The organism is Streptosporangium sp. NPDC004631, from assembly GCF_053601935.1.
In genome coordinates, this window is the sequence record NZ_JBSGCR010000005.1 from 1 (window position 1) to 57,671 (window position 57,671).

Genomic DNA, 57,671 nt, shown 5'->3' on the forward strand with positions numbered 1-57,671 from the left:
CACGCGCGCTCAGCATCGGTCAACTCGATCGGTACCGCAGACGGACCCGGATGCCCCATGCACATCAGGATAAGCACTTAACCGACGAATTTCAGGCGTACGACACTAGTTCGAACAGCCACCCGTGCGAGGTCGATCAACTGTCAAGGCTCTGAACGACCTGAGCGACCGTCAAACGAGTCCAGGCCAAGCAGCGTGGGGCGTTTGAACACCCAGTGGAAACTGGCGCTCAAGTTTGGCGGATCGGAGCCGGAGGTGTACACAGCGCTGGCGATGATAGCCGCCTCCGCACGGACTACCTGCGCCGACGGCTCCAACCTCCGACTCCGTTCGTCGGGCATCGTGCACGAGGTCGCTACGACCGACTGGTTCGCCGCCTTGGTCCACCTGTGCGACAGCGGTTCAAAACAATATACCGTTTCACGCAGTCTATTCCACCGCTGCCTGACATAAAAAAACCCGCCAAGAGCAGGACGTCTCCCGGCGGGCCTTGTCGAATCGGCAGGTCAGTGTGACATCAGTTCTCGAACTAGCACACTACCGCCGCTTGTAGTGAAATTAGCTTAGAGGCGATATGGGGACCCAGCAGAGTTTCCATACCCTATGCACCCGTTGCTGCGGTCATCCATTCACACTTGAACTCGTCGACCGGCTGAGAAGAATTGTTCGTAGCATGCCAATAATCAGCAGCGGGATCCCGAGACCCCAGCAACGCGCGAACGCGCTGAAACTCCAGTCGGTATGACCGCCACTGCCCTGGATCTCGGGCGCCAGGACACTACAGATCACAGGAAGCAGAAGCAGTGCAATACTTCCGAGGGTGAGCGCTGCTCCAATCAGAATCGACTGTTGCTTCCTATACGGCCGTGCCACGAGCAGAGCCAGGGCTATGGCACACACGATGGCGGGCAGGATAACTTTGCCCGTCCAGTGCGACAACATCGTCGTCCAGTACCATCGTTCGTCCGGTATCCGGGGTTCGAAATACAAAGCGCGTGCTGGCGGGCCGGCAAGGTCTCTGAGCGTGTCCATAAAGCTTCCACCGATCAGCGCACTGACGAACACCGCCCATCGCCACCCGTTCCGATGTCTTCCGTTCAGAACGATTGTGGCACCGACTGCGGCGAGCATGCCGAGCACTACGCCCTTGCTCGCGCCGTAGGCGAACGGCACCCATTGGTTCCAGGGATAGTTCTCTACTGTGAGAGCCGTCCATGCGCCGACGGCGCCCCACGTCACAATACCGATGGCGATCCCAAGGGATAACACATCCTTGACACGCTCGCTCTCCGCCATCTTGCAGTGTCCTCCGTTGATCACATGAAGGCTGGCCATGCATGGATAATCTAGTGCATCTAAAAAGAAATTTATGACAGATGAAATATTCGACGCTGGGGCAAGTTTTTGTTAGCAACCACAGGGCTGGCCGGACTTTCACCCCCTTTAATTCTGTGGCACCTCCTTAAAGATGTTCCAGCCAGCCCCAACCCTTTATTTCCCTATCCGAAAAAGCTGTTCAATTAACCCCTGATTCCTCATTACCCTATTCGCGTACCCTTCGGCGCCGACACCCCTTCCATTCCAGTCTCTGGCGACCTTCCTTATCCTCTCCATGGTCCAGCCTGTCGGGGAGGAAGTTTCATTCCAGTGCTGATTGATGTCGGCAAGGCGCTTCGCTGCAATGAAAATGTTTTCGATTGGGTCTTGAAGTGAGGCAATGATCGCAGAGGCGTCTGCCCGGGAAAGCTTTGACCTGCTGTATCCCAGCGTGTCGGCAGCAATGCCGATTCCCATTGATATGTTTCCGAAAGACGTTGTTAAGTCCCTCTTGTCCCAGAATGCCCCTACTGCTTCTTTAAAGGTCCACTTCATGGTGTCGAACCAGTTTGGGTCTCCGCCGAGTTCCTCGTATGCCACACCCCCCAGCAGCCATGCCGGTACGCCGTAATGGGCTGCTGCCGCCTTGATGACATCTCTATATGAGTAGACCCAGGCTTTTTTGAAACTTGCAACAAGTTTGTCGGCCTTCGAGGGGCTAGGGCCGTACTTAAGCTTAAAGTACAGCTCTGCCATCTCGTTTGTCCACACCGGCCCCTTCACCCGGGCGAACTTTTTGGCGAGCTCTTTGATTATTGCGTGCTCACTGGTTCCCACCTTGGCGGATTTGGCAAGAGAGGCATGGGCGAACCCTCCGGCGCTTAGCGTGCTTTGCGCCTCAGGCGTGGGGTAGAGGGCGTTTATGATGGACCAGATTCCCTTAAGCTGATCATCGCTATAGTAAACGCTGTATGCGTTCATGTATTCATTTCTTGCTTCTTTGCTTGCCTCCCAGTAATCCTTTGGTGCCAGCCTTCCGTTAGGCATCACGCCGACTCTTTTCGCCTCTTTGTCGAGCATGAGGGGTTGCGCATTTATGTATTCAGGGGTATGAACGTAAGCGGCCCACCATCGCGCGTTCGCGTCGGTTTCGCTGCATCTGCCCCCACTGCATATGTATCCAGCCATGGGGTCGGCGGATACGTTAATGGTTGCGTGACCGGTGGGGTCGGTGCCGGTAAGCGGGGATCCGTTGGCGTAGGTGTAGCGGTTGGCCTGGACCGATGGGCCTGGGGCGAGGGTGGCGATGTCGCGGGAGGCAAACGTGCCGGCGCCGGGCTGGTACCAGCGGGCGTGCATATTGACCTTGCCGGTGTCGGGGTCGGTGTACTCACCCTGGTAGCCCAGCGTGCGGGTGGCGCCGGTGCGGTGGGTGACCTGCCCGAACGGGTCGAAGGCGGCCGAGTCGGCCAGTGCGGTGCCGGAGAAGGTGCCCACCAGGTCACCGTGCAGGTCGGTCATGGTACCCAGGGCGGTGGTACCACCCTCCTGCAGGCCGAGCAGGCCGCCGGAGATATCGCGGCCGTACTTGGCCTGGACGGCTCCGGTGCCGTCGGTGACGGCGGCGATGTCGTTGGTCAGGCCGGAGTAGACGTAGCGCTGCTGGCCGGTGCCCTTGGTGCGGGAGGTGGTCCGGCCCAGGGCGTCGTAGCCGTAGGTGACGTCGCCGTCGGTGATGAGCCGGTCGAAGGCGTCGAAGGCTAGGTTGCGGGTGACGCCCGCCTTGGTCTCGGTGGCGGTGGTGCCGCGCGGAGTGTAGGTGTAGTCGGTGCCGTCTCCCGAGGTCAGGCGGTTGCGCTCGTCATAGGTGTAGGTCTTGGCCCCGGCACCGGTGCGGTTGCCCGCGTCGTCCCAGGTGTAGGCGGTGGTGCCTGCGGGCGCGGTCCAGGAGGTCAGCCGGCCCGACCGGTCGTAGGCGTAGGTGTGGGCGCCGGCGCCGGCGGTGCCGACGGTGGTCTTGGAGGTGAGGTTGTTGTCCTTGTCCCACCCATAAGTGATCTTGGCCAGCTGGGTGCCGGAGCTGTTCTTCAGCGTGTGGGTGGCCAGCCGGTCGACGGCGTCGTAGGTGTATGCCTGGGAGTTGACCGTTCCGGCGGAGGTCTGGCTGGTCAGCCGGTCGGCGTTGTCGTAGCCGTAGGTCCAGGTGCGCCCGGTCACCGGGTCGCCTGCGGTGGCCAGTCGGCTGGCGTTGTCGTAGGTGAAGTTCGCCGTGCCGGTCGGGTCCACCCGCTGGGTGGGGTTGCCGAGCGCATCGTAGGCGTAGGTGGCGACCTGGACGGCGGCCTTGGACACCTTGGTCAGCAGGCCCCGGTCGTTGTACTCCAGGGTGTAGTCGCCGATCGCGGTGGTCCGGCCGGCCTGGTCATAGCCGAAGTCTCGGTCCGGGGTGGTGACCGAGGCGCCGGTACCGGTCTGCTTGGTGACTCGGTTGAGCGGGTCGAAGGTACGGTCGATGCGCACCCCGCCCGGCTGGACGGTGGACACCGCGTTGCCGACTGCGTCGTAGACGCTGGTCCAGGTGCGGTCGGCGGCGGCCGGGTGGGCGGTGGTGGACGGCTCGATCACCGATTCAGCCAGGCCCAGGGTGTTGTAGGTGGTCCAGGTGACGTTGCCGCGCCCGTCGGTCAGCCGGGTGCGGGCACTGCCGGCGTCGTAGCCGAACGTGGTGGTGATCGTCTTGCTGGCAGTGACCGGCTCAACCAGGGAGGTCATCCGGTTCAGCGCGTCGAAGGCGCGGGTGGTGACGTGCCCCTCGGCCGAGGTAGTGCTGGTCGGATTACCGGCCAGATCGTAACCGATACCGACGGTACGCACCGTGGCGCCGGTGCCGTCCAGGTTCTTGACGGAGGTCTTGCGCCCGGCCAGGTCGTAGACGGCCTCGGTGGCGTCGTTCAGCGCGTCGGTGACCTTGGCCTGGCGACCCCGGATGTCGTAGCCGAACGTGGTGTCGTGGGTCAGCGGGTCGGAACTCTTGGTGACTTCCCCCGCGGCGTTGACCGTGAAGGTGGTGGTCTTGTTGCCCGGCGCAACGGCCTTAGTGAGGTTACCAGCGTTGTCGTAGGTCAGCGCCGTGGTGTACGCCGCTGTCGTCGGGGTGCGCTCGATCTGGGTCTGGGTGATCTTCCGGCCCAAGTCGTCATAGGTCGCCTCGACCCGTGCGCCGGTCGGGTCCACCACGGCCAATTGCTCACCCAGCAGGTCGAACTCCGACACCCACACTCCACCCGGCCCGGACGGGCCCGGGTCCGTCTTGCGGACCGGGTTGCCGAGCGCATCGTAGTCGGTCTTGGTGACATACCCGCGCTGGTCGGTGACCTGGGTGTGGCGACCGGCCGCGTCATAGGTGAAGCTAATCGTCGGGGTGACCGCGCTGCCGCCGGGCGGAGTGTAGGACGGTGAGGTGGTCGAGGTCAGTCGACCAGATTTGTCGTAGGCCGAGGTGACGGTGCGGCCTTCACCGTCCACCTCCTGGGTGCGCAGCCCGGCGGTGTTGTAGCCGTACTTGACTGTGGGTCTGCCGGTGGCGGCGGCCGTACCGTTCTTCTCGATTGTCACCTGCGGCGCCTTAGTCTCCACCAATTGCCCGGCGATGTCGTAGCGCATCGTGGTGGTGAAGTCCGCCGCCGCGGCACCGGAGGCGTTGCCGCGCGGGTCAACGGTCGAGGTCAGCAGACCCCGGTCGTCATAGGTATTGGTCATCACCAGGTCGACAGTGCCGTTCTCCACCGTCTGCCGAGTCACCTGTCCCAACACGTTGTACTGGTAGTCAGTGATCTCAGTACGGGTGGTACCCGCCCCGGTGAAGGTCTCGCGGATGACGTCGCCAGTTGCGTCGTAGACATAAGCGGTTTTGCGGTTGAGCGCGGCCGGATCCAGCGTGGTGGAGGTCTTCCGGCCGGCGGCGTCATAGACGTGTACGACGGTGGTCTTACCCTGACCGGTGACCTGCTCGACCAGGTTGCCGACCGGGTCGAACTCGTTGGACTCCAGAACCACATTGGCCGGAGCGGCCGAGCCGTTGAGCTTGGCGTCGTCGGCGATGGTTTGCGACAGCCGGTTGTCCATCCAGTAGTTGAAAACCTTCTTTCGGCCTATCGCGTCGATCTGCCCGGCCGTACGGCCGCCGGGGTCGTAGGAGAAGGACTCCACTACCACATCCTGTGCGGGCTGCGGGCTGACCGGGCTGCCGATCCAGTCCTTCAGCGTCGTGGAGGCCAGCTGGCCACGCTTGGTGTAGGCGAACGTGGCCACCGTGTCCATCGGGTTGGTCGCCGAAGTCTGCAGGCCGGTGACGTCCCACGTGGACTCTGTCACGCCGCCCTCGGGATCGGTCACCGTCGCTACCCGGCCGTGGATGTCATAAGTGTAGGTAGTGGTGCGCGCCGGGTCCCCGCCGGTCAGGTCGGTGAGGGTCTCGGTGAGCTTGTCACCGTCGGCGTTGTAAGCGACCGTCGTCTTGGCGGTGTGGGTAACGTTGGTGACCTCGTTCTCCACCCCCGGCCCGGTCTCCGTCAGCGGACGTCCCACCCCGTCGTAAGTGAAGGTCGTGGTGGCACCCGTGGGGTGCGCGGCCGAGATCTCGGTGCGGGAGGTGATCCGGCCCACCGCATCGCGAACCGTGGTGATGACCAGTCCGGAGGGCGTGGTCTGCTCGGCGATGTCCCCAGCCGCATTGTAGCGGTAGCTCGTCTCCTCGTTCTTGGCGTTCTTCTCCGACTTCAGTAGCCCGGCCGGGGTGGTGGTGCCGCCGACCGCAGGCTCGGTGCCATCGGTGTAGGTGTAGGTCTCAGAGCGGCCCGACGGGAAGTCCGAGGTGACCGGGGAAGTCATCTTGGACACCTCACCGTAAGTGGTGTATTCGGTCGTGGTGCGGTAGGTGTTGTCGGTCTCCGAGGCCGAACGGCCGTCCCGGTAGGCGGTCACCTGGTCGTTGCGCGGGTCAAACGGATCCGAGAAGTTCAGATGGTACTTCCAGAACTCGATCGCGCACTCACCCGGCGCGCGACAATACTTGCGGGCGATCAGGTTGTCGCGTTCGTCGTAGTAGACGTTGTTAGCGATGTCGTTACGATCAATGATCTTCGACAGTGCGCCGGACAGGTTGTACTCATACCAGGTGGTGTGGTTCAGCTGGTCAGTCTCACCCAGAATCCGGTAGCCGCGCTCGGAGTCGTACAGATACGTCAGCGTCTCGTTCTTCGGGTCGGTGACCACCACCTCAGCTGCCGAAGAGTACGGGTCGAAGGTCTTGACCCCGAGCTGCCAGGTGCCGCCATTGCGGTCGGTGTGCGTCTTGAGCCGGTCGGTGGCCACGTCGTAGGTGTTGGACGCCCACACCCGGCCCGACGGCAACGTGACCGTGGTCAGCTTGTGCGGCACCTGCAGCCGGGCGCCGTAGTGGCGGGCCACCTCGGCGGCGGTCAACGGCTTGTCGTACAGCGCGACCTCATCCAGGACGCCCTTGAACGGGAAAGCCGCCTGCGGCGAGGGCACCGCCGGGGAGATCGCCGGGTCGGCGACACCGTTGCCGACGGTGGCGCTGGTACGCCAGACGGGCAGAGAACCGGTGGCGGTGCCAACCTGCGCCCCGTCCAGGTAGAGGATCTGGTTGGCGCCGACGGCCGTGAGCACCACGTGGTGCCAGGCGTCGTCGTTGACCGTCCCGGTCGTGGTGATCGGGGAGGCCACCGCGCTCAGCGAGCCGCGCAGCTTGCCGTCGGTGCCCACATACAGCATCGGCCCCCACGGGATCCCGCCGGTCTCCTGGGTTCCGGCCGCGACCAGCACGCCGGACTGGCCGGTCTTGAACCAGGTCTCCACCGAGAGTTGGTCGCCCAACTGGCCGACGATGTTGGCCGGCAGCTTCAGCGACGAGCCGGTGGTGAACTCCACCGCGGTGTCGGTGGACCCGGCCAGCGCGCCGGGCTTGCCGTAGGTGACGCCCTGGTAGGTGGCGTTGGCATTGGCCGCCCCCAGGTCGGCCGCAGTGGTACCGGAGTCCTCGCCCAGGCGCCAGTAGCCGTAGGGGTCGGCATCCAGCACGTCGCTGCGATAACGCGAGCCGCTGCCGTAGGCGTAGGTGGTGCAGTTCGGCGCGGCGACCGGCGCGCACACCCCGGTCAGCTTGTCACCGTCGTAGAAGTAGGTCCAGGTGATCGGCGAGCCACCAACCGGGTCGCTGAACACCGCGGTGACGTGGTCACCGGTCCAAGTGAAGCTCAGCGACCGGCCCCCTGGCGCGGTCACCGTCGACAGCTTGCCGCCAGTCCCGTAGGCCAGCGTCTGCGCCCGGCCCCGGGCATCAGTGACCGAGGTCAACCGCCCTTGGGCGTCGAACATATAGGAGACCGCCGACTTGTCCATCAGGCGCCACCCGCCACCGGTGACATCAGCCAGGGTGGCGAACATCCCCGGCGGGGGCTGGTAGCTGCTGCCGGTCTTCATAAACCGCACCTGGCGGCCGTCCGGGTAGGTGACCAGCGCCGACACCGCACTGCCCCGCGTCTCCTGCACCAGCTTCATGTCCCAGCGGGTCGACCAGCCCGCGCCGAAGATGCCGTCGGTGCGCGGGTCCATACTGTTGTAGGTGCGCACCACCGACAGCGGCGGCCCCGCGCTGGGCACGGTCAGGTCGGTGAAGGTGGTGGTGTAGTTACCGGCCAGCTGATGAAACTCCCGGCCCTCCACCCCGGAAGTGGCCAGCTGCGAGGTCAGTACCGGCTGGCGCACCCCAGTGACGAAGGTCCGGCCCACGGTGATCGAGGCCGAGTTGGAGATGTCGGTGATAGTGACCTGCCACCAGTACTGCTTGCCCCAGGCCAGCTTGCTCGCCGGGACCGCCCAGGTGCTCGCCCCGCCAGCTAGGGTGCCCGAGGAGGTACAGCCGGTGCCGGTCATCGACGAGTTATCACAGATCTTGAACGCGTAGCGCAACGGCCCGGACCCGGTGGTGACCTTCCCCTGCGCCCGCAGGACGGGGGTCAGGGAGTCGACCAGCATCTCGTCACGGGGGAAGGCGGCCAGCAACTCCGGCTCCCCGGCCAGCAGCGCCGCGATCGGCTGCCCGCCCGGAGCGTCCGCCTTGGCGCCGCCCTTGCCCGACCGCTCGGCCAGACGCTCTCTGGCCTCCTTACCGGTGAACCGTTCATCGGGCGGCACCGCATCCTTGGGAGGTTCGGCGTCGGCCTTCCAGCCCGTGCCGTCCACCGTGGTGGTCGTCGCCTCAGTCGTCACCAGCGAGGGGAACCCCTTGGCCGAACCGGTCAGTTGCTTGGGCGTGACCGGCTTCGGCGCCGAGATCCGCGCCACGTCGGCGACGGCCGCACCAGGTGCCGCGGGAACCAATAGTAATCCTGGAAGGGCCGCCAGTAACGGCACCATCCTCCAGCGAATCGAATGTGGGCGTGACAAATTTCGGCGCATATGCCGTCACCCTCCGAACCCTCGATGCGCATGCCAACGGCCCGTGTCACGGCATCCCGAAGGAATCTCCCATAAGGAACGAAGTGATCGATTGAGGGACATGCAGCTTGGCAGACGATCAGAAGGTATACATGCACCGTTCCAGGGAACAAGATCTACATAAGTAACAAATAAGATAAACGCAATATATGGGTGATGATGATCACCATTTGTCTGCTTGACAAGACCACGTCGGGCTGATGCGGCCTAAAATTCTCTGTTGCCCATTACGGGATGCCATAGTGCTGGCCGAAACTCAGGCAGGTATAGCCGAACAGCGGAAGCGGCTGAATAAGCCCCGGCCGACGTCGCTGCATTTCACGTCGTTCCTCCGACCGGGGACTCGCAGTACAGGCATTTAGAGCCTGCTGACAAAGGGTTAAGTGCTCGTGGGCATGAGGCCGTAGAGGGCTGGTCCGATCTTGTTGATGTAGCCCTGGTGCGACCATTGGGACAGTTGGACGCGGAAGCTGTTGACGTTCTCGATGCCGAGGACGGCGGCCAGTTCGCTTCCCTTCCAGGCTAGCCAGGGCTGAGCTGCCAGCAGTTGCAGGACCTTGCCGCGCCAGCCGGGGCTGGACAAGTGCGGAAGCGGTGGCGGGTCGCCCCAGCGACTGCTGGGGTGCCAGTCTGCCGGTTCGCGTGTCAGGCGGCGGGTCATCTGGTGCACGGTGACCCACCAGATCAGGGCTTCGTGGTGGTCGGGCCTGCGTTCATAGATGCGCACCAGGCGGCGGTAGCGGGTCAGCCAGGCGAACGTGCGCTCCACCACCCACCTGCGGAGCAGCACGACGAAACCGCGCAGGTCGTCGCTGCGCTTGACGATCGTGACGGCCAGGCCGAGGACCTGCCCGGCCCAGGTGACCAGCCGTCCGGCGTAGCCGCCGTCGGCCCAGACCGGACCGATGGTGGAGAACTTCTCCCGCAGCAGCGCCGGCACGGGATGCGCGCCGTCGCGGTCTTGTACCGACGCGGCGGTGACCATCACGCACAACAGCAGCCCAAGCGTGTCGACCATGACATGCCGTTTCTGCCCCTCCAGCTTCTTGCCCGCGTCATACCCGCAGGCCGCCGCCCCGACGGTCTCGGCCGCCCTGACCGTCTGGGAGTCCAGACACCCGGCCGTGGGCAGTTCCGCCCGTCCGGCCAGGATGCGTAGGCGGCTGCGGAGCCGTTCGGGCAGGCCGCGCCGCGACCAGCGCAGAAAGAACGCATACACCGCCTCATGCGGCGGGAAATCGACCGGCAGGGCCCGCCACTCGATCCCGTACCGGGTCACATAACCGATCGCATCCAGCATCGCGCGCAGGTCATGCACCATCGGCCTGCCCGTGACCGCGACCAGCTCGGCCATCATCGCCCGCGCCTCGGACTCCAGCACCGACCATTCGGCATCGGCCAGATCCGACGGGTATGCCGGTTTACGGCTTCGACATTCGCATCCTGGTGAGGCGCAACCGCTGGCGTTCACGGACGCAGGCGTGTAGACAGACAACCGGGCTCCTGGCCGCTGAGCTGCTTAGAGCGTGACTCATTTGGTGAGTCTGCGGTAGCAGATGAGAGCCGCTGCGAGAGCGACGAAGGACGCGAAGTGATCGGCTCGGCGCTCGTAGCGGCGGTGCAGTCGGCGGTATCCGTTCAGCCAGGCAATCGTGCGCTCGATGACCCACCGATGCCGGCCCAGGCGCCGGCTGGACTCCACACCGCGACGGGTGATGCGCGGGGTGATGCCGCGTTGCCGCAGGAAACGCCGCACGCCCGGGTAGTCGTAGCCCTTGTCTCCATGCAGCCTGGCCGGTCGGCGACGGCGTCGCCCGCGCCGGGAGCGGATCGGCGGGATGCCACGCGCCAAAGGCTCGACGGCCAGGCTGTCATGAACGTTCGCCGCCGAGATCGCGACAGAGGGCGGCAGACCGGTCCGTTCGGTGATCACATGGATCTTCGCCCCTTTCTTGCCGTGGCCGACAGGATTCGGACCTGTCAGTTCCCCCCTTTGACCGCTCGCAGGCCGACCGAGTCGATCGCGCACCGCGACCAGTCCAGCTCACCTCGGGCGCCGAGCTCGTCCAGAATGATCCGATACAGCTTGGCCCACACCCGGGCGGCGCTCCACTCGGCGAAACGACGGTTCACGGTCTGCCAGGAGGCGCCGAAGATCGGCGGGAGCCGGCGCCAGGCGCATCCGGTGGTGGCCACGTACACGATCGCGGCCAGGATCATCCGGTCGTCCACGCGCCGCCGTCCACCGCCTTGTGGTCGGGTAGGTGTCGGCGGGACCGCGCGCTGAAACAGCTCCCACAATTCATCAGGGACCAGTCGCTGAAGGAATGCATCCACGCCATGTCCAACGAGCAACCACCAAATGAGTCACGGTCTTACCCGCCATGAGGCCCAGGGGTTGCCCTATCCCCATCTGGCAACGGGAACATACGCGTCGGCGCTCACGCCGCCGACAGGGCGTGTTGGCGGTGTTGGCTGGGCTGCTGGTGGTCGCGGTTGTCACCACGGTGACTGCCATGCGCTCCGGTCAGGAGGCCGACCGGCAATGTGCTCTGGCGCTGACCCGCAGCACCCAGACCGCATCCCGGGAGGCGTCCGCCTCCAGCCAGTCCCTTCCCGGCGATCTGGTGATCTCGGCGCGACTGGCCGCGGCGGCATGGGCCATCGCCCATACCGGCGAAGCATGGACGAGCATGGCCGTGCTTTCAGCCAGCCCTTGCGCGCAGCCCTGACCGGACACACCGACGATGTGGCCTCGGTGGTGTAGTCCGGACGGCAAGCGCCTGGCCAGCACTGGAATCGACAGGGTCGACTCAGGCGAGGTGTCCATCCTGTGGGGGGAAGCTCAGCGGCGCTCCGGCATAGCGGTCCCGACCAGACGGGTACGGTGCCGCTCACGCAGGACGACCGCGCCAAGCCGTACGCGCTGGGCCTCCAGGAATGCCTGGTCCTTGCCCATCAACTCGTGCAGCGACTGCTCGCGGACGCCGAGGATGAAGACACGCCGGAGCTCTCCGAGGCCCGGCCGTTCACGGCTTCCTCTCCTTCGTTCACCCAGCGAGATCAGCGATATGGACAGGACCGGCGCGGGCGTCGGCCGTGATCTTCCGATCTCCCAGGACAGGCAGCGAGAGCCGTAGGACCACCTGGACGTCGGCGATGCCGTAACCGTCGATGGAGCACCGCACAAGCCTGGCTCCGTTGCCGACGGCCAGCGAGGACGCCTCGGCACAGCCGCGTTTCGGATCGGCCAGGGCCAGGCGGGCGGCGGCGAGCGCGCTCAGGTCGGCGGCGCTCCGGACCCGGTGGCGGGCGACCCTGGCCGTACCGGCGAGCACGATCGCACCCGCCACCACGAAGACCACCACCATAAGCCCGACCCCCCAGATCGTCGCCACCCCCCGCTCCCCTCCCCCGTTCTCCCCGCCTCCGCTCCCCTCCGCCATCTCCCCCAACTCCCTCCGCCGTCTCCGCAGCCCCCTCCGGCCGCCCCTGTCGTCTCCGCCGTTTCCCCCACTCCTCTCCGCCGTCTCCATAACCCCCTCCAGCCCCCGTTTCCACCGCTCACAGCTCTGCCTCCGGACTCACCGTTCCGCCTCCGCTTCGGTGGCGGAGACAGCGGCCGCATGGACGGTGACGCCGGGAAGTGAGACCCCCCAACTGGGTCTGACGGTCACCGACACCTCCACCCGAGTGATCTCCGCCCCCCGGGTCACCACAACCCGCGAGCCCGGCGGAGCAGCGGCCAGAACATCGCCTCGCACCCGCTCCAGCGACTCACCCCGTGACGCGGCCCGGGCGCCCGTCCGGGCCGCGTCCACACATTCGAGCCGCGCCCCGACCACAGCCACCGCCCACAACACAGCCGCCAGCACCACCACGACGGCGGGCAGCACGACTGCCGTCTCCGCGGTCACCGACCCTCGCGACCGGTGAGGGACGGTGACCGACGCCGCAAGGATCATCCGGCCACGCTGAGCGCTCGATTGATCAGGCCGCTGATCATCTGCTGGACCTCGGAGCTTGTCACCACCTTGAAAAGAAGCGCCGCGAAGGCGCAGGCGGCGATGGTGCCGACGGCGTATTCAGCGGTGGACATGCCCCGGTCGCGATGCGGCCCCGTGGTCAGCGACGCCCAACGGGCGCGCAGCCGTCGCCGCCGGTCACACCGGGTGTCGCCCCTGGTCAATGGAGCCATCGTTTCCTCCTGGAATTCCGGCCGGATCCAGCGCCCGGCACCGGTCACACCAGTTTTCTCGACGAAGGGGTGGCTCGAAGGACGTGAACGCCGTTGTGTGGATAACCCCGGGACACCCGGAGAGCCCCTGTGGATAACTCAGTCCTGTGGCCAATTCAGGGAAGCAGCACGTCGCCGGCGAGACCGGCCACGGTGGGGATGATGCCGAGGAGGACGAATGCGGGCAGGAAGCAGAGTCCCAGAGGAGCGACGGCCTGCACCCCCACTCGCCGGGCGGCGGCCGTCGACGCGGCGCGGGCGGCATGGCGGGAGTCATCGGCCAGCCTGGTGAGAACGTCGGCCACCGGAGCACCGCTGAGGGCGGCCCGACCCATGGTGCGTGCCAGCGGAGCCAACGAGCGCTCGGCCGCCAGAGACCGCCAGGCCTCCTCCGGCGCGGCCCCCAGCCGCAGCTGTCCACTCACCCAGGCCAGCCGACCGCCAAGAGGTCCGCCGACCGCCTCCACCGTGATGTCGAGGGCACCGGTGATCGGCTGCCCCGCGCGCAGGCACGCGACCATGAGGTCCGCCGCCAGCGGCAGGTCCGCGACCACCCGTTCGCGTTCCCGACGGAGCCGAGGCGGCTCCCGCCTCCGGATGACTTCCAGGGTGAATCCAAAACCGGCCATCCCCGCGACGGCTCCCGGCACGGCGCCGACGAGGAGGAACACCGTCACCCCGATGGCGGCGCAGATCATCGTCTCCTGCCGGCTGGGGCGCCGCTTCCCCGCCGTTTCGCGGATTGCCCCCGGGGGCGCGACGTTCACGGACCGTTCCTGCGGCGGAGAAGCCCGAGAGTGCCGCTCCCCGAGCCGCGCCCCGGCTGTCCAGGCCGACGGCGGCGATCTCAAGGTCCGGCGAATCCGCATGGAAGGATCATGGAACGGCGTCCACAACCACCCCGCGACCCCGGCGAGCACGACGGCCAGCATGCTGATCATCGAGTCTCCTGTCAGGACCGCTGCGCGCGGAGGACCAAGCGGTGTGTCCACCACAGGCCGCACCCGTCGAGGGCGAGGCCACAGGCCAGGCAGGCCACTCCCGCCGGGCTGCCGAACAGGAAGCCCAGCGGGCTCATGCCGAGCCCCGCCGCCATCAGCAGGCCGAGTGCGGGAAGGCCCGCCAGCAGGCGAGCGGTGGCGCGCGGACCGGCGAGTTGGGCGGCGACGTCCTGGCGATGGGCATGGGCCTCTCTGAGGGAGTCCGCGACACGATCGACCAGGACGGACAGTCCCGCACCGGTGGTCGTGCTGACCCGCCAGCAGGCGGCCAACCCCCGAAACGCCTCACCTCCCCGCTCGGGGGCCACCGCCAGCAGAGCCGCGGGAATGTCACCGCCGTCTCTCGCCGCCGCGATCAACGGGCGGAGTGCCACAGGATCGGGAAAGTCCGCGGCTGACACGGCCCTGACCAGTGCCTCACCGGCCGACCGCCCGGCGGCCAGTTCGGCCGCGAGTCCCTGGCACAGCTCCATCGACGCCGTCCGCCAGGCGGTCGCGCGTTTCGACGGCCGGGAGAGGCCGGTGAGCCTCTTGAGCGGGGAGCGCGATCCGCGGGGACGACGCCTCTCCATCCACCGCAGACGAGCCGTTCCCGGGTCAGGTCCCGTCCACAGCCACACCGCCAGGGCGGCGAGGAACACGGCCGCTCCCGTCACCGGATTCCCCGACGGCCGTCTGGGTGAGGATGAGGAGGTTGTGGAAGGGAAATGCCCGGGGCTCGGGCCGCCAGGGCGGGGAAACCCGGGCCGGTGGCCACGTGACCCTCCGGAGAGAAGGTGAGGGCGGGTTCGGCGTCGACCAGCCCCGAGGAACGACGGGTCATCATGCAGATCTCGGCCACCCTGCGGCGGCCGTCCGTGTGATCACGGGCAAGGTGGATGACGACGTCCAGGGCGGCGGCGATCTGGCTGTGAACCGCCTCACGGCTGAGACCCGCGGCGCAGGCCAGGGCCTCCAGGCGAGGGGGCACGTCGGTCGCGGTATTGGCGTGCAGGGTGCCGCAACCCCCTTCATGGCCGGTGTTCAGGGCTGCGAGGAGGCTGACCACCTCCGCGCCCCTGACTTCACCGACGACCAGCCGGTCGGGGCGCATGCGCAGGGCCTGCCGTACGAGGTCGCGAAGGCGGACACCGCCCGCTCCCTCAAGGTTGGCGGAACGGGCCTCCAGCCGCACCACGTGGGGGTGGAGCGGCCTCAGCTCGGCCGAGTCCTCGACCAGCAGCAGCCGATCACCGGGGTCGGCCAGGGACAGCAGGGCGGAGAGCAGGGTTGTCTTTCCCGTGCCCGTGCCCCCGGTGACCAGGAAGGCGAGCCTCGACTCGATCACGGCGGTGAGCACGGGAACGGTGTCGGCTCTGATCGTGCCCGACCGAACCAGGTCGGGGAGGGTGAAGGTGCGGCGGGGAGGGAGGCGCAGCGACAGGCAGGTGCCACCGGGCGCCACGGGTGGCAGGACCGCGTGCAGCCGGACGCCTCCGGCGAGACGGGCGTCGACATAGGGGCACGCGTCGTCGAGCCGCCTGCCCGCCGCCGAGGCCAGGCGCTGGGCGAGCCGGCGGACCGCCTCCTCTCCGGGAAAGACGATCGACGTGCGGCGCAGTCCACGGCCGTCGTCGACCCACACTTCGCCAGGACCGTTCACCAGCACATCGGTGACGTCGGCCTCGGCCAGCAGCGGCTCCAGCGGACCGGCTCCGATCAGGTCCGCGCACAGGACACGGGCCACCGCCAGGATCTCCGCGTCGCCGAGCACCGCGCGCTCCGCTCTGAGCGCGACCGCGACGTGCGCGGCACTGGGCTCGACCCCGCTCCGAGCCAGCCGTACCCGGACAGCCTCCACCAGCTCGGAGGAGACCGTCGTGGGGGTTTCCGCCCGCTTCACGCCTCGGCTCCGAGGAGTGAGCGCAGGAACGAGGCGCAGAAGCGACCGAGAGGGGTGCGCCGACCGAGTGGAGGAAGGTCACCGCGGTTGAGTGCGGCCACGAGCCGGGGTTGATCGGGGAGACCACCCGCGTACGGCATGCCGAGCGAGGCCGTGACCACATCGTCGTCCAGAACGCCACTGCGCACGACGGCCCGCACCTCGCCGGTGTGTTTGCGCAGCCCGGCGAGCACCTGGGCCGCCGCGAGCACACCGCGCACGTCGGCGGTGACGACCAGCAGAGTGGTCGTGGCCCTGCTGAGCGCCTCCGCGGCGGCGTGGTCGGGGTGACGGGGCAGATCGACGACCACCAGATCGAAGCCTCTCCAACCCGCTTCGAGGACGGAGCGCATCGCCTCGGCGGGAATGGTCTCGACCTCGCCGCGATGGAAGGAGAGCAGGGTCAGCCCCGCGAAAGTGGGCAGCGCCGCCTGAAGCGCGGTGAAGCTGACCCTGCCCTCTCGGGCGACCAGATCGGACCAGCGCGCACCGTCCGCCTCCTCCTGCCCGAGAAGCAGGTCCAGACCACCGCCGAGCGGGTCGGCGTCTACCAGGAGGGTGCGCAGGCTCTGCCGGGAGGCGCTCAGCGCCAGCGCGGCGGCCAGGACGCTGGCTCCGGCTCCGCCTCGGCCGCCTGCGACGCACACCACCAGCCCCGCTCTCGCCGCCGGTTCCACGGCGTCGGCGAACTCGTCGACCAGCTGCCGCTCCGCCGAGGGCAGCTCCAGCACGGCCTGGGCCCCGACCGCGACACACTTGCGCCAGGTGTCGGGGTCGTCGGGAATGTGGGTGACGAGGAGGACCCGACGCCTGGGCGGCGGCGCGGTGGCGGCCAGGGCGTCGGCCATGTCGCCGCCGACCACGACCAGTGGAGCGCGGTTCCAGTAGGGCCGGGCGTGTGCTGGGACGTGGGCGACGTCAAGCTCGACCCCTGCGGCGGCGGCGACACGGAGCAGATCGTCGAGCAGGTCGTGGTCATCGGTGATGACCAGGGGGCGGTCCGGGCGGTCCAAGAGTGCCTCCCTGAAGTTCGGGAGACCCACTTTCGGAGAGAAGCCGTCCTCGCCAGGCCACCGAACGGCGTTCTGTGGATAACCGAGGAACCCCTGACGTCACCTGTGGACAGGCGCCGCCCGAGATACGAGACGACGGGGAAGGCGAGGTCAGGAGAGGGCGGGGAACCGGGCAGCCGGAGGGGCTCGGAGGCCGAGTGTCCAGGAGGGCGGACGGTCCGGCCCCAGAGCCGGGACCGGGCGAACTCCAGGGCTCAGGACCGGGACCGGGGGCTCAGGGCCAGGACTGGGAAGCGGAGCAAGGGACGGGGGCAGGGGCGAACCCAGGGCTTCGGACCGGGCTCAGGCTCGGGGCGGACCAGAGCTGAAGCGGGGTTGGAGGTCGGGAACCCGGTCGGGGCCGGGGCGAGGCCGAGGCGGGGCCGGATGACGGAGGGCGGGTGGTCCTGGAAAAAGTGGCGACCCCCGCCGGGGGGGGAGGGCGGGGGTCGCCAGCCGGTCCGGCTCTGGGGGGGTAGAGCCGGTCCCGTTTAGAAGAAAGTCTTCAACGGTTAACCAGGGTATGGCCAGCGTATTGCAAGGCGGCCCCGTGCACACTCACTCAAGTTTGGGAGATACCACCTCATGCTGCCCGATCAACGTGAGTTTCGTCGAGGAGTAATCTCCATTTTCCACTAGTTTTTTTCAATGTAACGATCGCGTATCTGATCGTCAACCAATCGGACACGACCCTAATGGGCCCGTTTTCGATCACTCAGGGTGACCAAGATCGAGATCGCGGGGCGGCCAACCGGCTCCCCCTTTGGGGGAAATGCGCCATATGGGAGCTTTGTCCATGAATGTCCCTTGATCTGTAAAGGACTTGGTGCCGGGGGTTCCCATCAGACCGGATTCGTCGTACAAAGAGGGAACGGACCAGTTGTCCGGGCACGACCACCGGGCACCCACGTGCCGCCGAGCCGCGGGAGGCACGTTCGGGACGGGTTTCGGCCTGTCTCGACGATTATCAGGTGCACGCATGGTAACCCGGCGGGTCGTGCCGGCGACGGCGCCCCATACCAGGGGCGCCGTCCGCTGTGTCCAGAGGACGACCGACCTGAGGGCGCATCCGTGTCAGCCCCGCCCCACGGTTCTCCGTGGCCGGCCCGCCGTGCGGTTCCTCCACAACCGGCCGCGCCGCGCGGTTGTCCGTGATCAGCCGCGCTGCATGGCCTCGCAGATCGCCGTGGCCTCGCGCACGCCGAGCGTGGTCGCCGAGGCGCAGTGCCGTATCCAGGTCGCGACCCCTTCGGGGGTTCCGCTCAGGTAGGCCCTCAGGCTTTCCGGGTATGCCGGGCCGAGTTCCAGGTGCCCGAGCTCGACGGCCGCCAGAGACTTCGGGTCCAGGCCGAACTCCATCAGGGTCAGCCGCTCGGCCGCCCTCGCCACCACCCCGTCCGCCGATCCGAACGGCCGCAGCACGGCCAGTTCGGCGTGCGCGACGGCGGCGAGCACCAGCGCGGGGGCCTTGGAGGGTCTGGTGACGAGGTCGACCAGCCCGTCCACCCTGGCCACGGTCTCCTCCGGCCCCGGCGCGGCGCCCAGGCCGAGGGGGTCGGACGCCTCCACGGAGGCCCTGGGGCGTCCGAGGTCCTCGGTCAGGCCGGCGGCGGCGAGGGTGTGCAGTCTGGCCAGCACCTGACGTGGGGCGGTGCGCCAGGTCGGGCCGAGTCTCCCCAGCTCGGCCGAGACGCGCAGCGCGCCCTGGACGACGGGGTCGGTGGCCTCGGGGATGGCCTCAAGCGGGATGTCCACCCCTTCCAGCGCGGCGGAGGCGCGGGCCCCGCGCAGGGCGGACCTGGCCGACACCTCCGGGCTCTTGCGCCGCAGCACGCGATGCCCGTAGAGCCGGTCCACGGCCTTGCGCGTGTCGTTGACCGCCTCGGACACTCCCGGCAGTTCGGCGATTACCGCCAATGGGTCGCTCACGCTTCCCGACCATACCGGCCGGTAGACGAGGCGCCGACCTGCCCCTCAGGTGCACCGGCAGACGCTTCGGCCCCACACGTCCACGCCCCGCACGTTCTCGGCGCGCCTCCGCGGCACCGTCGCGGCACCCGGCCGCATGACGGCGCGGGGCAGCCGCCGCGGACCTCTCGGGTAACCGGCGCGGACTTACGGACACACCATAACTCCCGCCACAGGAAGGGCTTTCGCCCCTCCTCTCCCTGGCGCACACCGCGGATCGGGGCGCCCTCGCGCGCGCCGCCACACTAAAGAGACTCGGAATAGCATCTTCTACATTCCCGCGATGTCGAAAGGGCAACGTTTCTGCGACAGTTGTTGTCCGGTCAAGGCGCTTGTGAACCATATGGGGCGCTATCACCGGTTGGTACAGACCTGTCTAGACCTCTTGTGGCGGACACCTCTGGCCTGGTGAAGTGGGACACGACCACCTGACCGGCAGTACGTAAGGAGTACGCAGTGGCCCCGGAGACCCCTGGTTCCGAGTCGCGTGAGACCCAGGAGACGCTGTCGAACCTGCTGCACGAGACCCGGCGGTTCGCCCCTCCTGCCGACCTGGCCGCGGCCGCGAACGTGACCGCCGACGCCTACGCCGAGGCCCAGCGGGACCGCCTGGCGTTCTGGGAGAGGCAGGCGGACCGGCTGACCTGGTCCAAGCGCTGGGACACCGCCCTTGAGTGGAACCCGCCCTTCGCCAAGTGGTTCGTCGGCGGAGAGCTGAACATCGCCTACAACTGCGTCGACCGCCATGTCGAGGCCGGCCGCGGTGACAGGATCGCCTACCACTGGGAGGGCGAGCCCGAGGGCGACAGCCGTACCCTCACCTATTCCGACCTGCGACGCGAGGTCGCCAAGGCCGCCAACGCGCTGCGGGAGCTGGGGGTCGGCAAGGGCGACCGGGTCGCCGTCTACATGCCGATGATCCCCGAGCTGCCGATCACGATGCTCGCCTGCGCCCGCATTGGCGCGATCCACTCGGTGGTGTTCGGCGGGTTCTCCGCCGCCGCCCTCAGCGGCCGGATCAAGGACGCCGACGCCAAGGTCGTGGTCACCGCCGACGGCGGCTACCGACGCGGCGCGCCCAGCGCGCTCAAGCCGACCGTGGACGAGGCGGTCGGGGAGTGCCCCGGCATCGAGCACGTGCTCGTCGTACGGAGGACCGGCCAGGACGTGGCGTGGACGGACAAGGACGTCTGGTGGCACGACGTCGTGGACCGGCAGTCCGAGGTCCACGAGGCGGTCCCGCACGACGCCGAGCACCCGCTCTACATTCTCTACACCAGCGGCACGACCGGCAGGCCCAAGGGCATCCTGCACACCACCGGCGGCTACCTGACCCAGGTCGCCTACACCCACCACGCGGTGTTCGACCTCAAGCCGGAGACCGACGTCTTCTGGTGCACCGCCGACATCGGCTGGGTGACCGGCCACTCCTACATCGTGTACGGCCCGCTGGCCAACGGCGCGACCAGCGTCATCTACGAGGGCACCCCGGACACCCCGCACCGCGGCCGGTTCTGGGAGATCGTGCAGAAGTACGGGGTCACGGTCCTCTACACCGCGCCGACGGCCATCCGCACGTTCATGAAGTGGGGCGACGACATCCCCGCCAAGTACGACCTGTCGTCCCTGCGCATCCTGGGCAGCGTCGGCGAGCCGATCAACCCCGAGGCCTACACCTGGTACCGCGAGCACATCGGCGGCGACCGTACCCCGGTCGTGGACACCTGGTGGCAGACCGAGACCGGCGCCATCATGATCAGCCCGCTGCCCGGCGTGACGAGCGGCAAGCCCGGCGCGGCCATGCGCCCGCTGCCCGGCATCACCGCCGACGTGGTCGACGACCAGGGCAACAGCGTGGGCGACGGCGGGGGCGGCTACCTCGCGATCCGCGACCCGTGGCCGGCGATGCTCCGCACGATCTGGGGCGACGACCAGCGCTACATCGACACCTACTGGTCGCGGTTCGAGAACGTGTACTTCGCGGGCGACGGCGCCAAGAGGGACGCGGACGGCGACATCTGGCTGCTCGGCCGGGTGGACGACGTCATGCTCGTCTCCGGCCACAACATCTCCACCACCGAGGTCGAGTCGGCCCTGGTCTCCCATCCGAAGGTCGCCGAGGCCGCCGTGGTCGGCGCGACCGACCCGGTGACCGGCCAGGCGATCGTGTCGTTCGTGATCCTGCGCGGCGACGCGGAGGAGGGGGAGGACATCGCCGCCGAGCTGCGCGACCACGTGGCCAAGACGCTGGGCCCGATCGCCAAGCCCCGTCAGATCCTGGTGGTCCCCGAGTTGCCGAAGACCCGCTCGGGCAAGATCATGCGGCGTCTCCTGCGCGACGTGGCGGAGAACCGCAGCGTCGGCGACGTCACCACGCTGGCCGACAGCACGGTGATGAACCTCATCTCCCAGAAGCTGCCCGGCACCAAGGGCGAGGAGTAGGCGCGGCGGGCAAGGCGCGGACCCCGCGAGCAAGGGTCCGCGCCTTTTCGCTATATAGGGCGCCCTAAATCCCTTTTGGAAGAGGTCTGTAGGGTGGTGATCAGGTGTGCCGGGAAGTCTGGTCGGCCAGTGGGGGAACCGGCCCTCTCTGCATTCCCGGAGGTTTCATGCGCCGCGTCGCCGAGAACTGGCCCTTCAGGCCGACCGTCCGATACGCCCGTCAGCTCGCCGAGGCCCTGCGGGCCGAGACCGTGGGCGGCGTCATCATGTTGTTCGCCACGGTCGCCGCACTGATCTGGGCCAATGTGTCCAACGACTCCTACGAGGCGTTGCGCACGGTGACGTTCGGCCCCGCCTCCCTCCATCTCGACCTTGAGCTGTACAAGTGGGCGCAGAACGGCCTGCTCACCATCTTCTTCTTCGTGGCGGGGATCGAGGTCAAGGAGGAGTTCGTGCACGGCGAGCTCTCCAACCTCCGCAAGGCCGCGCTGCCCATCCTCGCCGCGGTCGCCGGCATGATCGTTCCCGCGCTGATCTACCTCGCGGTGAGCTGGGGCGCGCCCGGCGCCGGGCGGGGCTGGGCCATCCCCACGGCCACCGACATCGCCTTCGCGCTGGCCGTACTGGCCGTGACCGCCAGCGCGATGCCCGCGGCGCTCCGCGCCTTCCTGCTGACCAGCGCCGTGGTGGACGACCTCGGCGCGATCGGCGTCATCGCCGTCTTCTTCACCGAGCACCTGAACCTGCTGGCCCTGCTGGCCGGGGTCGCGCTCATCGCCCTGTACGGCCTGCTGCAGGCCAGGCGGGTCCGCGGCCTGGCGATATACCTGCCGCTCGCCCTCGGCGCCTGGTACTTCGTCGAGATGAGCGGCGTTCACGCGACCGTCGCCGGGGTGGCGCTCGGCCTGATGACCCGCGTGCACAACGGCCCCGCCGAGGAGAACTCCCCCGCCGAACTGGCCGACCACTACTTCCGTCCCCTCTCCGCGGGATTCGCGGTGCCGGTGTTCGCGTTCCTGTCCGCCGGGGTCGTGCTCAGCGGGGACAGCCTCGGCGGGATGTTCACCGACCGGGTGGTGCTCGGCGTGATCGTCGGACTGGTCGTCGGCAAGTTCCTCGGCGTCTTCGGCGGGGCGTGGCTGGCCGTACGGCTCGGCCTGGCGAGACTGTCGGAGGAACTGCACTGGCGGGACATGGCCGCCGTCTCGATACTGGCCGGGATCGGGTTCACCGTGTCGCTGCTCATCGGCGGCCTGGCCTTCGGCGACGATCCGGAACGATTGAACGCGGTGACCACCGGGGTGCTCGCGGCAAGCCTCATGGCCTCGATTCTGGCGGCGATCCTGCTCCGGGTGCGCGTGCGCAGCCGGGACAACGCGCAGGATGATGATTGACAGCGGCGCTCGATAGGAGATCGTTCATGACACACAATCCGTCCACGGAACCGGCGGAGGAGTCGCTGGGGGCGCTGGTCGCCAACGCCACCGACCACATCTCCACCCTGGTGCGGGCCGAGATCGAGCTGGCCAAGGCCGAGCTCAAGTTCGACGCCAAGCGGGCCGGCATGGCCGCGGGACTCTTCGGCGCGGCGGCGTTCATGGCCCACCTGTGCCTGATCCTGGCCTCGTTCGCCATCGCGTACGGCCTGGTCGCCCTGGGGATGTGGACGTGGCTGGCCTTCACCGTCGTCACGGTGTTCTATCTGGTGGTGGCCGGACTGCTGATCTTCTTCGGCGTCCGGCGGCTCAAGGGCCTGAGCGGGATGCAGCGGACCATGCGGTCGCTGAAGAACCTCAAGAGCGGCGACACCGAGCTCGGCGCCCCCCTCCCCGCTCCGGCCACCGCGGGCCAGGTCGGCGCGGCCCGCGAACCGGTGAGACCGGTCCAGTGAGCCATCCCGACGAGTCCCTGGTCAGGATCGAGGGCCCGTGGACCCACCGCGCCGTCCACGCGGGCGGCACCCGCTTCCACGTGGTGGAGGCCGGTGAGGGCCCGCTCGTGCTGCTGCTGCACGGGTTCCCCCAGTTCTGGTGGACCTGGCGCCACCAGCTCGTCTCGCTGCCGGCGGCGGGCTATCGCGCCGTCGCCGTCGACCTGCGGGGCTACGGCGGCAGCGACAAGCCGCCCCGCGGCTACGACCTGCCCACCCTGGCCGGCGACGCGGCCGGACTGATCCGCGCGCTGGGCGAGAGCGGCGCGATCGTCGTCGGCCACGACTGGGGCGGGCTGCTGGCCTGGACCATGGCCGTACGCGACCCCAAGGCGGTCCTGCGGCTGGTCCCGGTGTCGGCGCCGCATCCGCTCAGGTTCCGTTCCTCTCTGCTCACCGACCCGTTCGGCCAGCTCAGGGCGAGCGCCTACGGCCTGGGCTTCCAGCTGCCGCTGCTGCCCGAGTGGCGGCTGACCGCCGGGGACGGCGCGCTGGTGGGGCGGATGCTGAACGAGTGGTCGGGGCCGGGGTGGCCGGACGAGGACGTGGCGAAGACCTACCGCGACGTGTTCCGCATCCCCACCGTCTCGCACTGCGCGCTGGAGTATCACCGCTGGTTCGCCCGCTCCCAGCTCCGTCCTGACGGGCTCCGCTACGCGAGGACCATGCGGGGCGAGATCGACGCGCCCACCCTGCAGCTACACGGCGCGCTCGACAGGCACACCCTGCCCCGCACCGCCCAGGGCTCCGGCCGTTACGTGACGGCCCCCTACCGGTGGCGGCTGATCGAGGGCGCCGGGCACTTCCCGCACGAGGAGCGCCCGGAGGAGTTCGACACCGAGCTCGTCTCCTGGCTGTCCGACCCGGAGCCCGACCGATGACCTCGCCGGGGACGGCCGGAGCACGGCCGGCGACAGGGGATCGCGTCCCGGAGCCGGTTCGATGACCTCACGAGACCGCGACCCGGACGGGCGGCCACGCAGCCGCCGTCCCCGGGACGCGTTCGGGCGCCCGCTGCCGCACGGAGCCGAGGGGGTGGAGCGCGTGCCCGACGACTACGCGCCCAGCGCGCGGGAGGCCGTCTCCGAGGCCCGCAGGCTGCTCGGCGACGGCCGCCCCTTCCACGCCCACGAGGTGCTGGAGGGCAGGTGGAAGTGCGCGCCGCGGCGGGAACGGGAGCTGTGGCAGGGGCTGGCGCAGATCTGCGTGGGTCTCACCCATCTTCAGCGGGGGAACCGGCGCGGGGCCTCGGCGCTGTTCGCGCGGGGCGCCGACAGGATCTCCGGGTACGGCCCGCCGTACCCGGAGATCGCCGTGGCCGCGCGTGAGCTGGGCGGCCTGGACGATCCGGACGCCGAGGCGGCCGTCGCCAGGATCAGAGACCTGCTCTGACCGTCCGCGCGGGCCGTCCCCCCACGTGGGAGACCGCCCCGGCCGTCCAGGGCGTCCGGGACTCTTGGGGTGCTTCGCTCAGTTGCTCTGGTCACACTCCTGGGTGCCCACCCGGTTGAACAGCTTGGAGCCGTCCTCGGCGTCCGGCGCCACCTCCGCCGCGGTCAGCACGAACCCGGTCTCCTGCTGGTCGAGGGCGGCGGCGAAGACGACCCCGTAGACACGGCCGTCCGTGGTGAGCAGCGGTCCGCCGGAGTTACCCTGCCTGACCAGGCCGCGGATCGCGTAGACGTCACGGTAGACGGTCTTGCGCTCGTAGATGTCGGGGCCCTTGGCCTTCTGCTGCACCCGGATGCGGGCCTCGTTGAGGGTGAAGCCCTGGCCGTGCGGGAAGCCAGCGATGATCGCGTCGTCGCCCTTCTTGGCGGTGCCGTCGAAGCGCAGGACCGGCATGTTCAGCCCCGGCACGTACAGGATCGCGATGTCCCTGTCGGGGTTGTAGAGCACGACCCTGGCCGGGTGGGAGTTGTTCAGATAGTCGGTGACCTGGAGGTCCTGGTTGACCCCGGCGACCACGTGGGCGTTCGTCATGATCTTGTTCTGCGCGTAGACGAACCCGGTGCCCTCGATGTGCCTGCGGCAGCCCGAGGCGACGCCCTGGACCTTGACGATGCCCCGGCGGGCCCGGATGAGCTGGGGTCCCTTCGCCACGCTCCGGTCGGGTGGCGGGACCTCGACGAACTGGCCGCCCCCGATGGCGTCGAACACCTTGGGGAAGCCGGAGGTGTCGATGAAGTCCTTGATCGGCTTCTGCAGGTCCTTGGCCGCGGCGGGCAGCGCCTGGTCCACCGTACTGATCAGCAGGGACTTGTTGACCTGCTCGCTCAACAGGGTGAACTGGGAGGACGCGATCAGCGAACCGATCATCCAGGCGATGACCAGCACGGAGAACGCGCTGGCGAAGGTGCCGCCGACCGCGTCGACCGCCTTGGCCGGCTCCCAGGTGACATGGCTGCGGACCACCGCGCCGATCGTCGACGACGCGAACTGCCCGATGGTCGCGGCGAGAAAGACGATGACGATGGCGAGCAGCGCCCGCTCGGTCTCACCGTCGACGACCGCCCGGGCGATCGGCGGAGCGATGAACATGCCCAGCAGCCCACCTCCGACGAATCCAACAAAACTTAGGGCCCCGATGATGAACCCCTGCCGGTATCCCGACACCGCAAAGGCCACCATCAGGGCGATCAGGATGAGGTCGAGGAGATCACCACTCACCCCTTTACGGTATCCAGCCCCCAGCCCGCGCGTGCACTCCTTGTCGGAGGTCTGTCCGGTTATCGTGGCCGTATGGCAACGATCGGGGGGTCGCCGGCCGTGGAATCTCTCATCGAGACCGCGCTACGGGACCGGGACCATGACGGCACGATCCGCTGGAACGCGATCGCCACACTGCACGAGCGCGGCGATCTGGAGACCTTCACCGCGGCCAGGCGGCTGTGCGCGGGAGAGACCGCGGCCGAGCGAACGCTCGGGGTGGACATCATCGGCAGGCTCCCGTTCGCCGACCGGAGCCTGCCCCTGCTCCGTTTCCTGGCGGCCGGCGAGGACGACTGCATGGTGCTCTACTCGGTGCTGATCGCCTTCGGCCACCTCAGGGACCGCCGCGCGCTGCCCTCGGTGATCGCCCTGAGTGAGCACACCGACCCCGGGGTCCGGTACGGCGCGGCCTACGCGCTGCCGAACATCATCGGCAGCCCACCCGATCCGGTGGGCCTGGCCACCCTGCGGCGGCTGACGGACGACCCCGACGACGACGTGGCCGACTGGGCCCGTCTCGGGCTGGCCCTGGCGACCGGCCACGAGATCGAGGACCTCGGCGAACCGGAGGGCCGGGAGCCGGGGCCGGGGGCGTCAGCGGGAGGCGAGGTCGAAGACGTCCGGAGGCAGATCCTCGATCCGTGACCTGTTCCAGGGGAGCGCGAAGCCCGAGTCGTCGAGCACCCCGTCGAGCACCCCCGCGGTGAAACCCCACACCAGCAGCCCGCGCACCCGGAACGCGGGCCCGGTGAAGCCGCCGGGGTGACGCAGGCTGAGCCGGTTGGCCGGATCGACCAGCTCGGAGATCGGGACCCGCTCCACGGACTCCACCTCGTCGGGCGAGGCCGCGTGCACCATGGAGGGCGTGTGCCACCAGCCCAGCACCGGGGTGACCCGGTTGTCGCTGCGCCAGATGTAGAGCTCGGGCATCGTGCCGACCACGTGGACCCCGCGCGGGTCGAGGCCGGTCTCCTCCCGGGCCTCGCGCAGCGCGGCGGCGACCGGGCCGCCGTCCTCGGGATCCACGCCGCCACCGGGGAAGGCGGGCTGCCCGGCGTGCCGGCGGCCACGGAGACTGCGCTGGATCAGGAGCACGTCGGGGCCGAGCGGCCCCTCACCGAACAGCATCAGCACCGCGGCCGGACGCCCGCCGACCGCGGGGGGACGCAGCGGCGCGGGCACCGGCGCCGCCGCGGCCCGCTCGGCCAGCGTCTCCATCCATCCGGGCACTTCCACGGACACACCTCCGATGTTCTGCAACGCGACTCTCCGGCTCCGTGCCTCCCCTCCGTCCGCCGCGGCGGACGGAGGGGAGGGTCTTACGAGAAGGGACCGGGACGTACCAGTTTGGCGGCCTGGACGGGGTCCGTGGGCCCGGTGCCGTACGCGGGGCAGAGCGCGGCGAGGGGACACGCGCCGCAGGCGGGCCGGCGGGCGTGGCAGACGCGGCGGCCGTGCCAGATCAGACGGTGGGACATCATCGTCCAGTCGCGCTTCGGGATGAGCTCGGCGACGGCGTGCTCGATCTTGACCGGGTCGGTCTCACGGGTCCACCCGAATCGCCGGGTGAGCCGCTGGAAGTGGGTGTCCACGGTGATCCCCGGCACCCCGAAGGCGTTGCCGAGCACCACGTTGGCGGTCTTGCGGCCGACGCCGGGGAGCGCGACCAGGTCCTTGAGCCCGCCGGGGACCTCGCCGCCGTGGCGGTCGCACAGGGCCTGGGCCATGCCCACGATGTTGCCGGCCTTCGCCCGGTAGAAGCCGGTGGAGCGGATGAGCTCCTCCAGCTCGGCCCGATCGGCGCCGGCGTAGTCCTCCGCCGTCGGATATTTCGCGAAAAGAGCTGGAGTAACCATGTTGACCCGCTTGTCCGTACACTGTGCGGACAGGATCGTTGCGACCAGCAGCTCAAGGGGGTTGCCGAAGTCGAGTTCGCAGTGTGCGTCTGGGTAGGTCTCGGCAAGAACGCGGTCCATCCTCCGAGCGCGACGGACCAGGGCAAGCTGGGATTCACCAGCAGGACTGACGTTGCGGAGCACCCGGACAGCCTACGCGCACGGGCCCCCTGAAAGTGGCTCGGTGGGATAGGTCACAATGACTGCGTGAGCCGCGAGACAGGAGGCACTGTGAACACCGACGACGTGCTGGCCAAGGCGCCTCTGTTCTCGGCGCTCGACCGCGAGGGCGCCGCCGCGCTGCGGACGAGCGTCTCCGAGGTACGCCTCTCCAAGGGGCAGGCCCTGTTCAGCGAGAACGAGACCGGAGACCGCCTCTACGTGGTGCTCGAAGGCAAGATCAAACTTTCCAGAACCGCGCCCGACGGCCGGGAGAACCTCCTCAGCGTGCTCGGTCCCGGCGAGATGTTCGGCGAGCTGTCGCTGTTCGACCCCCGCCCGCGTACGGCCTCCGCCACCGCGCTGACCGACGTCCGGCTGGCCGGGCTCGGCCACGACGACCTCCGCCCCTGGCTGACCGGCCGCCCCGAGGTCGCCCTGCACCTGCTGCGCGCCCTGGCCCAGCGGCTGCGCCGTACCAACGACGTGCTGGCCGACCTGGTCTTCACCGACGTCCCCGGCCGGGTCGCCAAGGCCCTGCTCGACCTGGCCGACCGGTTCGGCCAGCGGATCGACGACGGCGTCCGGGTCCACCACGACCTCACCCAGGAGGAGCTGGCCCAGCTGGTCGGCGCCTCACGCGAGACCGTGAACAAGGCCCTGGCCGACTTCGCCCAGCGCGGCTGGCTGCGCATCGAGGCCAAGGCCGTGGTCATCATGGACCTGGAGCGGCTGCACAACCGCTCGCGTTAGCGCCGGAGCCGGGAACCGTCCGGCGGGCCGCGCCGGGCGCGCCGGAGCGGCCGTACGGGTCTAGCCGTCGAGATAGGCGAGCTGGGCGCGGACCGACATCTCGGCGGCGGGCCTGAGCGATCCGTCGACGTCCGCGTAGACAATCTCGACGATCTCCCGCACCGTCGTCGCGCCCTCGGCGCGGGCCCGCCGGATCTGCTCAAGACGCCGCCTCCGGTGGGCGATGTAGCCGTCGAGCGCGCCGATCGGGTCGGGCAGCACCGGGCCGTGGCCGGGCAGGAGCGCCACGGCGCCCACCCGCTCGGCCGTCGCCCGGAGGCGGTCCAGGGAACGCAGGTAGTCGGTCAGGTCGCCGTCCGGGGCGATCACGGTGGTGCCCCGGCCGAGCACGGTGTCGCCGGTGAGCACGGCCCGATCCTCGGGCAGCCAGAAGCAGAGCGAGTCGAACGAGTGGCCGGGCGTGCCGACCACGTGGAGCTCAAGGCCGTCCACGGCGAGCACGTCACCGTCGGCGAGCCCCTCGTCGCCGAGCCGGTGCCGGGGGTCCAGCGCCCGGACGGGGGCGCCGACCAGCTCGGCGAACCTCCCGGCCCCGCCGCTGTGGTCGTGGTGCCCGTGGGTGAGCAGGATCGCCGTCACCCGGCGCCCGCCGATCCGGTCGGCGACCCGGCGCAGATGGGTCTCGTCGTCCGGCCCGGGATCGACGACCAGCACGTCCTCCCCCCGGCCGATCACCCAGGTGTTGGTGCCGTCCAGGGTCATGGGGGACGGGTTCGGGGCGAGGAGGTTGAGCGCGTGGGCCGTGCCCGATCCGTCAGGGCCGCCGAGGGGGATCCGCAGCCCGCTCACTCCGCCTCCGCACCCGGCGGCCGGGAGCCCTCGTCCGGGCACCTCCCGCGCCCGCCGATCCGCTCGCTCATCCGGCACCATACCTGTGGCTGTGGTAGTCGTCGTCGAGCACGACGCGCATCTCCCCGTCCACCTCGGCGACCCCGGGCATGAAGGTGACGATCTCACGCTCGGCCGCGAGCACCTCGGCCACGGTCCGATAGCCGCCGAGTTCGGCGAGCGTGCGATAGGTGGGCGGCATCAGGAGAATCCGGCCGCTCGCGGCCCGCTCGACCGCGTCGGCCGGCCGTACCCAGGCGACCCGGTCGGCCTCGCCGCCCACGTCCCGGGTGCGCTGGCCCGGCGGGAGCGCCGCGACGAAGAACCGGGTGTCGAACCGCAGGCCCTCCACCTCGGGAGTGATCCAGTGCGTCCAGGGACGGAGCAGATCGGCGCGGAGGACCAGGGCACGCCGGTCCAGGAAGTCGGCGAACGACAGCCTCCGGTCGATCAGCGCGAGCCGGTCCGCCTCCCAGTCCTCACCGGTGGTGTCCGCCACCACCGCCTCCGGGGACGGCCCGGCCAGCAGCACGCCCGACTCCTCGAACGTCTCCCGCACCGCGGCGCAGACCAGGCCGCGCGCGGTCTTCTCGTCCGCGCGGAAGACCCTCCCCCAGTCGGCGGGCGAGGGGCCCGCCCAGGCGACCGTGTGGTCGGTGTCCCGGGGGTCCACCGAGCCGCCGGGAAAGACGTGGGCGCCCGCGGCGAAGGCCATGCTCGCCTTCCGCCTCAGCAGGTAGACCTCGATCCCGTCGGCGCCCCGCCCGCGGAGGACGGCCACCGTGGCGGCATCGCGGGCCGGGACGGGTCGCACCCGCCCGGCCAGGATGTCGCGCGCACGCCGGCCGTCCTCACCGGAGAGCGGGATCCCACCCATTCAGACCCTCCATCAGAACAACGCTCCGCTCTGGAATGCGTGATGGGGTACGGCTCCCGCCCCGGGCAACCGTCAGCGAACCTCGGCGATCAGCTCGATCTCGATCGGCGCGTTCGCCGGGAGAACGGCCACACCGACCGCGCTGCGAGCGTGCTTGCCCGCGTCCCCCAGAACCTCGGCGAGCAGCTCGCTCGCACCGTTGACGACCTGGGGCTGCCCCCCGAAACCAGGGTCACTGGCCACAAAGGCGAGAACCTTGACAATCCGCACAATGCCGGACAGGTCCCCGATCACCGACTTGACCGCCGCGAGGGCGTTGAGCGCGCAGATCCTGGCGAGCTCGCGGGCCTCCTCGGGGCTGACCTCGGCGCCGACCTTGCCGGTCGCCGGGAGCTTGCCGTCCACCATCGGGAGCTGCCCCGAGGTGTAGACGTAGTTGCCCGTGCGAACCGCCGGGACATAGGCCGCCAGCGGCGGGACGACTTCGGGAAGCTTCAGGCCGAGCTCGGTCAGCCTCTCCTCCGGCGTCACTGCTTCGGCCGCTTCAGGTAGGCGACCAGCTGCTCGGGGTTCGGCCCCGGCACAACCTGGACGAGCTCCCAGCCGTCCTGACCCCAGTTATCAAGAATCTGCTTGGTCGCGTGGACCAGCAGTGGAACCGTCGAGTATTCCCATTGCGTCATGGGGACACATTAGCGAGAGCCCAAACGAGGACGGATCCCCCCCATGGAGTCCACCGGACCGGCGCGTTCACAGGGCACCGGGCCATACCCGATCGGTCACCAACGGTACGGTCCCGGCCAATCACCATATGGCCGTTGGGTAGCCTTCGAAAGGTGAGAGCTCGCGACACCGATTGGGACGGCGTACGCCTCCACGTCGTCACCGGTAAGGGCGGCACCGGGAAGACCACGGTGGCCGCCGCGCTCGCCCTTGCCCTCGCCTCGGGCGGGCGCAGGGTCCTGCTGGTGGAGGTCGAGGGCAGGCAGGGCATCGCACAGGTCTTCGACCTGCCGCCGCTGCCGTACGAGGAGCGGAAGATCGCCGTCGCGCCCGCGGGCGGCGACGTCTACGCGCTGGCCATCGACCCCGAGGAGGCCATGCTCGAATATCTGGAGATGTTCTACGGCATGCGCCGCGCGGGCAAGGCCCTGACCAAGATGGGGGTCGTCGACTTCGCCACCACCATCGCCCCCGGCTTCCGCGACGTGCTGGTCACCGGGAAGACGACCGAGGCGGTGCGGCGCAAGGGCAAGGGCGGCGGCCGGATCTACGACGCGGTCGTGCTGGACGCGCCGCCGACCGGCAGGATCGCCCGCTTCCTGAACGTCACCAACGAGGTGGCCGGGCTGGCCAGGATAGGACCGATCAAGAACCACGCCGATCTGGTGAACGGCGTTGTGGCCTCCCCCGAGACCGCGGTGCACTTTGTCACGCTCCTGGAGGAGATGCCGGTCCAGGAGACCCTGGACGGAATCGGCGAGCTGCGGGAGGCCGGGCTGCCGCCCGGCGGGATCTTCACGAACATGGTCAGGGAGTCGCTGCTGCCCAAGACGGTCCTGGACGCCGCCGTCAAGGGCCGGTTCGACCAGGCCGAGCTGGCGCTGGGCCTGAAGGCCGCCGGGCTCGCTGAGGGCGGCTCCGACGCCGCCGCGGTGGCCGAGGCCCTCGCCCAGGAGATCGCCGAGCACGCCCACCGCACCCGCCTCGAACGCCGCGAGAGGCGGTCGCTGGACAGGTCGGGCCGCCCCCGCTACGAACTGCCGCTGCTGGCCGACGGGGTGGACCTGTCCGGGCTGTACGAACTGGCCGAATCGATCCACGCCCAGGGAGCCGCATGAAGACCCCCCCGGTCCTCGATCTCGACCCGATCATCGACGATCCGGGAACCCGGATCATCGTCTGCTGCGGCTCCGGCGGGGTCGGCAAGACCACCACGGCGGCCGCGCTGGGGCTGCGCGCGGCCGAGCGCGGCCGTTCGGCCGTGGTGCTGACCGTGGACCCGGCCCGGCGGCTGGCGCAGTCCATGGGGCTCACCGAGCTGGACAACACCCCGCGGCTGGTCGCGGGCGTGGCGGGCGAGGGCCGGCTGCACGCCATGATGCTCGACATGAAACGCACCTTCGATGAGATCATCGAGGCGCACGCGGACCCGGACCGGGCCCGCCAGATCCTGACAAATCCCTTTTATCAGTCTCTGTCGTCCAGTTTCTCCGGTACCCAGGAGTACATGGCGATGGAGAAGCTCGGCCAGCTCCGCCGGTCGGGCGACTGGGATCTGATCATCGTCGACACCCCGCCCTCCCGCTCCGCACTGGACTTCCTGGACGCGCCGGAGCGGCTGGGCCGCTTCCTCGACGGCCGGCTCATCCGGCTGCTGACGGCCCCCGCCAAGGTGGGAGGACGCAGCGCGTTCAAGCTGCTCAACGCGGGATTCGGCATCGTCGCCGGGGCCCTGACCAAGCTGCTGGGCGCCCAGGTGCTCAAGGACCTGCAGACGTTCGTGTCCGCGCTGGACGCCGTCTTCGGCGGATTCAGGGCACGGGCCGAGCAGACCTACAAGCTCCTGCAGGCCCCGGGAACCGCCTTCGTCGTCGTGGCGGCCCCCGAACGCGACGCCATGCGCGAGGCGTCCTACTTCGTGGAGAGGCTCGCCGAGGAGCGCATGCCCCTGGCCGGGCTCGTGGTGAACCGGGTGCACCGCGCACCGGCGGCCGTGCTCTCCGCCGCGCGCAGCACCGCCGCGGCCGAGGACCTCGAATCCCGGGGCGAGCACGAGCTCACCTCCGCCGTACTGCGCCTGCACGCCGGCCGGATGCAACTGGCCGCCCGCGAACAGCGGGAGCAGGAGCACTTCGTCTCCGCCCACCCCACGGTGCCCGTCGCCCAGGTGCCCGCCATGCCGGAGGACGTGCACGACCTGAAGGGCCTGCGCCAGGTGGGCGAACTGCTGGCCGCCCAGTAGCCCGAAGAGCCCGGCTAGCCCCGAAGACCCGCCCACCGGGCGGCCACGGGATACGTCAGGGCCGACCCGCGGGCATGCGTGTACGGCTGGCGCAGGGCGCCAGCCGTACGGGGTCGGCGCGAACTCAGCCGGCGATCAGCTCGTTCGTTCGCTCGTACTCTTCTTTGGCCAACTCCAGCAGGTCTCGCCAGGAGTCGACATCCGGTCGCCGGCGCAACAGCGCCCGACGTTCGCGCTCGGTCATCCCACCCCACACCCCGAACTCGATGCGATTGTCCAGCGCATCGGCGAGGCACTCGGTCCGGACCGGGCATCCTCGGCAGATCAGCTTTGCTCGGTTCTGGGCAGCGCCCTGAACGAACAACGCGTCAGGATCCGCACCCTTACAGGCCGCACGGGAGGTCCAATCCGTGATCCACATTCGACCCCACTCCCCTTAGGTGGTCAGTCGTGACTTGGGGCCGACGGGCGCGGGCGTCGAGCCTCCATATTCAGTTGCCGCAGAAGGAGAACGTACGCAATCAGACGTTCGGGCCGACAGACCCCGGCGGGACCAATTTCCCGCATGGTCATCGGCGGCCATCTGGCCGGGAATGACTAGTCACCTGCATCCGATACACGGTCGAGTCAAGACGAAATGGGGTTCCGTTACCGTTTGGGCCATCCGTCCGACGTACCCTTGGACTCGTGCAAGCTGAAGGCAAAGCTCAGGGGTCCACAGTCGGGAACGCGCTGCGGCTGCTCGCCGCGGCCGCCGGCGCGGGGGTGTTGGTCGCCGCCATCGCGCTTCCCGCGGTGGGCGGCGCGGGGATGACGGCGAAGTCCGCCACGGAGGAGCTACACCTGCTCCCCGAGGAGCTCAACGAGCCCCCGCTGGCGGAGAAGACGACCCTGCTCGACGTGAACGGCAAGCAGTTCGCCCAGTTCTACTTCGAGAACCGCGAGTCGGTGAAGCTCGACGAGGTCGCCGACATCATGAAGACCGCGATCGTCTCGATCGAGGACTTCCGGTTCTACGAGCACGGGGCGATCGACATGGAGGGCACACTCCGCGCGGCCGTGAAGACCCTCTCCGGCAGCAGCGTCCAGGGCGGCTCCTCCATCACCCAGCAGTACGTCAAGCTGGTGCTGTTCAACTCCGCGGAGAGCGCCGAGGACAAGGCCGCCGCGATCGAGCAGACCCTCTCCCGCAAGCTGAACGAGCTGCGCTACGCGCTGGCCATCGAGGAGAAGTACACCAAGTCGGAGATCCTTGAGCGCTACCTCAACATCTCCTACTTCGGCGCCGGCGCCCACGGGATCCAGGCCGCGGCCAAGCGGTTCTTCGGCAAGCCGGCCTCCAAGCTGAACCTCGTCGAGGCCGCCACCCTGGCCGGAGCCGTGCAGAACCCCAGCAGGACCGACCCCAACGCGGGCAAGGCGAGCCGCGAGCGCCTCCTGGAGCGGCGCAACACCGTGCTGACCCGGATGGCCGAGCTCGGCAAGATCACTCCGGAGGAGGCCGCGGAGGCCAAGGCCAAGAAGCTCGGGTTCAAGGACGTCCCGGTCCCCGGCGGCTGCGACGAGAGCTCCTACCCGTACTTCTGCCTCTACGCCCAGCAGGAGATGCTCAACAACGAGATCTTCGGCAAGTCCGCCGCGCAGCGCAAGAGGCTGCTCCAGCGGGGCGGGCTGACGATCAAGACGACGCTCGACCCGCAGGCCCAGCTGGCCTCGGAGAAGGCCATCGCCGAATACGTCAAGACCAGCGACAAGCCGGTCGCCGCCCAGGCGATGGTCGTGCCCGGCACCGGCGCCATCAAGGCGATGGCCGCCAGCCGGAAGTTCGGGCAGAACAGAAAAAAGAACGAGATGAGCTACAACCTGGCCGGCGACGTCATGCACGGCGGCGGCGCGGGCTTCCAGGCCGGCTCCACGTTCAAGGTCTTCACCCTGCTCACCGCCCTGAGCAAGGGGCTCAAGCTCAACGACGGCTTCGGCACCGGCTCCGGATACACGGCCCCCGGCTACAGCGCTTTCCGCGACTGCAAGGGCAACGCGGTCGGCGACCCCACACACGAGGTGCGCAACTCCAGCGAGGGCGGCGGCGGCTTCAAGACCCTGACGACCGGCACCCTGGGCTCGGTGAACACCTTCTTCATGCGCCTGGAGCAGGAGGTCGGCCTCTGCGAGGTCGTCAAGACGGCCAAGAGCCTGGGCATCAAGCGCGCGGACGGGGACAAGCTGAAGGAGTTCGAGACCTTCACCCTCGGCATCAACGAGATGGACCCGGTGACGGTCGCCGCCGCCTACGCGGCGATCGGCGCCCGAGGCGCCTACTGCAAGCCGATGGCCATCACCGAGATCCGCGACCGCTACAACAAGGCCACGCCGTACAAACCCAAGTGCGAGCAGGTCCTGGACGAGGAGGTCGCCGACGCGGCCGCCCACATCATGTCCGGGGTGTTCACCAAGGGCACGATGACCGAGGTCGGCGGGATCGGCCGCCCGGCCGCGGGCAAGACCGGCACCACCGACGGCTACACCGCCGCCTGGTTCGCCGGCTTCACCCCCGACCTCGCCTCCGCGGTCAGCCTCGGCGACCCGCGCGGCGCCTTCATGCACGACCTGACGGGCGTGACCATCGGCGGACGCTACTACAGCTACGTGTACGGCGCCTCGATCTCCGGCAGGATCTGGAAGTACTCCATGCTCAACGCCCTCCGGGGGACGGAGCCGACCGCCTTCACCCCGGTGAACATGGGACGCTTCGGCGGCTGCTCCGGCGGCAGGTGCGCGCCCAAGGCCCCGCCGAAGCCCGACCACATCGGCCCCGACGACGAGGGCGACGGTAACGGCAACGGCAACGGGAGGGGCAACGGCAGGGGCCGCTTCGACAACAACGGCAACGGCGGCGGCTGGATCACCCGGGAGCCCGGCACCGAAACCGGCGGCCTGATCAACCCGTAGGCCCGGCCCTCCCCCACGAGGCGGCGGAGCCCTCCCCGAACGTTCGGGGAGGGCTCCTCTCCGAACGGCCCCGCCTCACAATCGTCAGGCCAGACGGCTCCGAACGGCCTGCGCCACCCGGCTGCCCTCCGCCCGCCCGGCGACCTTCGGGTTCACGATCTTCATGACCTGCCCCATGGCCTGCGGCCCGGAGGCACCGCTCTCCGCGATGGCCTCGTCCACGATCTCGGCGATCTCCTCGTCGGACAGCTGGGCCGGGAGGTACTCCTCCAGCACGGCCTGCTCGTCCACCTCGGCCCGCGCCTGCTCCACACGGCCGGCGCCGCTGAACGCCTCGGCCGCCTCGCGGCGCTTCTTGGCCTCCCTGGCCAGCACCTTGACGATCTCGTCGTCGGAGAGCTCCCGCGCCGTCCTGCCCGCGACCTCCTCGACGTTCACCGCCGCCAGGGCCATGCGGAGCGTCCGGGTGCGGACCTCGTCCCTGCTCTTCATGGAAGCCGTGAGATCGGTCCTCAACTTGTCCTTCAATGCGCTCATGCGGTCCATCTTGCCGCCTCACCAGCCCATCCGTATCCCGAGTTTCCTCTTGAGGGCTTGATGTCGGGCATGATGAGAAGGTGAGGAAAGCAGCCGCGGTGCCCCTGTCCCTGCTCGGCGTCGGCCTGGCCGGTCTCGCCTACGCCTCGGTCATCGAGCGCAACGCCTTCCGCCTGCGGCGCTTCGACGTGCCGGTGCTGGAGCCCGGACGCCGTCCGGTGCGGATCCTGCACCTGTCCGACCTGCATCTCACGCCCGGCAGGCGGATGCTCATCGACTGGGTGCGCTCACTGGGCGACCTCAAACCCGACCTGGTGGTCAACACCGGCGACTCCATCGCGCACCCCGACGCCATCGCCCCCCTCATGCACGCCCTCCAGCCGCTGCTGTCCCGTCCGGGGCTGTTCGTCTACGGCTCCAACGACATGTACGCCCCACGGGCCAAGAACCCCGCACGCTACCTCTGGCGCACCTCCAAGGGGGAACAGTCCCGCAGGGCCCCCTCGCTCCCCTGGGAGGAGCTGGGCGCCGCCATGTCCGTCGAGGGCTGGCTGGACATGAACAACGCCGTCGCCCGGATCAAGGTCGGCGACCTCGACGTGGCCGTGGGCGGCATCCACGACTCCCACATCAACCTCGACCGGTACGACGAGATCGCCGGGCCCGCCCCCGAGGAGGCCGACCTCCGCCTGGGCGTCATGCACTCCCCCGAGCCCCGCAACATGACCCGCTTCGCCTCGGACGGCTACCAGCTGCTGCTCGCCGGCCACACCCACGGCGGCCAGCTCTGCATCCCGTTCTACGGCGCCCTGGTCACCAACTGCGGCATCGAGCCGGCCCGGGTGAAGGGGCTGAACCGCCACGACTCCGCCTACCTCCACGTCTCCGCGGGCCTGGGCACCAGCCCGTACGCCCCGGTCCGCTTCGCCTGCTTCCCCGAGGCCAGCCTCCTCACCCTGGTGCCCCGCCGCAAGCGGTGACGCAAGTACCCGCGAAGTCCGCTAGACTTTCCCAAGCACGAGCAAGACCGGCGTGCACCGGGGTGTGGCGCAGCTTGGTAGCGCGCTTCGTTCGGGACGAAGAGGTCGCAGGTTCAAATCCTGTCACCCCGACGTTTAAGACTTTCCCGAGGTCAAGGGCCGTTTCCGAGAGATCGGGAGCGGCCTTTTTCGCGCCCTGGTTTCGGTGGTCGTGCGTCGCGGATACGTCAAGATCACTAACCTCCGTCTCCGGACGCACGTCGCCTCCACGACGTGATGACCTTCTCATGAGCCTCCGGCGCCAGGTGCGCGTAACGCAGGGCCAGGGCGTCGCGGAGGACGTGGTCGGGCATCGGGTCGTCGTCGGGTGCGCTCATCCCGTCATGGTGGTGCGTCCGGGTGATCATGCACGGGCGGAGGTGACAACGCCCTCACTACATAGGCCGCCGGTACGGAGACCCCGGCCTCAGAAGGCGGCGATGGTGGCCGGGGCGCGTTCGGCGCGGCTGAGTGCCCGTAGGACGTCGGTTGGGCCGTGGCGTCGCACGGCCAGGCGTGCCAGCAGGCCGACCACCGTGTCGACGGCGCCAGGCGGGAGCGTGGGTGTCGCCACGCCCACGCTGACCGCCAGGTCGTCGGAGTGGACGGCGAGCTCCATCATCCGGGTGATCAGCATGTCGTCGAGCGCCAGTGACCATGGTCCCCACAGCGAGATGCGCACTGGCCGGTCCGCCGTTGAGGCGAGGGTGCCGTCCAGTTCTCCGAGGGCCGAGTCCACGCGCGCCACCAGCGCAGCGTGTCCTTCGGCCGAGACCTCCTGGCCGCCTCGCCGGATGCGGACGTTGATGTCGTCGTCGAGGCCCGCGCCGATCCAGCGCACCCGGGTGTAGTGCTCCAGCAGGGCGACGGTCTCCTCTTGCGGCACCGGACCGGTCAAAAGCTGTGGGATGGCCAGGATCTGGTAGGCCAGATGTCCCGCCAGACCGGCCACACTGAACTCCGGCAGCGCGCTCGGCCGGCTCCAGGCGGCGGCGACCACCGGGTTGCGCAGCAGATCCGCAGCCGAGCGGGCAGTGGACAGGAAATCGGCTCTGGTGTTGGTCATTACCTGCTCCTTGCTGTGCGGGCCGGGCGGCATCCGCCATCGGCGACGGTTGCGGACAGCAGGGTACGGCTCGGGGGCCGGGTGGGGGCGGGTGGACAGACAGGACGCCCCCGCACCGCGCTTACCCGGCTGCTCTGTCTCGCAGTTCCGCCACAGCGTGCCGCGCGGCACGCCGAACAGGTCGGCGATCTGCTGGACCGTCTTCTCCCGGGCGTCACACAGCTGCTGGGCGAGCTCGGCCTGTGCCGGGAGACGATCAGATGAACACCTCGACACCCCGCACCGTCAATGTGACTGAGCACTTCAGTTGGCGGATTGAGCACCTCAGGTGGCGTGGTCCGCCAGACCGGGCGCCAAGGACCATTCTGGCGTCAGGGACAGGCGCCACGAGATGATCACCCTATGGCGGATGTGGTTTTCTTCGACCTGGACGGCACCCTGGTCGATCATCGAAGCGCGGTCTGGGAAACGATCGGCCAGATCGTCCAGGCCGCGCCGAACGCGACGGCTCCGCCGGAGGAGCTGGTGACGTTGTGGTGGACGCTGGAGGGGCGCCACATGCGGGAATACCTGGCCGGTCAGTGCTCCTTCGCTGAGCACCACCGGCGCAGGCTCCGTTCCTTCCTGCCGATGCTCGGCGAGCCGGTTCCTGAAAGTCCCGGCCTTCTGGACGCCTGGATCGCCGAGCGCTACCTCACCGTGTTCGAGGAGTCCTGGCGGTGCTATTCCGATGTCCAGCCATGCCTGGAGACCCTGAAACGGCTTCCCCGAGGACCGCGTCTGGCCGTTCTCACCAACGGGGACCCCGGGCAGCAGCGCGCCAAGCTCGCCCGCTTCGGCCTCCTGGAATACTTCGAAGCCGTCCTGACCCCGACCGAGCTCGGTGCGGCCAAGCCCGTCGCCTACGCCACCGCCTGCCGGTGGATGCGGACGGACCCCGCGCAGGCGGTCAACGTGGGCGACATGCTGGAAAGCGACGTGAACGAGGCCGCCCTCGCCGGGCTCACCGGCATCTGGCTGGACCGCGGCGTCAACTTCGTCACCGGTGGACCGTCGCCGGCGGCAGACGAGACGGTGCTCCGCATCGAACGGCTCACCGACCTCCCCGACCACCTATCACGCACGAACGCCTGACCGGCTCTCAGGAACCTCAGCGTGGTTTGGGGGCGTGGTGTCACCCACGACCGGGACGTCAACGCCGCGATCAACATCCTCGCCGCCGGACAGGCGGAGAGACCAAACGACTGTGGAGCGCGGGTAAGATCGGGGCTTGTCCCGGCGCCGCGCGACGAAGCAGGAACCCACTCGAAGCCGCACACGCGGCAGACGGGAATCTCCGCCCTTTAGGGCGGAGAGGATGTCAATCACCGAGAGGACCGCAGGGTGATGGGCGAGGAACTCTACGCGCAGGCCATTGACATCTTCATCGAAGCCACCGCCACCGTCGACCCCGAGCGCCGTGTCACCCTCCTGAGCCGCGCGTTGACCGCTGACGTGGTCTTCTGGGGTCCTCTAGGCCGCGCTGTGGGGCGCAGGGTCGTCAGCGACTTCATCGCCGCGGTGGTCCATGGCCACCCCGGCGGACCGGGACGCCTCGTCAGGACGACCCAGGTGGACGCGCCCGGAGAGTGGGCGAGGTTCGGCTGGCGCTACGAGGGCGCCGGCGGCGAAACTCTCCTGTCGGGAATGGATGTCGTCCATGTGACCGCCAGAGGCGACATCGACGAGATCATTGTCTTCGCGGGCTCCTCGCCCGAAGCCATCAGTCCTGCTTGACACCGACCCGCGCGAACGCCGCCGCGTGCGGCCGTCGAGCGACCCCGGCGCCCGGGTCGCCTCTGCTCGGCGTCGTCGACATCCTCACCGCGCCGCACCGCCGCAGCGCCGCACCGCGCTGCCGACGTTCGCCGGCGAACTCCTCTTTCCACCGGCGATGACCGCTGTCGCGGTGACCTCGCCGACCGCCGTCCCGTTCGCGGGGTCGGGCCGATCTTGGGCGCGTATCGTGGCGGTCGTGGCACGGAGGTCCTTCTCACGCCGACCTCCGCGCCCGCCTACTTCGTCCCCGGCCCGCCGACCGGCCACCGACCCGCCGGGGCCCCGGGTGCTATCGGGGTACGCCGTTCGACCGCCGGACTCTCAGGGCCTGCACGTGTTCGATGGTCGCCGTTTCGATCTCCATCGAGGCCTCCAGCCTCTGGACGAAGCCGCGAATCTTCGATTCCTCGTCAATGACGACGATCATTATCGGCAGGTGGTCGCTCAGGCTGAGAATCCGCGTGGTGTGGATGACCCCGTCGGACCCGAACCCCGCGGCCCCCACGAAGACGCCGGCGCCCGACAGCCCATACCCGCGGGCCCGCTGGATGATTTCCGAGTAGAGCGGCTTGTGGTGCCAGAGAGCGCCGTTGCGAAGAGTGATGGTAAGCCTGCAGAGAGACAGCGGCTTATCGGATACCGCAAGGCTCGTGGACTCGGCGAAAGATGATCCCATAGGTTGATATGTGTCACCCAGCATTTTCCATTCGTCCATTCGATCGCGTTGATTCCGTAGTCGTCGAGTTTGAATAAGAGAGTGCCGGTCTCCTGAACCCGCTTGGGCGGGCCGGTCGCCGCGGTGCCCGCCCTCCGGACTCGACCTCGCGTCCGGACCGCCGGTGTCGACATCGGAGACCTGAGTCACGGTTTTCTCCCGTTACGCGTTGTCCGAGCGGCGACCGGCTCGACCTCCCGCGTAATGACCTCCCGATTCACCGAGGGATCGGCCCTCAGTGGCATTCCCCTGCGGACAACCCTCCAGAGCCAGAATCCGGCGAGCTGCGAGGTGATGATCGACAGCACGACAAGCGAGGCGAAGAAGTTCTCGTTGATGATCTGGGCTCCGAAGGCCGTCGAGGCGAGCACGATCCCCGGGCCTCCACGGGCGTTCATCGCCACCGAAAGGTTGACGGCGGAGGGATTGTCCTCACCGGCCAGCCGTGCCCCCAGCCACACACTGGCGAACTTCACCGCGCACGCCAGCACCAGGAACCAGCAGAAGAAGACCACGTCGAAGTGGTGCAACAGGTCCAGCTTGATACCGACGATAGCAAAGTAGATCGGGATGAAGAACCCCAGCGATATGTGCCGAAGCGTTTCTTGAGGCTGCGCCTCCTCCTGCCGCGCGGTGCCCGAACTGCACATTCCCGCGACGAGGGCGCCGAAGATCGGGTCAATGCCGAGCCCGATACACCCGGCGCACATGAGAAACAGGAAGAAGAGGCGGAACGCGATCGGGCTCGCGTGCTCCAGCACATTCAGCGAACTCTTCGACATACGGACGAACAGCGATGGGCCAAAGCGGATGACCACCGCCAGGAAGGCCAGGGGCGCCACGGTGAAATAGACGACGGCGAGCGCCATGGAATCGCTTCCGATCAGCGCCCACAGACCGTACGAGTCGCTGGCCTGAGCTTGCGCCAGACCCAGGACAATCGCGAGGATAACGTAGAGCAGGATGTCCTCGACGATCGCGACGGCGAGCACGATGCGCGCGAAGACCGTGTTAAGAATGCCGAGGTCGAGCATGATCCTGGAGATGACCGGCACGCTGGTGATCGCTACCGCCATACCGAAGATAAGCGCCAGGGTCGTGGGGGAGCCGTTCGGGCCGACCAGTTGGTCCGTATCCACGAGCTGGGCGACGCTCAGCCCGAAGACGAAGGGCAGCGCCAGCCCGGACACCGTGATGAACCCGACCGTGCGCCGTTCGCCTCCCCCGCCGGGCATACGCATCTCGGTGCCCGTCAGGTACACCATCAGCAATAAGCCGATGCTGTAGAAGGCACCCAGGACACTCGCCGTGGGTCCGCCGGTCGGGAAGAGCCAATGCTGGGCACCCGGGTAAAACGCGCCGAGTACCGTGGGGCCGAGTATGAGACCGCCGGCGATCTCTCCGATCACCTTTGGCTGGCGGATGAGCTCGAATATACGTCCACCGCCGTGCGCGAACAGCAGAAGGGCGACGATGGCCAGAAGGACATGCGCGACTTCAGCGGCTTTGAGTGACATGACTCACCTGTCTCTGGTCCCGACTCCTACGGATGGCGCTGTCCGCCCGTGCGTTTCCGCGCCCGGTACCGGCCGGTGCCACGTTCACGTACGTGCCCCTCTCTTCAAGAGTGCGGTGCTGAGCCGTGCTCAGACGGTTCAACAGCTCTTCAGCGGACCTTCGAGGTAGCGGACCATGCCGTTTTCGTCGTTGAAAGGAACGAATGTTCATGACGACCTGGAACGGGTTCCGGGTCGATCTCCGTGAACGATCAGGTTGCCGGTGCTCCCGCGTGGCGACTGACCTCGCCGGTCACACCGGTGTCCTCCGTCTTACGCGCGGTTTCCCGGGCGGATGGCGCAGGCCGTGCTCTTACACATGCCGGAGACGAGTAACAGCGTCTCGACGGACGCCCTCGGAGCACCCTCCGTCAAGCTGTGTGCCGGACCACCTTCGAAGAGGTGAGTACCGGCATGGCCGCCCTTGGTCACGTGAATCCCGCCGCCGGGTCGCGTCGCCGGGAGAGCGGCCCGCGCCACGGGCACTCTGGAGCGATTCCCAGAACGGTCAGGTGCCTGCACGGGCTTGACCATTGACGTTTGGAGGGCTCCATTCACCAAGCCCCTTCACCGGGCTCGGATCGCACGTGCTCTGACGCTCGTCGGCGGCAGCCGGCAATCCACTGAGCAGAGTTTCCAGCCCCTGTGGGCGAAGACCCTCCAGGGCATCTCTAGGCGCTCCCCGGACGGTCACTTGTTACCCCTTCCATCGGCCACGTTTAAAGCCGTGCGCCCCTCTCACCAGCACCCGGTCACCGGCTCCTCGTATGTTTAAACCAATGATCCATATGTGGACAAGTGCCCAAAGGTGCGGTCGACCAGGGGTGGCCGATAAGACATGACCAATGGACCGGACTTTTGGCCACCTTCCGAACGCGGCATCCAATGAGCGCTTTTCGTCCTTTCGACGAAATTGGAGCGTGAAAATATTTTCGGCCAGCCTACCCGCGCGCAGCGGACAGCGGTGAGGTTCGCGCAGAGGTACGCCACGATTTCAGCACGACATCCGTATTGGCTCGTTCCCTCCGGCCGCGGAGCCCGGCGGAGGCGGGATTGGCGCTCCTGTGACACCGCGGCCCGTCCCTGCCCCTTGTACGGCACCGGCACGCTCGACCCCGAGCCGGCGCGTTCCCCACGGCCGGTGTGATCAATCCCGCGGCGTGTGTTCGCCAAAGGACGCCTCGGATACGGGCCACTTCGAGGTCGCGTGCCGAACCCGGCGGCAACGCACAGATTGACCGACAGGCTCAGATCAAGGCTGACCCTCGGGGGGGAGGGCGAAACCCAGCCTCGCCGCCATCAGCGCCAGTTCGGTACGGTTCGAGCAGCCCGACTTGAGCATCAGATTGGAGATGTGGCGCTTCACTCCATGGATGGATATGCCGAGGGCGCTCGCTATCTGCTGGTTGCCCTCCCCCTGGCAGAGTAGGCGCAGAACAGAGCGCTCCCGCTCGGTCACCTTACTGAGCCAGTATTTCGGCGAACGACCGAACACGGTCAGCTCAGGATTGACCGCGGTTTCCAGGGCGCGGTTTTTCATCAACTGCCCGAACACGTCAAGCAGTCCAGCGGACCTGATCCCCTGCTCGAAGAGCCATGCGTCCGGCTCCTTGCCGCGCGTTATACGGGTCAAAAGCGACTCTGCCGCCTCGGAAAGCGTCAGCACAAGCTGGGCGCCGCACCGTGAGATCAATGACGCCAGTACGTCGGTGTGTGAACTCAGGGGAAGGACGCAGACGTCGTAGCGTTCCTCCGTGACCGACTGCTTGAAGGCGTCGGCTCCCCAGCACACCTTGTACGTGCGCACCACAGGCAACCGGTCGAGCAGGGCGGGCAATCCGTAGAAGGAGACCTCGTCGTATGCGAGCCAGAGCACACGCAATTCGCCGGCTCCATCCACCTCTCCTTCGCCGGCCGTGACGTGTTCGCGTGATGTCACATCGGGCTTGTCAAGGAAACTGCGGGCCACCTGGTGGTCCTCCATCGGTTCCCCCGTCAGACTTTGACATAGACGTAGGTGCGTTCACACTGTAACCACGGTTGTTGAACGTGCTCACAGAAGGCCCGATGAACCAATCGCAACCTGATATCGCAGGTCACGGGAGCACCACGAGTCATCGACCCTGCTCGTGAATTGGAGAGGCCCCGGCGGAGGGGTTGTCGACCAAGGTAAACCATCGCACCAGAGGCTCGGAGGCTTTTCTATCGTGCCGCACCGCCGTTACCACACCGGGCCTCGACCTACCCGGCGGATACAATCCGCCGCCACCACCCGAGGCTACCCGGATCTTACAGACGGCGACCCCGCTAAAAGTGGGGTCGCCGTCCGGAACAAGCACCGTGCGAGAAGTGTGGTCGTCGCGCTAACGGAGGGGCGGAAGAAGGTACGGACGTCGTCCACCAGCGGGCCGGGCTGCTCTGAGCCTCATCCGCCCGCCGGGGGCGGGTGCTCGACCGGCGCACCGCTCGGGAGCGGTGCCAGGGTGAGCAGGCCGCAGCCGTAGGACTTGGCCGGGCCGATGCCGCCGAGCAGCCGTTCGACGAAGGTGGACGGGTCGGTGACCCGCAGCCGGCCCTCGAAGGTCGCGGTGTGCAGGACGACCGGCCTGGTGTCACGGCTCTTCTTGAACGAGCGGCGGCCACGAGCGGTGATCCGGACCTCGTACGGCGCCGGGTCGTCGGTGTCCGCCGACGGCTTCAGGCCGAGGGCCGACGGGTCGGTGCGCGCCGGTGGGATCTCAAAACCCCAGCGCTCGGTCCGGCTGAGAAACCAGGTGAGCTGCCGGCCGGCGGTACGGTGACCGACGCGGAAGGACCGCCGTTTGGCGTCCATGGCCTGTTCGCGCTGGATCTCGGTGGGCTTGATGGGGTTCGGGGTGTTCTGTACGGGGTTGGCGGTGAGCCGGAAGGCGAACTCACGGCCGACGGCGATACGGGCGAGCAGCGGCGCGTAGTCGCGGACGGCGGCGTGCTCGCCCTCGGCGTCGGGCCAGCCGGCCTGCTCGACGAGGTGCGACCAGTCGGGCCTGGTCCTGGTGAGCACATAGAGAAACGGCCGGTGGAGGTTGTCGGCGTCCAGCCGCCACAGGATGCGCTCACCGGTGGGCTGGTCGGGGATGGCATGCATGACGGCGCCGTGCATGGCGTGCGGACTGGCGAGGAACCGGCGGCTCCTCTCGCGTAGCGGGTTGATCCGGATGCGGGACATGTAGGTCATGGGAGATCACCAGCCCAGGAGGGCGAAGGGGTCGTGGCCGTCGGCTGCGGCGTCGGGCCGGGAGAATCCGGTCGGCAGCGTCACCCAGGTGTGGCGGATGCGGCGGCTGACGAACCGGCGGTCGCGCGGGGCGAAGGACTGCGGCACATCGTTGAGTGAGTCGTCGCCGTCCGCGTCGTCCAGGGTCGCGGGCAGGTCGATGGTGGCCGGGCGGGCGCGGCGGCTCCGGACGTAGAGCTCCTTGGCCCTCTCGGTGGCCTGCCAGGACTCGGCGCGCAGGACCTCCTCCAGCGGTGCGTCGCGGACACCGAGAAGAAGGGGCTGGGTGGGGACGCAGGAGCGGCGGCCCAGCGCGAGCGGGAAGACCGGGCGCCTGAGGGCGTCGGCGAGTGCCCGCACGAACACCGCGGACCCCTGCAACGCGGTGAGGAAGACCGCGTCCTGGAGATAGAAACGCTGGGTGACGTGGGTGAACTTGGCGGGCGACGTGGGCTTCTGCAGCCCCTTCGCGGACACGCCCGCCTGCGGGAGCGGGCGCCCCCGGTAGTCGCTGACGGTGTGGTAGTCACGCAGCAGGGTGCCGGGCTGGTCGACCCGCACCCCCATCCGCAGGTCGAGCAGCTCACCCGGCGGTTCCTCGCGCGGCCGACCGGCCGCGGCGGCCAGCAGGCCGAGCACGCCGGACTTGGTGGGCTCGGGCCGGGTGTCGCGGCGGTTGAACACGCTGCGGTCGCCCCACGACTGCAACGGGCCGCCCAGCCGCAGCACCAGCGTGGCCTCGGCGGCGCTCATCCGGCCCGCTTGACGAGCTCGACGAGCGTGGCGCGCAGGCCGGCGATCAGCTCCGGGAAGGTCTGCTGGGTGCCGAACGCCGTGCCGAGCCTCTCCGCGACCTCCCCCCCGGGGGCGAAGGTGTGACAGACGGCGGCGTGGACGGGCGTGTCACCCCACTGCCGGACGGCGCGCTCGTATTCGGCGGCCAGGCGCAGTACCGAGGTTTCGGCGATCCCCTCCTGGCGGGCGACGACGGGGTTTTCGTAGGCGGAGACCAGGTTGACCGGCTGGTCGTCGCGGACCACGACCGCCACCAGGCTGGGCAGGGTGCGGTGGGCGAAGGAGTTCTGGTGCCCCGAGGGGATGGATCGGGCGAAGTGCTGGACGAAGGTCTCCACCGCGTTGAGCGCCGCCTCGGTGTCCGCGAGGTTGGCGACCAGCTGGTGCAGGCCGACGGTGGCGTACCGGTACAGGGTGGCGGAGTTGAAGCCGATCGTGCCGATCATGCCAGCACCGGTCTCGTCGGCGAGGTTCTCGTCGTCGACGGCCGTGTAGTAGTCGAACTCCAGCTCCACGGCGTGGGTGGAGAGCGCGTGGGCGACCTGGACCGCGGCGTCGACGTTGAGGGAGGGGATGTCGGCGACCATCCGGCCGAACAGCGCCACGTCCACCGGGTGCCCGCTCTGGAGCTTCCGCGCCACCGGCAGGTTCCTCATCGCCACGACGAGCTGCTCGTCGGCCAGGGCCACGAGGTCGGCGGCCTCGTCGGCCACCAGGTCGACGATGTCCTCCAGCTGCCGGTAGCCGAAGAACAGCAGGTAGGCGGTGTCACCGGCCTTCTTGCCCTCCTTGATGCCCAGCGGTTCGAGGAGCTTCGCGGCCAGCCGGGCGGACTGCTCGCCCTCCAGCCCCGTACGGCCGGCCAGACGCCTGGCCAGCTCACCGACGATCCGTTTGGTGCGGGTGGCGTGGTCCTGCTCCGGTGCCTGCTGGGCGAAGGCGGTGCGGGTGGCGCGCTTCCACGCCTGGGAGGAGACCCGGGCGCGGCGCACTCCGCCGAAGTAGGCCTCCTTGGGGTTGCCCTGGTCGTCGCGGTTGAGGTTGGCGGGCGGGACGGTCTGCACGATGTGGACGTCGACGAAAAGACACGTGTCCATGGGGACTCCAGGGGGAGAGAGGACTCCGGAAGGATCCCGGGAGGGTCCGATGAGAAGACTCCGGGGAAGGATCCGGGGAGGTCCCGGAGGAGAGGGGAAAGGGAGGCCGACGAGGCCGATGCCGGGGCGGGACCCGGCGGTCAGACGGAACTCGGGGCCGGAACTGGAGCGGGAGCGGGAGACGCCTCACCCTCGGGACGGGACCATCCGTAGTAGTCCAGGCCCCAGCTGCGACGGACCCTCTGCCGGGAGTCGGGCCGCTGCCAGGCTCGGATGTCCTTCAGCAGCAGGTCGTAGTCGAGCGGCTGACCGATGGTCCGCAGCTGGGTGACCAGGCCGCGAAGATGGGTGAGCAGCGCGGAGACCTGCGTGGCGGAGGCCGCCGCGTTCACCCGGCGGTCCACGGCCTCCTGGGTGAACGCGCCGCTCCTGTGCAGGCGGCGCAGCGCCTGGCCCAGCCGGATCCCCGGCTGGTGCATGGGCTCGGGGCGGGCCTGCTGGTGCAGGCCGTACAGCGCGAGCGCGGCGTGCTCGGCCCACTGCTCGTCGGAGACCTCGCCCCTGCGGGCCAGCCCGTCGTCGACCGGGGATCGGTAGAGCGGCCACAGCGCGGGCACGGTTCCGGCCTCGCGGCCCAGCCCCGCGCGCAGCGCGGCCAGCTCCTCGCCCGGCGGGCGCCCCTCCTTGGCGCACCAGGTCCCGTCCGAGGTGATGTATCGGCCCCAGTAACGCGGGAGCCGGTCGTTCGTGGCGGGCATGAAAGTCCTCACCTTCTGAAAGGTCCGGGCTGTCTAAAAGGTCCGGGTCGCGGAGGCGGAGACGGCCAGGGCGATGTCCTCCCCGAGACCACCCGCCACGTCCCCCACCAGGTCGTCCACCGCTCCGGGATCACCTGCCGCCACGGAGTGGCCCACCGCGTCCCGCACGAGATCGTCCACCGCTCCGGAGTCGTCCGCCGTGTCCTCCACGAGGTCGTCCGCCGGCTGCGCGCAGCGGGGCAGGACGGTGTTGATCTGCCGGCGGAGGCTCTGCTCGGCCGTGGCCAGCCGGTAGGTGAACCCGCGGCCGTTCTTCTCCACGGCACGTCCGCCGAACTCACCGTGGGTGGCGGTGGCCAGGACCTTCTCCGCGACGTCCCAGGTGCGGTCGCGGGCGATCCTCTCCCACGCGGTACGGCCCCGCTCCAGACTGTCCGGGTCTCCGCCGGCCGCCCGTACTCCGACGAGGAAACGGCGGACCAGCGGGTCGAGCGCGTGCAACACGAACTCACCGGGGCGCTGCCCCCTGTCCCAGGGGATGGGGTCGGCTCCCGTGGCCCGGCGTAGGTCGGCGGAGAGGTTGTTCACGGCTCTGGCCAGGCCTTCGGCCTGCTCGGCCACCTCCAGCAGGACGGTGGAGATGGCCTCCCCCGCGCACAGGGCCGCCACCGGCAGGGGAATCGCGTCGAAGAGGATGTCATCGACGACCGCGGACTGATTGCCGTAGGCGATGCCCGTCGCCTCCACCCGCAGCGGATAGTCCTGGTCAAGGCGCCCGTCGGCCTGGACCTCGGCGAGCTGGTTCAGCAGCGTCGAGGTCTCGAAGTCGCCGTCGTCGTTCTCCCGTACTGCGGTGAGCAGGGCCTCCAGGCCGCGCCATGCCGCCTTGCCGGGCGCGTGACGGCGAGGCCTGCGGATCGTTCCAGTGGGGCTCTTCGATGTCTTCGGGAAGACCCAGGCGGTGTGCGGCTCCCACTCGGGCAGATCCAGCAGCCGGTCTCCCGCGCACAGCACGACCCGGGAGACCCTCACGCCGTCATCGGTCGCCTCCGGAATGAGGCGGATGCGGCGCGACTGCCAGGTCCACAGGTCGAGCAGGCCGACGGCGGCCCTGCTCTCCCATTCCGGCCCGGCGGGAGGACGCCGCCAGTGCGGGCGGTCGGCGGCGGGCTGAGAACCGACGGGGAGGTTGAGCAGCAGCGTCTCGTACAGGCTGCGCCCGACGGGGACGACCACCCCCAGCGCTCCCAGCGGGCCGATGGGGTTACCGGTGGTCTTTCCGGCCTTGGCCTGGGGGTCGCCCGCGGCCCCGGACTTGATCGCGGCGGTGTCCCAGCAGTGCGCGTGCAGCAGCCAGCGAGCCGCCTGGGCCGGTGTCAGCGGCAGCGGATCGCCCTCGGTGCGGGTGGCGAACAGCGGGACGTTGTTGCCCGAGGGCGCCGTGGCGACCAGCAGCGCGGACCCCTTCGTCTCGTTCTTCGCGGTGTGCAGACCGGCGACCTGGGCGAACGGGGCCCGGCCGTCGAACAGGTCGAATCGGGATCGGTGCTCCTCCAGGTAGGCGGAGAGCCTGTCCCGCTCCTCGTCGGTGAACCGTCCGGCGTCGAACCTCCGCGCCCACTCCGCCCGATCACGCGGGCGCCCCAGCGCGTCCAGCACGACGGGGAGCAGCACCTGCCGCAGCAGGGCGGGGGTGTGGGTGGGAAGCTCCACCACGAGAGAGTCGAATTCGTGCGCGCGGAGCAACACCTCATATAGGGAGAAATCCCCAGGTTTTCCGTCACCTCGCGGTCGTACAAACAGCCAAGGTGAATCAATCAGGTCATATGTGGACATGAGGGATCCTCGAATTAGCCATGTCTGGAGGCCGATCAGTGAAGCGTGCCAGAGGAGACGACCCCCGGGAGGGAAAATCCCTAGAGTGGAACCACCTCGCACATTCGACGCCGACAAAACACGAATTTCGCAAAAGTTGACCATGAGTTATGCGGGGATGGTCCGTAGCCGTGTCTCGGACAACCGTCGGCCCCGCACCTGCGGGGATATCAGAGCCTTACACGGGCTTGACTGCGACATGACGAAAGACGACGCCCCGGGGGCTTGGGGACGAACCCGGGGCATCGGAACACACATCGGACAACAGCGCGTCCTCACCCAGCAGGCCCGCGCACTCGGCGTCCAGAACAAACGCGCGGGCGTGCTCGCGCCGCGTGAACCTCGTCGAGAATGACGACCTCGCCCATGAACCCGACGGCACGCCCGGTCCGACCGGCGCCCCAGAGAAACCGGCCGATCACACCGACAGCGAACGATCCCAGCAGTCCTCACACTCCTCCGAGGAATCCCCCCCCCCCCCGCATGCTCGGGGAGCACAGCACCTCGGGATCTGACCACTATTCGGTGCAGGGGCCATCCCCGCGCGCGCGGGGATATCCCTTCCTTCTTGACGTGCTGCCAGGCGTTCGCCTCGTGCTTCCCACGCACGTGGGGATAGCCCAAGCCTCAAGGGCTCACAGCCAGATAGCGCATGGCTGGCCCAGGAGGACTACCCTGCTCAGGAACATCCGGAGACAACAAGGCCGATGGTGCCCGAAATGTCCGATCCCTCGAAAGTGCTCGAATTTCACACTTACCGCCGATAAACCTGCAGGTCAGGCAGAGTGCTCCCCGCGCACGCGGGGATGGTCCCTGGGCTGACTGAATCGCGCGATTCCTAGGGGCGTGCTCCCCGCGCACGCGGGGATGGTCCCCAGCTGAGGCAGAGGATTCGGGTGCCTGGGCAGTGCTCCCCGCGCACGCGGGGATGGTCCCTGCGGCGCGAGCACGGGTACGAAGACAACCAGGTGCTCCCCGCGCACGCGGGGATGGTCCCAGGGCGCGGGCGGCGGCCACGTCCTGGTCGGTGTGCTCCCCGCGCACGCGGGGATGGTCCCCTGCCGAACCGAGGACGCCAGTCGCCCAACCCGTGCTCCCCGCGCACGCGGGGATGGTCCCGGCGGCACGCTGCTGTACGACATCCCGCTGGGGTGCTCCCCGCGCACGCGGGGATGGTCCCGGGTTCAGGACGCCGTCTATGTCCAGGAGGATGTGCTCCCCGCGCACGCGGGGATGGTCCTCAATCCGGGAAGTCCGGCCGGGCCGCGTTCATGTGCTCCCCGCGCACGCGGGGATGGTCCCGTCGACCGCATGACCCGCGAGCAACTCCTCGCGTGCTCCCCGCGCACGCGGGGATGGTCCCGTGGCGGTCCTGATGTAGATGGACACCGTGTAGTGCTCCCCGCGTGCGCGGGGATAGTTCGTCAGATCTGCGCTGAGACAGAATGTGGTTACCTGGCCTGACCTGGTTATACATCGGCCGGGACAGCAACGCCCCGCTGGTTGATCGGCGGGGCGTCGTCGTGTCCGGCTCAGGCTGACCGGTTTCCGGACGTCAGGGCGCGCAGTTCCCGGACGGCGGGTAGAGTGCGGGCCTTCTCCGGAAGCACGGTCAGCGTGAGTCGAGCGTCTGACAAATTGTGACCGCTTCGCCGTTCGGCAGGAAGCTCGTCAAGGGTCCGCAGGGCGTGCTGAACGCCCTGTTCCGGGTCGGTCCGCGCTTGCGCCGCCGCTCGGTGCAGCTCGAAAACGGCCGACATAATGTGCCCGGAGTCGTACGCCTCTCTGGCGGCGTCCTGTGCCTCACCGGCCCGTCTGCCATCGCCCGCGAGAGTGTAGATCAGGCTGCGGCTGTACCAGTCGGGGCGCGGGGTTCCCGGAGTCTGCGCGGGCAGGCGCTCCAGCACGCTCTCAGCCCGTGTCAGTGTGGTGGCCGCTTCGTTGAGACGGCCGTTCATCGCGAGGACCTGCGCCTCCACGCGGAGCGCGGAGAACAGCGTCAGACTCGGCCGCTCCCCGGCCAGACGACAGGCTTCCTGAAGCAGAGGAAGAACGTCGCCGCCGTCATAGCGCCGATGCGAAGCCTCCCAGCTTCGCAGTAGCGACGCCTGCATGGTGTCCTGGGAGACGTCGGCCAGCGTGCGGGCCCGCCTCCACCATCGCCACGCCTCCCGCCGGCTGCCGAGGTCGTACCACGCACCGGCGATCAGGGCGCTGTAGCGCGCGGCGGCGTGAGCCAGGTCCCGCTCCACGACTTCCGGCTGAGAGCGGTTGAGGTGGGGGGCGATGTCGGCGTAGTCGACTGCGAGCGCCGCGAGCACGGTGGCGGGCGGCTCGTAGTAGCCCCGTCCGAAGTGGGCTTCGGCCGCTTCCTCCCAGTCGTCGATCATCTCCTGAGACACGCTCGCACCAGGGATACGTGGCCCGTAGGTCTGCCAGGCATCGGTCAAGGTGGCCAGCACGGGCGCCACGGCACCGCCGACAGCGACGGCGGCGGCGTCCCGCATCAGTCGTCTGCGCTCCATATCATCGTCCTCATCCCGGATTGAGGCCTTTGCTTCGACAGTACTCTTTCGTGACCCATTGGCATCATCCGCTGTTATATCCGGCTTGTCCGTACACAAATCCGTTTCGGCGATTCCGAAGGCCCGAGCGAATAGCTGCGGATAGGGCTCGCTCGGCCGATGCTTTCCGGCCTCCCAGGAGCGGATCATGCGGATGAGTGATTCCCGGGTCGGCAAGTGCGGCCGACGGCGGGCATCGGCTGCTTCCACGAGCTGTTTGGCCATGTCCGTCAAGGACCAATCGCGCCGCAGGCGCTCATTACGTAACCGGACGGCCCACGCGGGGAGATCGCTCATTCTGGCTCATCTCACGGACGGACACGGGGGATATCTGCCGCCCCCAAAGTATCCCCTGTCGCGATGTGATCACACAGGGTTGTGATAGATCCCGTCCCTTAAAAAAGCGGACCCGCCCAACGCTCCACACGTTCGGACGGGTCCTGATCGCAAAGGAGTGCGATCTATGCAGGATCGTAGTTCCACAACGCCCGGGTCCGCGAGGCCCGCATCCGCGATGTCCGTGGTGTCGGTGATTCCCGGTTGGCAGGTGTTCCTCAGCGACAGGGGCCGCTTCTGGGCCAGCCGCCGGGAGCCGTTCTCCACCCAGGCCGCCTACGCCGGGGCCGAGCGGACGGTGGACGCCGACACCTTCGAGCAGTTGCGGGCCGAGACCGCCCGCCAGGAGGAGACGGCGACGGTCCAGGCGGTGAGGTCGTGATGTGGCGCCGCGACTCTCGCGACTCCCACCTCTCCGGCACTTCGGGCCGTCACCGCGCCGGGCAGGCCCGTACCTCCGTGGTGCACCGCCGGTTGTGGGACGGCCCGGCCCGCGCCCAGGCCGAACGCCTGGCCCAGGCGTGGCCGAGCTGGACCGTGCTGTACGGCGTGGGCAGCCGCCGCTTCTACGCCCTGGCCGCCTGGGCGACGTCCGAGCCGCTGATGGTCGAGGCCGCCACCGCCGAGGAGCTGGAGAGGCGGATGTATGAGGCGGTCATGGCCGTGACCGCCCGCCGCGAGACCCCCCTCACCACCTCGGCCCCTCCGACCGCCCCGACCGCCCCGGCCGCTTCGGCACCCCCGCTACCTCCGGCACCCTCGCCTCTCCCGGCGCCCCTGGCGTTCTCACCTTCCCCGAGCAGGCGCGGCGGCGTTCCTTCCCCGGCACCCGCCGCCGCGCCGCATCATCCCCGCCGCCCCTACCGGGACGCGGCCTAAAAAGCCGGTGCGGCGGTATCACCTCCCAGGGGACGCCGTACCGATCACTGTGCGGCCCGGGCCGGAGGGGGCCCGGGCCGCACCTCGCGGCCCCCTCTCGGAAGGGGAGGGGGCCGCACCCCAACGCGGCCCTCTCCTGGAGGGGGAAGAGGGCCGCCCGCACCGGCCGGACCACACCCCGGGTCCGGCCGGTGCACCCCCCAAGGGCCCTGGCCGACCGCCCCCGGCGGCCGGGCATCACCCGCCCGCCCCCACGCACCGTCAGGAGAGCCGTGCTCGACACCCTGATCCTCACGCTGTGGCTGTACGGCGCCGGCGCACTGGCCTGGCTCACCGGATGCGCCCTGCACATCGCCACCACCCCACGCCTCACCCACCGCCTCTTCACCCCCGGAGCCCGGCACCTGGGCATGCGCCCCCGCTCCCTGATCATCCTGGCCACGCTCGGCAGCAGCCTGCTGTGGCCCCTGACCGCCCTGCTGATATGCGCCAACCTGCTCCGGCGACGACCGTGACCGACCGCGACCTCGACATCATCACCCCGCCCGGCGTCATCCACGACCAGGTACGCCCACAGTCCCCCGACCCCCACCAGGAGATCCCCCGTGAAAGGCATCAAGGTCATCGGTGGTGACGGCTCCGCCCTCGCCACCCCTTTCCCCGTTCTCCCGCCCCGGTTCGAGGCGTTGCTCACCCCGACCGAGGTCGCGACCCTGTTCCGCGTCGACCCCAAAACCGTCACCCGCTGGGCGAAGGCAGGAAGACTCACCAGCATCCGCACCCTCGGCGGACACCGCCGCTACCGCCAAGCAGAAGTCCTCGCACTCCTGGCAGACAGCACACAGAAACGCGACGAGTAACGAACCACCACCCGGAACGGCCCCCACGCACCCGGACGGCTCGTGACGACCCGCTCCACGAGCCGTTCGGGCACCACCCGGCATCCCGTCCAAACACCGGCACGACACGGCCCCGGTTCTTTGGAACGGGCAGGGCATCGCCGTACTCTCAGCCCACTCCTCGTGGAAACGGTGAAGACCGGGCGCGTCTACGCCATAGGACGGCTGGTCAACCTCTCATTGAGGTGTCTCACCGGGGTGTCGTGTTGAGCACCGACCGCACCACCGCGTGTGTGTCGGTCAGGTCGGACAGGACGAGTTCGGCGCCCGCCTGTCTCAGGGCGGCCTCGTCGCTCGCCCCGGTGGCGACCGCGACGACCCGGGCGCCGCCGTGGTGTCCGGCGTGCACGTCGTGCGGGGTGTCGCCCACCAGGACGGTGCGGTGCTCGTCGAAATGCTCGCCGTACTTGTCGGCGGCCCGCTGCCGTGCGAGCCGTACGAGGGGCGGGCGCTCGTGGTGGTCGAATCCATAGGCGCCGACGTCGAAGTCCACGTACTCGTCCAGGGAGAGAGCCGTCAGTTTGCTGATCGCGATGGATCGGGTGTTCCCGGTGAGCACCGACTGGATCACGTCGGGGCGAGCAGCCAGGGCCGTGAGCGCGGCTTTCGCCCCCGGGAGCACGCGGCCGTGATCGCTGATGTCCCGGCTCCGTGAGCTGAACCCGGCCGCGAGTTCGCCGGCGAACCGTGTGATCAGTGATTCCGATGTCTCGATGCCGTGCATGTGCAGGGTTTCGCCGATGATGGCCCGGTCGGTCCGGCCGGCCATGTGCGCGAGTTTTCGCGCGGGCCGACCCGTCACGGTGAGAAACGCTCCCTCGTAGATCTCCCTGCTCAACGGGCCGACGGTGATCAATGTGTGATCGATGTCCCACAACACAAGGGTGCGCACGAACCGCATTCTAAGCGGCAATCCACTCTTTTCGGGCTCCGGCGTCCGGGCTCCTTGGGTTTGGATCCGTGGTCAGGGGTGGCGCGGAGGGTCGGAGAGCAGGACGGCCAGGAGGCGGAGGGCCCCGGCCTTGTCCAGGGGCTCGTTGCCGTTGCCGCACTTGGGCGACTGGATGCAGGACGGGCAGCCCCGTTCGCACTCGCAGGAGACGATCGCCTCCCGGGTGGCCGTGAGCCAGTCGAGGGCGCGGGCGTAGCCGCGTTCGGCGAAGCCGGCGCCGCCCTCGTGGCCGTCGTAGACGAAGACGGTGAGCAGCCCGGTGTCGGTGTGGAGTTCGGTGGAGACGCCGCCGATGTCCCAGCGGTCGCAGGTCGCGAAGAGCGGCAGCAGGCCGATCGAGGCGTGTTCCGCCGCGTGCGCGGCTCCCCCCAGGTCCAGGCCGTCCCGGACCAGGACGGTGGTCGCGGAGGCGGGCAGCGTCCACCAGACCGCGCGGGTCCTCAGGGTGCGCGGCGGCAGGTCGAGGGGCTCGTCGCCGAGGGACTCGCCGCTCTGGGCGCGGCGCCTGACATAGGAGACGACCCGGCGGGTGACCTCCACCGAGCCGAAGTGGAGCTCCCCGGGGCCGAGCGGGTGCGAGCGGAGCGACTCCAGCACCGAGACGTCGGTGACGTCCCTGGCGAAGGTCGTGTAGTCGGGGGTTCCGGCCTCGACGAGGGCGACCCCCGCCTCCAGGTCGAGCTCGTCCACCAGGAAGGTCTCCCCCTGGTGGACGTAGACGGCGCCGGTGTGCACGGTGGTGTGGGACGAGGACTCGTCCACGGTGCCCAGCAGCCGCCCGGTGGACGTCTCGACGACCTGGATCGGGGCGCCGCCCGCGCCGCGGATGTCCGCGAGGTCGACGGCCCGTTCCCGGCTGGTCCAGAACCAGCCGGTGGCCCGCCTCCTCAGCAGGCCGTCGGCGACCAGGCCGGCGAGGACCTCCTCGGCGGCCGGTCCGAAGATCTCCAGGTCGTCCTGGG

52 protein-coding genes, 1 tRNA gene and 1 CRISPR repeat array (1 of these 54 running past the window's edge) are annotated in these 57,671 nt (G+C 68.8%); of the genes, 19 read left to right on the forward strand and 34 right to left on the reverse strand.

Annotated features, from left to right (window positions below):
- Positions 1–621 precede the first annotated feature (621 nt).
- The 4 genes from ACWEF2_RS06330 to ACWEF2_RS06345 form a co-directional block, all read right to left on the reverse strand.
- Entirely contained in the window at positions 622–1,296 is a 675-nt protein-coding gene (locus tag ACWEF2_RS06330; RefSeq protein ID WP_453812447.1) for a hypothetical protein, read from the reverse strand.
- A gap of 195 nt (positions 1,297–1,491) precedes the next feature.
- Positions 1,492–8,721, reverse strand: a complete 7,230-nt coding sequence (locus ACWEF2_RS06335) for an RHS repeat-associated core domain-containing protein (protein ID WP_453812449.1) — start codon at positions 8,719–8,721, stop codon at positions 1,492–1,494.
- Positions 8,722–9,217: 496 nt separating this feature from the next.
- Positions 9,218–10,309, reverse strand: a complete 1,092-nt coding sequence (locus ACWEF2_RS06340; protein ID WP_453812451.1) for an IS5 family transposase — start codon at positions 10,307–10,309, stop codon at positions 9,218–9,220.
- A 60-nt stretch (positions 10,310–10,369) separates the two neighbouring features.
- Positions 10,370–11,175, reverse strand: a protein-coding gene (locus ACWEF2_RS06345; protein ID WP_453812453.1) for an IS5 family transposase whose coding sequence is annotated in 2 segments (ribosomal slippage) — positions 10,370–10,824 and positions 10,824–11,175 — 807 coding nt in all. Because the reading frame shifts where the segments join, the coding sequence is not laid out codon by codon here.
- Positions 11,176–11,306: 131 nt separating this feature from the next.
- Here ACWEF2_RS06345 and ACWEF2_RS06350 point away from each other — a divergent pair.
- Complete coding sequence (locus ACWEF2_RS06350; RefSeq protein WP_453812454.1) at positions 11,307–11,570, forward strand: hypothetical protein; 264 nt, start codon at positions 11,307–11,309, stop codon at positions 11,568–11,570.
- Positions 11,571–11,888: 318 nt separating this feature from the next.
- Here ACWEF2_RS06350 and ACWEF2_RS06355 read toward each other — a convergent pair whose 3' ends face one another.
- The 8 genes from ACWEF2_RS06355 to ACWEF2_RS06390 form a co-directional block, all read right to left on the reverse strand.
- The gene (locus ACWEF2_RS06355; RefSeq protein ID WP_453812456.1) at positions 11,889–12,284 is read right to left on the reverse strand and encodes an Rv3654c family TadE-like protein; all 396 of its coding nucleotides are present in this window, start codon (positions 12,282–12,284) and stop codon (positions 11,889–11,891) included.
- A 138-nt stretch (positions 12,285–12,422) separates the two neighbouring features.
- Complete coding sequence (locus tag ACWEF2_RS06360; protein ID WP_453812458.1) at positions 12,423–12,755, reverse strand: TadE family type IV pilus minor pilin; 333 nt, start codon at positions 12,753–12,755, stop codon at positions 12,423–12,425.
- 44 nt (positions 12,756–12,799) lie between these two features.
- Entirely contained in the window at positions 12,800–13,036 is a 237-nt protein-coding gene (locus ACWEF2_RS06365; RefSeq protein WP_453812459.1) for a DUF4244 domain-containing protein, read from the reverse strand.
- Positions 13,037–13,191: 155 nt separating this feature from the next.
- Positions 13,192–13,842: a type II secretion system F family protein gene (locus ACWEF2_RS06370; protein ID WP_453812461.1), complete on the reverse strand. Its 651-nt coding sequence runs from the start codon at positions 13,840–13,842 to the stop codon at positions 13,192–13,194.
- A gap of 185 nt (positions 13,843–14,027) precedes the next feature.
- Positions 14,028–14,732 carry a type II secretion system F family protein gene (locus ACWEF2_RS06375; RefSeq protein WP_453812463.1) on the reverse strand — a complete coding sequence of 235 codons (705 nt, stop codon included), beginning with the start codon at positions 14,730–14,732 and terminating at the stop codon, positions 14,028–14,030.
- A complete protein-coding gene (locus ACWEF2_RS06380; protein WP_453812465.1) occupies positions 14,729–15,958 on the reverse strand; it encodes a TadA family conjugal transfer-associated ATPase in 1,230 nt (409 codons plus the stop codon). The genes ACWEF2_RS06375 and ACWEF2_RS06380 overlap by 4 nt, the downstream gene beginning before the upstream one ends.
- A complete protein-coding gene (gene ssd / locus ACWEF2_RS06385; protein ID WP_453812467.1) occupies positions 15,955–17,010 on the reverse strand; it encodes a septum site-determining protein Ssd in 1,056 nt (351 codons plus the stop codon). The genes ACWEF2_RS06380 and ssd overlap by 4 nt, the downstream gene beginning before the upstream one ends.
- A gap of 1,194 nt (positions 17,011–18,204) precedes the next feature.
- Positions 18,205–18,978 (reverse strand): oxidoreductase, encoded by a 774-nt coding sequence (locus ACWEF2_RS06390; protein WP_453812469.1) that lies wholly within the window; start codon positions 18,976–18,978, stop codon positions 18,205–18,207.
- 495 nt (positions 18,979–19,473) lie between these two features.
- On the opposite strand from ACWEF2_RS06390, the gene acs reads away from it, so the two are divergent.
- The 5 genes from acs to ACWEF2_RS06415 all read left to right on the forward strand — a co-directional run bounded on the left by acs (position 19,474) and on the right by ACWEF2_RS06415 (position 24,781).
- Positions 19,474–21,459 carry an acetate--CoA ligase gene (acs, locus tag ACWEF2_RS06395; protein WP_453812471.1) on the forward strand — a complete coding sequence of 662 codons (1,986 nt, stop codon included), beginning with the start codon at positions 19,474–19,476 and terminating at the stop codon, positions 21,457–21,459.
- 167 nt (positions 21,460–21,626) lie between these two features.
- Positions 21,627–22,853 carry a Na+/H+ antiporter NhaA gene (nhaA, locus tag ACWEF2_RS06400; protein WP_453812473.1) on the forward strand — a complete coding sequence of 409 codons (1,227 nt, stop codon included), beginning with the start codon at positions 21,627–21,629 and terminating at the stop codon, positions 22,851–22,853.
- A 26-nt stretch (positions 22,854–22,879) separates the two neighbouring features.
- On the forward strand, positions 22,880–23,350 hold the full coding sequence (locus ACWEF2_RS06405) for a phage holin family protein (protein ID WP_453812475.1): 471 nt from the start codon (positions 22,880–22,882) through the stop codon (positions 23,348–23,350).
- Positions 23,347–24,270 (forward strand): alpha/beta fold hydrolase, encoded by a 924-nt coding sequence (locus ACWEF2_RS06410; RefSeq protein ID WP_453812477.1) that lies wholly within the window; start codon positions 23,347–23,349, stop codon positions 24,268–24,270. The genes ACWEF2_RS06405 and ACWEF2_RS06410 overlap by 4 nt, the downstream gene beginning before the upstream one ends.
- Positions 24,271–24,331: 61 nt before the next feature.
- Positions 24,332–24,781, forward strand: a complete 450-nt coding sequence (locus ACWEF2_RS06415; protein WP_453812479.1) for a DUF309 domain-containing protein — start codon at positions 24,332–24,334, stop codon at positions 24,779–24,781.
- 78 nt (positions 24,782–24,859) lie between these two features.
- Here the strand turns inward: ACWEF2_RS06415 and ACWEF2_RS06420 are convergent, their stop codons facing one another.
- Positions 24,860–26,059: a MarP family serine protease gene (locus ACWEF2_RS06420; RefSeq protein ID WP_453812481.1), complete on the reverse strand. Its 1,200-nt coding sequence runs from the start codon at positions 26,057–26,059 to the stop codon at positions 24,860–24,862.
- A 99-nt stretch (positions 26,060–26,158) separates the two neighbouring features.
- On the opposite strand from ACWEF2_RS06420, the gene ACWEF2_RS06425 reads away from it, so the two are divergent.
- Positions 26,159–26,746, forward strand: a complete 588-nt coding sequence (locus ACWEF2_RS06425) for a HEAT repeat domain-containing protein (protein WP_453812483.1) — start codon at positions 26,159–26,161, stop codon at positions 26,744–26,746.
- On the opposite strand, the gene ACWEF2_RS06430 is transcribed toward ACWEF2_RS06425, so the two are convergent.
- Both ACWEF2_RS06430 and nth read right to left on the reverse strand, forming a co-directional pair.
- Positions 26,696–27,319 (reverse strand): NUDIX hydrolase, encoded by a 624-nt coding sequence (locus tag ACWEF2_RS06430; protein WP_453812928.1) that lies wholly within the window; start codon positions 27,317–27,319, stop codon positions 26,696–26,698. The two genes, ACWEF2_RS06425 and ACWEF2_RS06430, sit on opposite strands and share 51 nt — an antisense overlap.
- Before the next feature lie 101 nt (positions 27,320–27,420).
- Positions 27,421–28,077 (reverse strand): endonuclease III, encoded by a 657-nt coding sequence (gene nth / locus ACWEF2_RS06435; RefSeq protein ID WP_453812485.1) that lies wholly within the window; start codon positions 28,075–28,077, stop codon positions 27,421–27,423.
- 150 nt (positions 28,078–28,227) lie between these two features.
- Between nth and ACWEF2_RS06440 the strand changes: the two genes are divergently transcribed.
- On the forward strand, positions 28,228–28,908 hold the full coding sequence (locus ACWEF2_RS06440; protein WP_453812487.1) for a Crp/Fnr family transcriptional regulator: 681 nt from the start codon (positions 28,228–28,230) through the stop codon (positions 28,906–28,908).
- Positions 28,909–28,968: 60 nt separating this feature from the next.
- Here ACWEF2_RS06440 and ACWEF2_RS06445 read toward each other — a convergent pair whose 3' ends face one another.
- The 4 genes from ACWEF2_RS06445 to ACWEF2_RS06460 all read right to left on the reverse strand — a co-directional run bounded on the left by ACWEF2_RS06445 (position 28,969) and on the right by ACWEF2_RS06460 (position 31,356).
- Positions 28,969–29,757: an MBL fold metallo-hydrolase gene (locus ACWEF2_RS06445; RefSeq protein WP_453812489.1), complete on the reverse strand. Its 789-nt coding sequence runs from the start codon at positions 29,755–29,757 to the stop codon at positions 28,969–28,971.
- Positions 29,758–29,824: 67 nt separating this feature from the next.
- Complete coding sequence (locus ACWEF2_RS06450) at positions 29,825–30,673, reverse strand: NUDIX hydrolase (protein WP_453812491.1); 849 nt, start codon at positions 30,671–30,673, stop codon at positions 29,825–29,827.
- Between the two features lie 72 nt (positions 30,674–30,745).
- Positions 30,746–31,204 carry a RidA family protein gene (locus ACWEF2_RS06455; RefSeq protein ID WP_355599309.1) on the reverse strand — a complete coding sequence of 153 codons (459 nt, stop codon included), beginning with the start codon at positions 31,202–31,204 and terminating at the stop codon, positions 30,746–30,748.
- Positions 31,201–31,356: a DUF4177 domain-containing protein gene (locus tag ACWEF2_RS06460; RefSeq protein ID WP_221460272.1), complete on the reverse strand. Its 156-nt coding sequence runs from the start codon at positions 31,354–31,356 to the stop codon at positions 31,201–31,203. Before ACWEF2_RS06460 ends, ACWEF2_RS06455 begins: the two co-directional genes overlap by 4 nt.
- A 153-nt stretch (positions 31,357–31,509) precedes the next feature.
- Here ACWEF2_RS06460 and ACWEF2_RS06465 point away from each other — a divergent pair, with 153 nt between their 5' ends.
- Positions 31,510–32,514, forward strand: a complete 1,005-nt coding sequence (locus tag ACWEF2_RS06465) for an ArsA-related P-loop ATPase (protein WP_453812493.1) — start codon at positions 31,510–31,512, stop codon at positions 32,512–32,514.
- Positions 32,511–33,638 (forward strand): ArsA family ATPase, encoded by a 1,128-nt coding sequence (locus ACWEF2_RS06470; RefSeq protein WP_453812495.1) that lies wholly within the window; start codon positions 32,511–32,513, stop codon positions 33,636–33,638. The genes ACWEF2_RS06465 and ACWEF2_RS06470 overlap by 4 nt, the downstream gene beginning before the upstream one ends.
- A 124-nt stretch (positions 33,639–33,762) precedes the next feature.
- Here ACWEF2_RS06470 and ACWEF2_RS06475 read toward each other — a convergent pair whose 3' ends face one another.
- Positions 33,763–34,059 carry a WhiB family transcriptional regulator gene (locus ACWEF2_RS06475; RefSeq protein WP_012887233.1) on the reverse strand — a complete coding sequence of 99 codons (297 nt, stop codon included), beginning with the start codon at positions 34,057–34,059 and terminating at the stop codon, positions 33,763–33,765.
- A gap of 266 nt (positions 34,060–34,325) precedes the next feature.
- Here ACWEF2_RS06475 and ACWEF2_RS06480 point away from each other — a divergent pair, with 266 nt between their 5' ends.
- Positions 34,326–36,587: a transglycosylase domain-containing protein gene (locus tag ACWEF2_RS06480; protein ID WP_453812497.1), complete on the forward strand. Its 2,262-nt coding sequence runs from the start codon at positions 34,326–34,328 to the stop codon at positions 36,585–36,587.
- 84 nt (positions 36,588–36,671) lie between these two features.
- On the opposite strand, the gene ACWEF2_RS06485 is transcribed toward ACWEF2_RS06480, so the two are convergent.
- Positions 36,672–37,124: a GatB/YqeY domain-containing protein gene (locus tag ACWEF2_RS06485; protein WP_453812499.1), complete on the reverse strand. Its 453-nt coding sequence runs from the start codon at positions 37,122–37,124 to the stop codon at positions 36,672–36,674.
- A gap of 80 nt (positions 37,125–37,204) precedes the next feature.
- On the opposite strand from ACWEF2_RS06485, the gene ACWEF2_RS06490 reads away from it, so the two are divergent.
- The gene (locus ACWEF2_RS06490; RefSeq protein ID WP_453812500.1) at positions 37,205–38,104 is read left to right on the forward strand and encodes a metallophosphoesterase; all 900 of its coding nucleotides are present in this window, start codon (positions 37,205–37,207) and stop codon (positions 38,102–38,104) included.
- A gap of 58 nt (positions 38,105–38,162) precedes the next feature.
- Positions 38,163–38,236 (forward strand) — tRNA-Pro (locus ACWEF2_RS06495).
- Positions 38,237–38,340: 104 nt separating this feature from the next.
- On the opposite strand, the gene ACWEF2_RS06500 is transcribed toward ACWEF2_RS06495, so the two are convergent.
- Together ACWEF2_RS06500 and ACWEF2_RS06505 are read right to left on the reverse strand one after the other, a co-directional pair.
- The gene (locus ACWEF2_RS06500) at positions 38,341–38,481 is read right to left on the reverse strand and encodes a hypothetical protein (RefSeq protein WP_453812502.1); all 141 of its coding nucleotides are present in this window, start codon (positions 38,479–38,481) and stop codon (positions 38,341–38,343) included.
- An 89-nt stretch (positions 38,482–38,570) separates the two neighbouring features.
- Positions 38,571–39,485: a maleylpyruvate isomerase N-terminal domain-containing protein gene (locus ACWEF2_RS06505; protein ID WP_453812504.1), complete on the reverse strand. Its 915-nt coding sequence runs from the start codon at positions 39,483–39,485 to the stop codon at positions 38,571–38,573.
- Positions 39,486–39,611: 126 nt separating this feature from the next.
- Between ACWEF2_RS06505 and ACWEF2_RS06510 the strand changes: the two genes are divergently transcribed.
- The gene (locus tag ACWEF2_RS06510) at positions 39,612–40,343 is read left to right on the forward strand and encodes an HAD family hydrolase (protein WP_453812506.1); all 732 of its coding nucleotides are present in this window, start codon (positions 39,612–39,614) and stop codon (positions 40,341–40,343) included.
- 252 nt (positions 40,344–40,595) lie between these two features.
- Entirely contained in the window at positions 40,596–40,985 is a 390-nt protein-coding gene (locus tag ACWEF2_RS06515) for a nuclear transport factor 2 family protein (protein WP_453812507.1), read from the forward strand.
- 331 nt (positions 40,986–41,316) lie between these two features.
- Here ACWEF2_RS06515 and ACWEF2_RS06520 read toward each other — a convergent pair whose 3' ends face one another.
- The 9 genes from ACWEF2_RS06520 to ACWEF2_RS06560 all read right to left on the reverse strand — a co-directional run bounded on the left by ACWEF2_RS06520 (position 41,317) and on the right by ACWEF2_RS06560 (position 53,940).
- A complete protein-coding gene (locus ACWEF2_RS06520) occupies positions 41,317–41,727 on the reverse strand; it encodes a DUF190 domain-containing protein (protein ID WP_453812509.1) in 411 nt (136 codons plus the stop codon).
- A 161-nt stretch (positions 41,728–41,888) separates the two neighbouring features.
- Entirely contained in the window at positions 41,889–43,259 is a 1,371-nt protein-coding gene (locus ACWEF2_RS06525; RefSeq protein WP_453812511.1) for a cation:proton antiporter, read from the reverse strand.
- Positions 43,260–44,550: 1,291 nt separating this feature from the next.
- Positions 44,551–45,282: a response regulator transcription factor gene (locus ACWEF2_RS06530; RefSeq protein ID WP_453812513.1), complete on the reverse strand. Its 732-nt coding sequence runs from the start codon at positions 45,280–45,282 to the stop codon at positions 44,551–44,553.
- 441 nt (positions 45,283–45,723) lie between these two features.
- Complete coding sequence (gene cas6e, locus ACWEF2_RS06535) at positions 45,724–46,515, reverse strand: type I-E CRISPR-associated protein Cas6/Cse3/CasE (RefSeq protein WP_453812515.1); 792 nt, start codon at positions 46,513–46,515, stop codon at positions 45,724–45,726.
- 6 nt (positions 46,516–46,521) lie between these two features.
- Positions 46,522–47,307: a type I-E CRISPR-associated protein Cas5/CasD gene (cas5e, locus tag ACWEF2_RS06540; protein WP_453812516.1), complete on the reverse strand. Its 786-nt coding sequence runs from the start codon at positions 47,305–47,307 to the stop codon at positions 46,522–46,524.
- A complete protein-coding gene (gene cas7e, locus ACWEF2_RS06545; protein WP_453812518.1) occupies positions 47,304–48,446 on the reverse strand; it encodes a type I-E CRISPR-associated protein Cas7/Cse4/CasC in 1,143 nt (380 codons plus the stop codon). Before cas7e ends, cas5e begins: the two co-directional genes overlap by 4 nt.
- Before the next feature lie 140 nt (positions 48,447–48,586).
- Positions 48,587–49,204, reverse strand: a complete 618-nt coding sequence (gene casB / locus ACWEF2_RS06550) for a type I-E CRISPR-associated protein Cse2/CasB (RefSeq protein WP_453812520.1) — start codon at positions 49,202–49,204, stop codon at positions 48,587–48,589.
- 33 nt (positions 49,205–49,237) lie between these two features.
- On the reverse strand, positions 49,238–51,184 hold the full coding sequence (gene casA / locus ACWEF2_RS06555) for a type I-E CRISPR-associated protein Cse1/CasA (protein WP_453812522.1): 1,947 nt from the start codon (positions 51,182–51,184) through the stop codon (positions 49,238–49,240).
- Between the two features lie 680 nt (positions 51,185–51,864).
- Positions 51,865–52,503: a CRISPR direct-repeat array (repeat unit 29 nt; unit sequence GTGCTCCCCGCGCACGCGGGGATGGTCCC).
- A gap of 108 nt (positions 52,504–52,611) precedes the next feature.
- Entirely contained in the window at positions 52,612–53,940 is a 1,329-nt protein-coding gene (locus tag ACWEF2_RS06560) for a hypothetical protein (RefSeq protein ID WP_453812524.1), read from the reverse strand.
- A 166-nt stretch (positions 53,941–54,106) separates the two neighbouring features.
- On the opposite strand from ACWEF2_RS06560, the gene ACWEF2_RS06565 reads away from it, so the two are divergent.
- From ACWEF2_RS06565 to ACWEF2_RS06580, 4 genes are all read left to right on the forward strand, one after another.
- A complete protein-coding gene (locus ACWEF2_RS06565) occupies positions 54,107–54,361 on the forward strand; it encodes a hypothetical protein (RefSeq protein ID WP_453812526.1) in 255 nt (84 codons plus the stop codon).
- Entirely contained in the window at positions 54,358–54,858 is a 501-nt protein-coding gene (locus ACWEF2_RS06570) for a hypothetical protein (protein WP_453812528.1), read from the forward strand. Before ACWEF2_RS06565 ends, ACWEF2_RS06570 begins: the two co-directional genes overlap by 4 nt.
- Positions 54,859–55,049: 191 nt before the next feature.
- The gene (locus tag ACWEF2_RS06575; protein WP_453812529.1) at positions 55,050–55,373 is read left to right on the forward strand and encodes a hypothetical protein; all 324 of its coding nucleotides are present in this window, start codon (positions 55,050–55,052) and stop codon (positions 55,371–55,373) included.
- A 108-nt stretch (positions 55,374–55,481) separates the two neighbouring features.
- Complete coding sequence (locus tag ACWEF2_RS06580; RefSeq protein ID WP_453812930.1) at positions 55,482–55,718, forward strand: BldC family transcriptional regulator; 237 nt, start codon at positions 55,482–55,484, stop codon at positions 55,716–55,718.
- A gap of 229 nt (positions 55,719–55,947) precedes the next feature.
- Here the strand turns inward: ACWEF2_RS06580 and ACWEF2_RS06585 are convergent, their stop codons facing one another.
- Both ACWEF2_RS06585 and ACWEF2_RS06590 read right to left on the reverse strand, forming a co-directional pair.
- Positions 55,948–56,649, reverse strand: coding sequence for an HAD family hydrolase (locus ACWEF2_RS06585; protein ID WP_453812530.1), 702 nt, complete (start codon positions 56,647–56,649; stop codon positions 55,948–55,950).
- Positions 56,650–56,721: 72 nt separating this feature from the next.
- Positions 56,722–57,671, reverse strand: the 3' end of a protein-coding gene (locus ACWEF2_RS06590) for a DEAD/DEAH box helicase (RefSeq protein WP_453812532.1). The gene runs 1,498 nt beyond the window's last position; only the last 950 of its 2,448 coding nucleotides appear in the window; its start codon lies beyond the right edge, outside the window; the stop codon is at positions 56,722–56,724.

Bases quoted from the DNA above. Each gene is read 5' to 3' on its own strand.
- cas7e (WP_453812518.1), bottom strand. From the start codon at position 48,446: ATGGACACGTGTCTTTTCGTCGACGTCCACATCGTGCAGACCGTCCCG.
- ACWEF2_RS06525 (WP_453812511.1), bottom strand. From the start codon at position 43,259: ATGTCACTCAAAGCCGCTGAAGTCGCGCATGTCCTTCTGGCCATCGTC.
- cas5e (WP_453812516.1), bottom strand. From the start codon at position 47,307: ATGAGCGCCGCCGAGGCCACGCTGGTGCTGCGGCTGGGCGGCCCGTTG.
- nth (WP_453812485.1), bottom strand. From the start codon at position 28,077: ATGGACCGCGTTCTTGCCGAGACCTACCCAGACGCACACTGCGAACTC.
- ACWEF2_RS06415 (WP_453812479.1), top strand. From the start codon at position 24,332: ATGACCTCACGAGACCGCGACCCGGACGGGCGGCCACGCAGCCGCCGT.
- casB (WP_453812520.1), bottom strand. From the start codon at position 49,204: ATGCCCGCCACGAACGACCGGCTCCCGCGTTACTGGGGCCGATACATC.
- ACWEF2_RS06450 (WP_453812491.1), bottom strand. From the start codon at position 30,673: ATGGGTGGGATCCCGCTCTCCGGTGAGGACGGCCGGCGTGCGCGCGAC.
- nhaA (WP_453812473.1), top strand. From the start codon at position 21,627: ATGCGCCGCGTCGCCGAGAACTGGCCCTTCAGGCCGACCGTCCGATAC.
- casA (WP_453812522.1), bottom strand. From the start codon at position 51,184: ATGGTCAACTTTTGCGAAATTCGTGTTTTGTCGGCGTCGAATGTGCGA.
- ACWEF2_RS06500 (WP_453812502.1), bottom strand. From the start codon at position 38,481: ATGAGCGCACCCGACGACGACCCGATGCCCGACCACGTCCTCCGCGAC.
- ACWEF2_RS06405 (WP_453812475.1), top strand. From the start codon at position 22,880: ATGACACACAATCCGTCCACGGAACCGGCGGAGGAGTCGCTGGGGGCG.
- ACWEF2_RS06520 (WP_453812509.1), bottom strand. From the start codon at position 41,727: ATGCTGGGTGACACATATCAACCTATGGGATCATCTTTCGCCGAGTCC.
- ACWEF2_RS06485 (WP_453812499.1), bottom strand. From the start codon at position 37,124: ATGAGCGCATTGAAGGACAAGTTGAGGACCGATCTCACGGCTTCCATG.
- ACWEF2_RS06355 (WP_453812456.1), bottom strand. From the start codon at position 12,284: ATGGCGGAGGGGAGCGGAGGCGGGGAGAACGGGGGAGGGGAGCGGGGG.
- cas6e (WP_453812515.1), bottom strand. From the start codon at position 46,515: ATGACCTACATGTCCCGCATCCGGATCAACCCGCTACGCGAGAGGAGC.
- ACWEF2_RS06565 (WP_453812526.1), top strand. From the start codon at position 54,107: ATGCAGGATCGTAGTTCCACAACGCCCGGGTCCGCGAGGCCCGCATCC.
- ACWEF2_RS06365 (WP_453812459.1), bottom strand. From the start codon at position 13,036: ATGGCTCCATTGACCAGGGGCGACACCCGGTGTGACCGGCGGCGACGG.
- ACWEF2_RS06475 (WP_012887233.1), bottom strand. From the start codon at position 34,059: ATGTGGATCACGGATTGGACCTCCCGTGCGGCCTGTAAGGGTGCGGAT.
- ACWEF2_RS06515 (WP_453812507.1), top strand. From the start codon at position 40,596: ATGGGCGAGGAACTCTACGCGCAGGCCATTGACATCTTCATCGAAGCC.
- ACWEF2_RS06510 (WP_453812506.1), top strand. From the start codon at position 39,612: ATGGCGGATGTGGTTTTCTTCGACCTGGACGGCACCCTGGTCGATCAT.
- ACWEF2_RS06330 (WP_453812447.1), bottom strand. From the start codon at position 1,296: ATGGCGGAGAGCGAGCGTGTCAAGGATGTGTTATCCCTTGGGATCGCC.
- ACWEF2_RS06430 (WP_453812928.1), bottom strand. From the start codon at position 27,319: ATGGAGACGCTGGCCGAGCGGGCCGCGGCGGCGCCGGTGCCCGCGCCG.
- ACWEF2_RS06530 (WP_453812513.1), bottom strand. From the start codon at position 45,282: ATGGAGGACCACCAGGTGGCCCGCAGTTTCCTTGACAAGCCCGATGTG.
- ACWEF2_RS06470 (WP_453812495.1), top strand. From the start codon at position 32,511: ATGAAGACCCCCCCGGTCCTCGATCTCGACCCGATCATCGACGATCCG.
- ACWEF2_RS06460 (WP_221460272.1), bottom strand. From the start codon at position 31,356: ATGACGCAATGGGAATACTCGACGGTTCCACTGCTGGTCCACGCGACC.
- ACWEF2_RS06560 (WP_453812524.1), bottom strand. From the start codon at position 53,940: ATGAGCGATCTCCCCGCGTGGGCCGTCCGGTTACGTAATGAGCGCCTG.